Below are 45,176 nucleotides of genomic sequence, written 5' to 3' on the forward strand. Positions count from 1 at the left end.
CGCTCGCCGTGCCCACTGAGTGAGCTGGTCACGGTCGGCGTCGGTCAGGGTCACTGCAGGAGCCACGGGGTCCGGCATGAACCTAAGACTACCCAGCTAGCAAAGAAATAACGACTCACGACACTAGCCTTCCAGCGCCGCCCGTCCACCGGCGGCCGCCCTGCTCGCCGCCTCGGCGAGCGGCAGCGCGTTGTGGTCGCGCGACAGCACCTCGACCGCGAGTGGCACGTCGATGCCCAGGTGGTCGAGCTCGATCAGCCAGCTGTGCAGGTCGATCACCCCGTCGCCGGGGGTGAGCCGGAACTCCAGCGCGTCCTCGACCGGATCGGGCCGCGGAGTCGCGAGCATGTCGTTGAGCTGCACCGACACCACCATGTGTGCATAGGGTGCGAGATCCACGGGACCCGCCCGGTGCATGTGATAGGCGTCCAGCACGATCCCGGCGTTCGACGCGCCGGACGTCGTGATCAGCGCCGCGGCCTGCGCAGGCGTCGACACGGGTGAGTTGGCGCGCGGCTCGAACCCGACGGTCAGCCCGTGCTCCGCGGCCCGTGCGCACATGCCCGCGAAGCGCTCCGCGAGCCGGGGTTCTTCCACGCCGACGAGCTGGATCGTCGTCACCTGGCGGCAGCCTAGCGCGTCGGCCAGCGCGAACACGGCCTCCTCGTCGTCGCGGCTGCCCGAGTCCCAGCCCTTGAGCGGCTCGATCTCCGGCGCGGGGAAGCCGTCGAGAGCGGCGACCACGGCGTCGATCCCCGCCGCGACCACCTCGGCCGGTGCGAGCGCCAGCCCGGTGAACCCTGCGTCCGACGCGGCGCGGGCCCTGTCGCGCAACGTGTGTCGCGGCGGCTTGCTCATGTGCTCGCCGGTCAGCGTGAAGTAGCTGGCGACGAGGTCGGTGCGGTCGAGGAGTCCCATCAGCTCTTACCCGGCACGAGCGCCATCCCGTGCGTCCCGCCGAAGCCCGGCCCGATGTTGTTGTCCAGCGTCGTGACGACCTCGTACGACGTCAGGTCGATCACGCTCACGGAGCCCGTCTTCAGGTTGGCGACGAATGCCGTGTCCCCGTCGGCGGAGAAGCGGGTGGTGAACGGCAGCTCGTCGACCTCGACGGCCGCGAGCAGCGTCATCGAGTCGGGGTCGACGACGTTCACCCGGCCGCTGACCGGCCCCGGCGGGCTGTCGGGGGAGGGGAACAAGAACTCGGTGACGACGACGCGCCCGTCCGGCGCCACCCGCAGCGCCGAGACGTACTCGTCGAAGTCCAGCTGACCGACGACCTCGTCGGTCGCGACGTCGATCTTCAGCAGCCGCGGGGTCGGGGTGCCGGGCGGCGGCGTGGCCTTGTTGAGCTGCCCCTGCGAGACGTTGATGACCAGGCTCATCATCGGCGTCGCGACGAACGCGAACCGGCCGTCGGGGGAGCAGTCGATCTCCTCGGCGCCGCCGGGTGAGGCGATCTCGGTGAGCTGACGACGTTCCCGCAGGTCGGCGACCGAGATGACCGGCGCTTCCTTGTGCGCCACGTAGGCCTTCGACCCGTCGGGGGTGATCGCCATCCAGTGCGCGTTGCGGGCCTGCAGTGGGATGTCGGCGACGACCCGCCGGGTCGCGGCGTCGAGTACGACGATGCCGTTGCCGCCGTCGCCGGTCTCGACGCCGGTGTAGATGAGGTCGGCCGCCGGGTCGAACTCGACGTCGTGCGGCGCCTCGTACGGGCTGAGGTCGATGACGTCGACGACCTTGCGCGCGTCGACGTCGATCACCGAGATCTCGTGCGCCTTCGGCTTGCCCTCGTTGTAGGCGCCGGCCCGGTAGGTGTGGGCGAGATAGGCCAGCCGGCGGCCGGCGTCGAAGGCCATCTCGTGCGGCTGGGCGACGAGGCCCTCGACCGTCTCGAGCTTCTCCAGCGTCGTGGCGTCGAAGAAGTCGAGGGTGCAGCCGAACTGACTGCACACCATCAGGACGTCGCCGCTGCTCACGCGGGCACCTCCAGGTTCAGGGCCGGGTCGGCGAGGCCCGCCGTGAACTGCACCAGCTGGTAGGTCGCGGTGCCGTCGACGACGAACGGGTCACCGTCGAACAGGGCGCGGGCGGCGTCGGGATCGGTGCCGTGGGCGACGATCACACCCCCGGTGGCGCCGACGCGCGGGCCCGAGAACAGGAACCGGTGCGCGTCGACGTTCTCCTGCACGAACGCCTTGTGGGCCGCGAACAGCGGGCCGTCCCGGTCGATCTCGCGGTGGTACGTCAGCAGGCACACGAACATGGCGGTCGTCCTCGACTCGTCCGGCGGGTACGCGCCCGATCATTCCCTCGGCGACGCCGCCGCGTCCAGCGCTCACGGCTTCCAATTCTCATGGAATGGTTGTTACGCTCACTCAGCGAGTGATAGATGTGAGGACCGCGATCGAGGCCGGCACCGACGACGGCCGGAAGAAGGAGGCAGCGTGTCCGCAGGCCGGCCCAAGGAGATCCGCTTCAACGCGCTCGAGCAGGGCAACCCGAGCTTCCAGTCGTTCGGGCTGTGGGCCCACCCGCGCGACAAGGCGGTCGACTACACGTCGATCCGTTACTGGGCCGAGTACGCGCAGTTGCTGGAGCGCGGCCTGTTCGACAACCTCTTCATCGCCGACGTCTACGGCATGCCCGACGTCTACCGCGGCAACGCCGACGGCGCCCTGCGCAACGGCTCGCAGGCGCCCAGCGTCGACCCCGCCGTCCTGCTCCCCGGCATGGCCGCGGTGACGCAGAACCTTTGCTTCACGATGACGGGCAGCGCCACCTACGAGCGGCCGTACCAGTTCGCGCGCCGCCTCTCCACGCTCGACCACCTGCTCGAGGGCCGGCTGGGCTGGAACATCGTCACCAGCTACCTGGGCAGCGGCGCCCGCGCGATGGGCCTCGACGGGCTCATCCCGCACGACCGCCGCTACGACATGGCCGACGAGTTCTGCGACGGCGTCTACCGGCTGTGGGAGGAGTCCTGGGCCGAGGGGTCGCTGCCCAAGGACAAGGCCACCCGTGTCTACGCCGACCCGTCGAAGATCCGCCGCATCGACTTCGACGGCGAGTTCCACCGCTTCAGCGCCATCCACGCAGTCGAGCCGTCGCCGCAGCGCACCCCGGTGCTGTTCCAGGCCGGTGGCTCCACGCGCGGCCGGCAGTTCGCCGCCACCCACGCCGAGGGCATCTACCTCAACGGCACGACGATCGACATCGTCCGCGACAAGATCGCCGTGATGACCAAGGAGCTGGAGGCGGCCGGCCGCCCCCGCGACAGCGTGCGGTTCTTCGCCGGTGTGTCCGTCTTCGTCGACGAGACCGAGGAGCTGGCCCGCGCCCGCTACAACGACTACCTGAAGTACACGAGCTTCGAGGGCCTGATCTCGACGATGTCGGGCCTCATGGGCATCGACCTGTCGGAGTACCCCGTCGACAAGCCGATCGAGTACGAGGAGAACGACTCCAACCGCTCCGCGCTGGAGATGTTCACCCGCGGCAACTCGTGGACGGTCCGTCAGGTCCTCGAGGAGAAGGCCCTGTGCGGCACCAACATGGCGCTCATCGGCAGCCCCACGCAGATCGCCGACGAGCTCATCCACTGGATGGACGAGACCGACCTCGACGGCTTCAACATCGCGCGCATCGTGGCGCACGAGACCTACGAGAACTTCATCGACATGGTCGTCCCGGTCCTGCAGGAGCGCGGCCGGTACAAGACCGAGTACGCCCCCGGCACCTTCCGGGAGAAGCTCTTCGGCACCACCCGCATCCCGGAGACGCACCGGGCAGGTTCGTTCCGCCGCTGATCACCCCACCCCGTGAGCGGCGACGGTCGTCGCTCACGGGGCCTTTCGTCGCACCACCTCAACGTGGAGGTTCTGTGTTCAACGACGACCGCATCCTGACGACCCACACCGGGAGCCTGCCGCGCCCGGAGGACCTGACGGCGATGGTCTACGACCAGATCGACGGCAAGCCCGTCGACGCCGAGGCCCTGGACGCCCGGATCGACGCTGCCGTCGCCGAGGCCGTCGCGCAGCAGCGCGCGGCGGGCATCGACATCGTCTCCGACGGGGAGATGGCCAAGCCCGGCTTCATGAACTACGCGGCCAACCGGCTCAGCGGGTTCTCCGGCGCAGCCGCCCCGTTCGCCCTGCTCGACATGGACGACGCCCCCGAGCTGCTCGTCGCGCAGTACGGCGGCGAAGCGGGGGCGCACATCCGGCTGCCCAAGTGCACCGGCGACGTCACGTATGCGGGTCACGACGCCGTTGCCGCCGACATCGCCCGATTCACCGCGGTCCTCGGCGACTCGGGCGCGGCGGCCGGGTTCTTGCCCGCCATCTCGCCCGGCTGCGTCGCGCTCTTCACCCCCGACGAGCACTACGGCGACTACGAGGCCTACCTCTTCGCCGTCGCCGACGCGATGCGCGAGGAGTACAAGGCGATCGTCGAGGCCGGGCTCATGCTGCAGATCGACTCGCCCGACGTCCCGGGCGGCAAGCACTTCTCGACGTGGTGCACCTACGTCGCCGACAAGGGTTATGCGGCCTACGTCGAGCTGCACCTCGCGGCGCTCATCCGGGCGCTCGACGGGCTGCCGGCCGACCGCGTCCGGCTGCACATGTGCTGGGGCAACTACGCCGGTCCGCACCTGATGGACGTCGCGCTGGAGGAGGTCCTGGTCCCCGCGCTGAAGGCACCGGTCGGGTCGATCTCCTTCGAGGGCGCGAACCCCGCGCACGAGCACGAATGGGAGCTGTTCGAGCGCATCACGCTGCCCGACGACAAGGTCATCAGCCCCGGCGTCATCGACACCAAGACCAACGTCGTCGAGCGGCCCGAACTGGTGGCGCAGCGCATCGAGCGGTACGCGGGGCTGGTCGGCAAGGAGCGGGTGCAGCCCAGCACCGACTGCGGCTTCGGGACGTTCGTCGGCTTCGGCCCGGTGCTGCCCAAGGTCTCCTGGCTGAAGCTGAACGCCCTGGGCGCGGGAGCGGAACTGGCCTCGCGGCGCCTCTGGTGAGCGCCCTGAGTGGCAATGCCTGCCATGGCGACCATTGCCACTCACAGGCTCACTCGGTCGGGTGGACTTGGGTGCACGGCTGTCCTCTCGCGGAGACATCTTGCGGAAGCAAACACAGGGCCTGACCCGCGGATGTGCTGTGTGTACCGCTGAGTAACCAACAATTCGGTGTCGACGCGTCACGTCACCGTCGAATCCCGTCCTCGTTGTCGGACTCGTACCCGGTCACCCCCCGCGACCGGGTCGTCCCCAGAGCAGAGGACACGCATGGCCAACCACCGACTCGCGTCCCCGCCCGCGGAGACCGGCCTGCGCAGGTCGGTCGGACGGCGGAAGTTCCTCGGGTACCTCATCGCCGCACCGACGCTCGTCGTCGCCGCCGAACTGGCGCGCGAGCAGGTGTTCGGCGCGTCCCAGGCCGCCGCGGCGATCCCGTCCGTACCGCAGACCCCCGAGGCCTACGACCTCCTCGACGCGCTGCGCGACGCCATGCGTCCCACCGCCAACCTGATCCGCATCGAGGTCAACCGCGACGGCACCGTCTCGTTCGCGCTGCCCCGCTCGGACAACGGGCAGGGCATCGTCACCTCGACCCAGATGATCATCGCCGAGGAGATGGACCTCGACGTCGACCAGGTCCGTGTCACCCTTGCCGACGCCCGCCCCGAACTCCTGTTCAACCAGATCACCGGCGGCTCCAGCACCACCTTCACGACGTACACGCCGATCCGGGTCGCCGCGGCCCTGGCCCGCGGCCGGCTGCTGGAGGCGGGCGCCCAGCTGCTCGCCCAGGACGTCCGCACCGTCACCTCCCGCAAGGGCCTCGTCCTCGGCGCCGGGGGTCGTTCCATCCCCTTCGGCGACCTCGCCGAGAAGGCCGCGAGCGCGACGACGAAGCAGGTCGAGGTCACGCTCAAGGCGCGCGAGAAGTTCACGGTCATCGGCACGCCCCACAACAAGACCGACGCCCGCGACATCGTCACCGGCCGCAAGGTCTTCGCCACGGACCTTCAGATCCCCGACGCGCTGCCGACCGTGATCTGCCGGGCACCCGACCTCAACGGCACCCCCGACGACGTCGACAACCTCGACGACGTGCGCTCCATGCCGGGCGTGACCGACGTCGAGGTCGTCTCCACGGGCGTCGCCGTCCGGGCACGCACCTTCGGTCAGGCCATCGACGCGGTCAACGCGCTGCAGGTCAGCTGGAACCGCGGCACCGTCGCGGGCGAGGACGACGAGTCGATCCTGCGCCGGGTCCGGGCCGGCGAGCTGCCGATGGCGGTGCCCGCCGGGGTGGGAAAGACGATCGACAGGGCGTTCACGTTCTACACCGCCAGCAACAGCTCGCTGGAGACCAACTGCGCGCTCGCCGACGTCCGCTCCGACCGGGCCGAGATCTGGGGTCCGATGAAGAACCCCATCGCGGCGCAGGGCGACGTCGCCAAGATCGTCGACCTGCCGATCAGCAAGGTCACCGTGCACGTCACCCAGGGTGGCGGGTCGTTCGGGCGCAAGCTGTTCTACGACGCCGCGCTCGAGGCGGCCGAGTGCTCCAAGGTGTTCGGCAAGCCCGTCAAGCTGATGTGGACCCGCGCCGACGACTCCCGCCAGGGCCGCGTCCACCCGATGGCGACGAGCCGGGTGCGCGCGCAGGTGGGCGGCGACGCCGTCCTGAGCTACGAGCAGCGCCACACCAGCGTCGCCACCCAGATCAACCCCGGCCTCGGTGAGCCCGTCTCCGCGGCCGCGGTCAAGGCCCCGCTCGGGAACCTGACGCTCTCGGAGAGCATCTTCGAGCTCACCCAGGTCACCCCGTACGAGTTCGGCGCCTCGACGCGGCTGCTCAACGAGGTCGACATGCGCTTCAACACGAGCGCGATGCGCAACATCTACTCGCCCAACGTCGCCACCGCCCGTGAGCTGATGGTCGACGAGATCGCCGCGGCGATGGGCAAGGATCCGTACGAGTTCCGCCGGGAGTTCCTGCGCGGGGCCCGGCTGCGCGGCGTGCTCGACGCCGTCGCCAAGGAAGGCCGCTGGGGCCGCTCGATGAAGAAGGGCACCGCGCAGGGCCTCGGCGTCCACACCGAGTACAAGGCGGCGACCGCGGCGCTCGTCGAGATCGACTGCAGGCCCGAGACGGTCGGCCGGCCCATCCGCGAAGGCGTGACGGGCCCGCGCGTCACCCGGGTCACCTTCGCCGTCGACGTCGGGCTCGTGATCAACCCCAGGGGCCTCGAGGCGCAGATGATGGGCGGGATCAACGACGCCATCGCGCTGATCCTCACGTCGAGCCTGCACCTCACCGACGGCCACTTCGTCGAGGCCAGCTGGGACAACTACTTCTACACGCGGCAGTGGAACACCCCGCCCGAGCTCAACGTCGTGATCGTCGAGTCCGACGCGCCGGAACCGGGCGGGGCCGGTGAGCTCGGACTCAGCGCGGCGTGTGGCGCCATCGCGAACGCCTACGTGCGGGCCACGGGGATCGTCCCGGAGTACTTCCCGATCAACCACAAGGACCCGTTCCCGTTCGAGCCGAAGCCGACGGTCCCGCCGATCCCCGAGTCGCCGACCGACGGCCTCGACTTCACGTACTGAGAGGCGCCAGGTCATGGGTACGCACACCTTCACGCTCAACGGCGAACGCGTCACCGTCGACGTCGAGGACGACGTCCGCCTGCTCTGGGTCATCCGCGACATGCTCGGGGTGACCGGCCCGAAGTACGGCTGCGGCATCAACGTCTGCAAGGCGTGCACCAGCCACATCAACGGCAAGGCGTTCAACCCCTGCTCGGTTCCGGTCGGGGCGATCTCCGAGGACGACGAGGTCACCACGATCGAGGGCCTCGCCGACGGCGACACGCTCCACCCGATGCAGGAGGCGTGGCTCGACCGCGACGTCGCCCAGTGCGGCTACTGCCAGCCCGGCCAGATCATGGCCGCGGTCGCGAAGGTCCGGCAGTGCCGGGAGGAGGGTCGCGACGTCGACGACGACGCGATCGAGGAGATCCGCAACATCTGCCGCTGCGGCACCTACAACCGGATCCGTGAGGCCATCAAGGCCGGCGCGGAGAACATGTGAGGCACCCCGTGAAGAAGGCGATCATCGCAGCGCTCGCGCTCGGCGGCGCGGTCCTGCCCACCGGCACGGCGTTCGCCGACGAGGCACCTCCCAGCGACGCGGCCCAGGCGGTCAGCGCCGTCGGGGCGACCGGTGCGACGGCGGCCGCATCGTTCCTCGACGCCGCCGACGGCAACGGCCCGGTCGGCGCCGACGGCACCGAGTCCGAGGTCCCGGTGCCCAGCTACAACTGGGTCGACGGTCCGGTCAGCGGCCTGCTGGACGGTCCCTTCGACTGACGTCCTTGGGGAAGCGCCGCCACCCTGGACGTACTGAACGGTCCCGGGTGGCGTGACGGCGGCCGCCTCCGTGGTGCGGAGGCGGCCGGTCGGATACGCGGAACCGGTGAATCCGGCGACGGAGCCCCTCTCCCGTGGTGTCATGGAACGGCACGCGGGTGAGGTGGATGCGCATGCCGGACGGCGGAGTCGGTCGCCACGGCCACGGGCCCGGCGGACAGCCGTGGGGTCACGGCGGTCCGGGAGGCTTCGGGCCGCCCGGCTGGGACGGTCCGGACCTGCACTGGATGATGGGGCCGGTCGCCGTTCTCGTGACGGTTCTCGTCGTCACGCTGGTGTTCCGGCTGGTCAGGGCGGCGTGGGACCGGGCGCGGCGCGAACCTGTCCGTGACGACGTCCGTGCCCGCTGGGACGCCGCCGTCACCCGACACGCCGAGACGGCCCGGGCCTACGCGGAGTTCGAGTGCGATCCCGCCGAGGTCCTGGCCCGCCCCGCACTGTGCGACGTGACGTGGCCCGCGACCGCCCGGTTCGTCGACGCCTTCGCCGAGGCCTCCGCGCTGCACACCGAGACCTACCCGGGCGCCGCCGCGGCCGCCGGGTTCATCCGTGCCGCCGACGTCGCCGCCCGCGCATGGACCGCGACCCGCGACGCCGCCGAGCGGGCCCGGTGGGCGCGCTTCGACGCCGCCGAACGCGCCCTGCTCGACCAGGCCGTGCGGCTGCTCGACGTCGCGCAGGAGTCGCCGTTCGAGGAGGAACGCCGCCTCGCCTACGCGCGCCTCGCCCGGCGCCTCGCCGACCTGGAACGCCGCACCGGCTGGGCGGCACCGCGACCGGTCACGGCCTCGCTGGCCGCGCGCGCCCGGCCCCTGCTCGAACGCGGCGGCGGTCGGCATCGGCGCGCCGGCGACGCCGAACCCCGCCCGGCCGCGCAGGCACTCTGACCTGCTGTTCGAGCATCACCTGGTCACGGCTGTCGGGAGACACGCCCTAGCTCTGCGGAGCGTCCGAGTGGACCAGGAGCCCGAACTTCGCAGGGTCGTGGTCGCTGTCGTCGCGTGGAACGAGGAAGTACTCGGCCCCGGCCGGAATCAACGTCAGCAGGAGTCGAGCCGACTCCCCGCGCACCTTGACCCCGTGTGACACGCCCTTCGGCAGAGCTGCGTAGGAGCCCGCCTCGACCTCGATCTCCTGGTCACCGACGAACGCGGTGACCGCACCCTCGAGGACGTAGACGGTCTCGTCCTCGCGCGTGTGGGTGTGGATCGGGCCTTCGCCGCCCGCCCGCACGTTCCACTCGACCACCGACCACTGCCCCCCGGTGTGGTCGCCCTCGACCTTCAACTCGGCCGTCGAGCCGTCGGCGGACGTGACCGTTCGACCACCCTGCGGGCCGGTGAGAACAGCATCGTTCAGGGCCATTGCGACTCCTTCGTCGATCATGAACACGTAACTGGACTTGTACGACCCAGAAACTATACCCATCGACGGGTCATCACACGCGAGCCTGCCGGTGTAAAGGTGTTCAATTGCAGGTGAGCGACCATATGTGTCGGCCCACACGATGCTGACATGTTGGACTCAATGGTCCTACTTCATGCGCGGGGTCGGCCGAGGGGTTCGTCGGGTTCGTGGTGCTCTCGCGCAGCCGGCCGACGTCGCCGGGCTCGGCCGTCCGGGGCACTCGCCGACGGTGACCGTCTCGTGACACAGGACGTCACCCGTTCGTGTGACGACGGCGGGTTCCGGGTACGCCGGTCGTCACACCCGACGAGGAGGCGCCCCCATGGCCGTGCACCGGGACGAGGCCTGGAACACGCGGCACCGCTCGGAAGGGCCGCTGAACAGGGCCGACCGGAACTTCGCCGAACTGCTGCAGGAGCTGCGCGTCGTCTTCACCGGCGTGCCGATCCTGTTCGGGTTCCTGCTGACGCTGTCGTTCAGCGAACGCTTCCGGTCCCTCGACGGCTTCCAGCACATCCTGTTCGTCGCCACCCTCGGCTGCGCGGCGATCTCGGCGACACTCGTCGTCGCACCCGTCGCCGCCCACCGCGTGACCTTCCAGCGCAACCGCAAACGCGAACTGGTCCGCCTCGGCCACCGCATGGTCATCGCCGGTCTCGCCGCGTTCGCGCTGACGCTGTGCTCCGGGGTCCTGCTCGTCCTCGACATCGCGATCGGGCGCGTCCCGGCGCTGGTCGGGGCGGGTGTCCTCGTGCTGCTGACCGTCGTGCTGTGGGTCGGGATCCCGATGCGGCTGCGGCACCCGTCGCAGGCCGACGCCCGCCTCCCGGAGCCCGCGCGGAACCTGTCCGACGCCCGGCCGCGCGGGCTGAGCCGCCGGTCCGGCCGGGAGGTCGCCGGCCGCCTCGGCGCCGAGACCTGAGAGTTGACCTGTCCCTCGGCGGTGGGGGAGTCTCGCCCCGGGCCCCGACCCGGAAGGTGGAACGACGTGGACGTCGCCGAACTGCTTGCGCGCGAGGAGATCCGGGACGTGCTGCTGCGCTACTGCCGCGGTGTCGACCGCGGCGACCTCGACCTGTTGCGCTCGGCGTACCACCCCGACGGCACCGACGACCACGGCATCTTCTCGGGCAACGCCCACGAGTTCGCCGAGTGGATCCTCGACCGGCCCGGCCGCGGCGACCTCGTCACGCAGCACCACCTGACCAACGTCTCGATCGAGGTCGACGGCGACGAGGCCCGCGCGGAGACCTACTTCGTCGCCGTGCACCGCCGCCCCGGCCCACCGGTCTCGGTCGGCCAGTTCGGCGGCCGCTACGTCGACCGGCTCACCTGCCGCGACGGGCAGTGGCGCATCGCCGAGCGCACCGTCGTCCACGACTGGAGCCTGGGCGAGATCGTCGGTCCGGAATGGGGCGGGCTCGACTCCTTCGCCCGCGGTGGCCAGGCCCCCGACGACCCCGGCCACCGCCTCCTCGCCTAGAAGCCCGGGAACGCCACGCAGACCGGGTTGGCCGTGGCCAGGGTGGCGAGGTGGGTCAGCGTGCCGGTGTCGTCGTCGAAGGTGAAGGCGACGAGCTCGTCGCTGTTCTGGTTGCCCAGCAGCACGATCCGGCCGTCGGGGGAGAGTGCGAGCTCCCGGGGGTAGCGGCCGCGGCCGGGTTCGGTGTGGACGAGCACCGGCGCGTCCCCGTCGACGCGCAGGACGGCGATGCTGTCGTGTCCGCGGTTGGACACCAGCAGGTGCCGGCCCGACGTGCCGACGCGGATCGCGGCGGTCAGGTTGGGCTCGGTGGAACCCGCCGGGAGCGTCGGGACGACGGCCGTCCGGCGGAAGCCGTCGCCGTCCCGGCGCAGCGCGAGGACTGTGCTGTCGAGCTCGCAGAGGACGTAGAGCCGTTCGCCGTCGGGATGGAAGACGAGGTGGCGGGGGCCGGCGCCCGCGGGCGCGTCGATGCGCAGCTCGGGGCGTTCGGTGAGGGTGCCGTCGTCGCCGAGGGTGTAGCCCAGGACGGCGTCCATGCCGAGGTCGGGGACGAGGACGTCGCCGGTGCGGGGGTCGAGGCCGATCATGTGCGCGTGCGCGGCGGTCTGGCGGCGCGGGTGGACGCTCGTGCCCTCGTGCTGGACGACGGCGGTGGGTTCACCGATGTCGCCGTCGGCACCGATGGGGAAGACGGACACCGATCCGGAGACGTAGTTGGCGGCGAGGACGTACCGGCCGCTCGGGTCGAGGACGACGTGGCAGGCGCCGGCGCCGGAGGGGCGGCAGGTCTGCGGGGTGAGGGCGCCGGTGCCGGGGTCGCGGGCGAACGCGGTGACGGTGCCGCCGGTGCGGTCGCCGTCGTCGGCGGACTCGTCGCAGGCGTAGAGGGCTCGGCCGTCGGGGGAGAGGGCCAGGTAGGACGGGTTGCGGGTGCGGGCGAGCAATGTCACCGGCCCGAACCTGCCGGTCGTGGTGTCGAGGCTGGTGCCGAGGATGCCCTCGTTGTGGCCGTCGACGTGGCCGAGCGCGGTGGTGTAGGTGCCGATGATCAGCGGCAGGACGGGCACGGGGGGCCTCCGGTGGTCGGGCCATTGCGGGCGTCACGCTACTCCGACTTGTTTGCTTAGCGGCAAGCAAATACTGTGGCCGCATGCTGCGCGTCGCTCCCGCTTCCCGAACGGCACCCGCCGCGGGATCGGTCCTGTCCGACGAGCCGCTCCCCGGTCGATGGCTCGTCTTCGGTGTCGTCGGCCTCGCGCTGCTGCTCGGTTCCATCGACCAGACGTCCGTCGCCACCGCGCTCCCGACGATGCAGGCCGACCTCGGCGGCTCACTCGGCTGGATCGGCTGGACGATCACGATCTACTCCGTCGGCCAGATCGTCGCCCTGCCCATCGCGGGCCGGCTGTCCGACCAGTTCGGCCGGCGCACCGTCTTCCTCACCGCCGTCGCCGTGTTCACCGTGACCTCGCTGCTCGCGGGACTCGCCGGCAACGTCGCGCTCCTCATCGCCGCTCGCGCCGTCCAGGGCCTCGCCGCGGGCGCGATCATGCCCGCCGCCACCGGCATCGTCGCCGAACGGTTCGGCCGCAACCGCGACCGTGCGATCGGCCTGTTCACCAGCATCTTCCCGATCGGTGCGATCGTGGGACCGGTCGTCGGCGGCATCCTCGTCACCTACACGTCGTGGCGCGCGATCTTCTTCGTCAACCTCCCGCTCGGCGTGATCATCGTGATCGGCGGGCTGCTGCTCATCGGCCGTGGCGGCGCCCGCCGCGTCCAGGCATCGGCCATCGACTTCGGCGGCATCGGGCTGCTCACCCTCGTCCTCGTCGCCGGGATGACGACGATCACCGCTCTCGGCGGGAGCGGCGACCCCCTCCTGCGCTGGGGGCTGGTCGGCGGCGCGGCCGCGGCCACCGCGATCGCGGTCTGGCGGTTCCTGCACCACGCGCGCGTCAAGGAGGACGCGGTCGTCCCCATGCGGCTGCTGCGCGGCAGCGTGTTCGGCCCGCTCAACATCATCAACGTCATGTTCGGCGCCGGGGCCCTCGGCTTCTCGACGCTCGTCCCGCTCTACGCCGAACACCGCTACGGGCTCGGCCCGCTCGTCGCCGGCAGCCTGCTGTCGGTCCGGGCGATCGCGATGATCGCGACGTCGTCGCTGTCGGTGGCGCTGCTGCGCACCGTCGGCACCCGGCGCCTGATGCTCATCGGCTACGCGGGCATGGCCGTCGGCACCGGGCTGCTCGCCGTCCCCCCGCCCGGCGGGATGTCCGCCGAGCTGTGGCTGTCGATCACCGCCGGTGTCGCCGGACTGGGCATGGGCGCCGCCGCGCCGTCGAGCAACAACGCCTCGATGCACCTGGCCAAGCAGGAGATCTCCGCGATCGCCGGGCTGCGGGCCATGTTCCGCCAGACCGGCGGCATCGCCGGCATCTCGATGACGACGGCGATCATCTCGCTCGCCGCCAACCCAGGGGTGGCTCAGGGCTACGCGTTCCTCGGCTTCGCCGTGCTGCTGCTCGTCGCCCTGCCGGTGATCTTCCGCCTCCCCGACCACCGCGGCTCGTGGTGACCGGGCAGGCCGGCTGACCGCCACCACGGCCCGGACCGGCGGATCGCGCAGCTCAGCCGAGGAGCTCCCGCAGCCGCTCCGCGTCGCCGCCGTCCACGTCGACGATCTTGGTGCGTGCGGTGGCACCGGTCACCAGCCGCACCGCGGCGCGCGGAACGCCGAACGCCTTGGCCACGGCCCGCAGCGCTGCGGCGGTCGCGGCGCCGTCGACAGCTCGTTCACTCACCCGCACGACGAGGGCGTCGGCGTGCGCGCCGCCGACCACGGTCCGCGGTGCGCCGGGCCGGACACGGATCGTCAGCCGCAGCGTCGTCACCCGCACAGTGTGTGTCATCGACGGAGCGGTACGCGGCGCCGGACCCGGTCACGCGTCGGCAGCACCCCCGAGCATCCGAGCGCGGTCGCCGCGAGAACCGGGCACCCGCCGCTCAGCGGTTGACGGTGTCGGCATCGCACGCGAGCGAGTCCTGCGGGGCGACCGGCCACGCCTCGAGTGCCGGGCAGGCGAGTACCGCGTCGACGAGTCGGTGCGGACCCCCGACCAGTGTGGAGTCGAAGTCCACCTCCGTGGCCACACACCACGAGCGGTCGACGGGCCAGAACAGGTTCGGCGACTGCGGCCATCGACCACGCGGGTCCCCGAGTTCCGCCGCGGCGCCGAGCCGACCGGTGAACAGCAGATGGTTCCGCCCGGGCAGCGACAGCCGCGGCCCGTCGAGGACCTCGAGCGGGAACGCCGAGGGCGGTTCGCCCTCCTCCAGCACGGTGCCGTCGGCGGCGATCCGGCGGAACCAGGCGCCGCGCCCGTCGACCCAGCCCAGGCCCTCCCACAGCGCGAACACGCATCGCTGGTCGCCGGTGGGCTCCCCGAGGACATCGAGGAGCGCGGCCAGCGGCTCCGCCGGCAGGTTCCCGATGTCCGGCGGGGACCCTGACCAGATCCGACGACGGGCGTCCGCCCCGTCATCGCCTGCGACCTCGTGGGTGCGGGAGATCTCCCGCCACTGCATCAGCGGGTGGGCAGTCGTCCCGGCCGCCCCACACACCTGCGCCCACGAACTGGACGCACCGGCCGCGGTGTGCGGCGGGTGGAGAACGCGGGCGTAGGCGTCGAAGACCGCAGGGATGCACTGACCGACGGTGCCGTCCAGCCGGACGAGGTGGTCGGCGATCCAATCCCCGGCGCTGACGTCCGGGAGCCAGTCCGGTCCCATGCACCCATGATCGCCACCGACAGGTGCGGCGGCCACCGGTTTGTGCGTAGCTGCCTGCCCGCGGATCCGTAACGATCGAACGGCTCCTGCCGAGTGGATCCTCGCGAGCGCCGGCCCTGCCGGGACGGCCCCGGCGAGACGAGGACGTCCACATGGGCAGCGCGACCGCGAACTCCACCGACGTCCTGGTCGTCGGCGCCGGACCGATCGGGCTGACCGCCGCGTTGGAACTGCGCAGGCGCGGGGTGGAGTGCCGGCTCGTCGACAAGCTGGTCGAGCCGCCGCAGTACGCCAAGGCGGTCGGGGTGCAGGCCCGCACGTTGGAGCTGTGGGAGAAGTCGGGTGTCCTGCCCGCGATGCTCGACGCGGCGACGTCGATGTTCGGCCAGTACGTGTACCGCAACGGCGAGCGCGTCGCGCGCCTCGAGATGCGGCTGCCGCCGGACATGTCCTACGGCTTCATGGCCCTGCCGCAGTACGAGACCGAGAGGCTGCTTCGCGAGGCCCTCGCCCGCCTCGGGACGGCCCCCGAGCGGGGGGTGGAGCTGCTGTCGTTCACCCAGGACGACGACGGTGTCACGGCCGAGCTGGCCGGTCCCGGGGGGCCGGAGTCCGTGCGGGCGCGGTACCTCGTCGGTGGCGACGGCGCGCACAGCACGGTCCGCAAGGCGCTCGGGCTGAGCTTCGAGGGCGGGGCGTTCGCCGAGGAGTACATGCTGGGGGACGTGGAGGTCGACTGGTCGATCCCGCGCGGCTGGAGCGTGCGCGCTACGACGGAGCAGGACGGCAAGGTCGTCGACGCGCTGGTGTGCATCCCGCTGCCCGGGCACAAGCGCTACCGGATGTCGATGCTCGTCCCCCACGACCTGTCGACGGCCGCGCCCGGCGCGAACGAGATCGCCCACGGATTCGAGGGCGGGCGTGCGCCGGAGCTGCACCACATCCAGGCCGTCCTCGACCGGCTCTCCCCCGAGCCGACGACGGCGCGGAACCTGCGCTGGTCGTCGGTGTTCCGGATCAGCCACCGGATCGCGGGGGCGTACTCAGGCGGGCGCGCGTTCGTCGCGGGCGACGCCGCGCACATCCACCCGCCGACGGGCGCCCAGGGCATGAACACCGGCATCCAGGATGCGGTCAACCTGGCCTGGAAACTGGCCGCGGCCGTCCACGGCACCGCTGCGCCGGGGCTGCTCGACAGCTACGACGCCGAACGCCGGCCGGTGGGCGAGGAGGTCGTCGGCCGCACGGTGAAGGCCGCCGCGACCGGCATCAGGATCGACTCCTCCGACCCCTACGCCGTGATCCGCCGCGAGGCACAGATGCTGGTGGGCTACCGCGGCAGCCCGATCGTCGGCGCCGTCGACGAGACGTTGCCGGCGGCCGCGCCCCAGCCCGGCGACCGTGCCCCCGATGCCCGGGGGCTGGTCCGCGACATCGTGCTCTATCCGGTCCGGCTCTTCGAGCTGCTGCGCGGCCCCGGTTCCGCCGTGCTCGTCTACGCCGACACCGACGCGACGGCGGCGCGCATCGACGCGGTCGTCGACGCGGCACGGACGGCGCTCGGTGACGTCGCCGCCTACGCGGTGCTGGCCGACGGCGTCGACGCCCCCGACCTGCAGGCCCCGACGGTCCGCGACGCCGCCGGCGGCTTCCGCGAGGCGTACGCGGCCACCGACGGGACAGTCCTGGTCGTGCGGCCGGACGGTTACGTCGGCCATCGCGGAACGGTCGCCGACGTCGCCGGGATCATCGGGTACGCGGCGCTCGTGGTCGCCCCGGAGAGGAGCGGGGTGCTCGCCCCGGGGTGAGGAGCGGGGTGCTCGCCGCGGGGTGATCCGGATCACGATCTCCCCGGTTGTGTCGGTGCCCGCCGCAGGAAAGGCTCGATCGGAAACGATTCCGGCGACCCCGTGAGGAACAAGAGTGAGCCTCTCCAGTGGCGACACGATCCCCGACGTCACCCTGACGACGATGACCAAGGACGGGCCCGCTCCCGTCGGCAGCCGCGAGGCCCTCGGCACGGGAACCGTCGTGCTGTTCGCCGTGCCCGGCGCGTTCACGCCCGCGTGCTCCGACCAGCACCTGCCCGAGTACGTGCTGCGGGCCGACGAGCTGCGCGCCAAGGGTGTCGACAAGATCGCCTGCATCGCGGTGAACGACGTGTTCGTCCTCGACGCCTGGGGCCGCTCCCGTGAGACGGGCGACTCCGTGGTCATGCTCGCCGACGGCAACGGCGACTTCGCCAAGGCCGTGGGCCTGGAGCTCGACGCCACCGGCTTCGGCCTGGGCGTGCGGTCGCAGCGCTACGCGGCCGTCCTGAAGGACGGCGTCGTGAGCGACATCTGGGTGGAGTCCGTTCCCTCCGACGTGACGGTCAGCTCGGCCGACGCGGTGCTCAAGACCCTCTGACGCCACTGCCGCACACCTTCCGTCCCTGTCGCACCGCTTGCAGAGGGTGCGGCGCGCACCGAAGGTGTGCGGCAGCTCAGCGGCGGAGCACCGCGCGGAGGCGCTGCGCCGTCGGGCCGAAGTCGGTGAGGTCGGCCCACGTCCAGCGGACGACGTGCAGCCCCGCCGCGCGCAGCGCGTCCTCCCGGCGCTTCTCCGCCCACACGACGTCGGCCGGGGCCTCCCCGGAGATCGCCGGGACGCCCCGGCGCCCGTACTTCACCCGGCCGTCGAACTCGCCCACCACGCGCTGCCCGGGCCAACCGAAGTCGGTGCGGCCCAGCAGCCGGCCGCTGTCGCGCACCTCCCACTGCAGCCGCGGTGCCGGCAGCCCCGCCTCGTGCAGCGCGACCCGGCTCCGGGACTCGCCGACGCTCGCGGACCGTCCGTCGGCGAACGCGACGACGCGGGACGCGGCCGGACCGCCCCGCCGCCCGCCCGCGCGTCCGACGGCGACCGCGAGGGAGGCCGTGGAGACGAGCCCGGCACCGAGTGCGGCGTCGGCGGCCACGACGGCCGCCTCGAACGCGAGCGTGCGGGCCAGGTCGACGACGGTCCGCGCGACCGTCGTGACCGCCACGCCGTCGACCTCGGTCACCTCGTCCGGGCGCAGCGGTGCGGCGTGGACGTGGCGGAGCCTCTCGCGGCGCCCGCCGCCCGGCCGGTCGCGGGTGAGGTGGACGAGGCTCGTGGGCAGGCCCCAGGTCGGCAGGCCGTGCAGGAGCGCGGCGGAGGCATGGCTCGCGACCGCCCCGGGCGCCGCCCGGCGCAGCGCGGCACGGACCCGCAGGCGGTGCCGCGCGGCGGCGTCCACGACGCGCGGGTCGTCGCCGGCCGCGTAGCTGCCCCGGGCGACGCGGTGCAGCCGCCCGTCGCGTCGTCGTCGCCGGAGCTCACCGTCGGTGAACCCCGCGCCGACGAGCTCGGCCCGGGTCGCCAGTCCGTACCTGTCCATGTGCCGAGCCTGCTGCCGGGCCCGCCCCGGGGCCACCCCCGCCCCGGCTGCCTGTGGACAACCCCCTGCCGCACACCTTCGGTGCGCGTCGCACACGCCGCACACAGTGCGGCGGGTACGGAAGGTGTGCGGCGGTGGACCCCGATGGCGGGCGGCCGGCCGGATACGTCTCCGCATTCGGACTCGCGAAATGCAGGAATCGGTGCCGGTAAATCCTCTTCCGGTCGTCGCCGAGCCGTGGCATTGTCGGCGAAATGGACGCGCGCGCGATTCGCCAGGCGTATCTCGATCTGCTCGCCGGACACGAGCACGTGGTGATCGAGCGAGCGCCGCTCGTCCTGCGTGACGACCCGACGACGCTGTTCACCGGCAGCGGGATGCAACCACTTCTGCCGTACCTGCTGGGTGCCGAGCACCCGGACGGCCCGCGCCTCGCCGACGTGCAGCCGTGCCTGCGGGCGCAGGACATGGGCGAGGTCGGCGACAACCGGCACACCACGTTCTTCGAGATGCTCGGCAACTGGAGCCTGGGCGACTACTCGAAGGCCGAACAGATTCCGATGGTGTGGCACTTCCTCGTCGACGTCGTGGGGCTCGACCCGGAACGCATCTACGTCACCGCGTTCATCGGCGACGACGCGCACGGCATCCCGCGCGACGAGGAGAGCGCCGACATCTGGGAACGGCTGTTCCGGGATCGGGGCATCAGCTTCGACCGGATCGACCTCGACACCGAGGAGTACGGAAACGAGCACGGCAACCAGGGCGCGCGGATCGCGTTCTACGGCCACAAGAACTGGTGGAGCCGGTTCGGCGGGCCCGACGACATGCCCGTCGGCGACCCGGGCGGCCCGGACTCGGAGATCTTCTACTACTTCCCGCAGGTCGAGCACGACACCGCGTACGGGAGGTATCCGCACCAGAACTCCGACGGTGGACAGTTCATGGAGATCGGCAACTCCGTCTTCATGACCTACCGCCGCACCGAGACGGGCGTGGTCGACCTGCCCAAGCACAACGTCGACTTCGGTGGCGGGCTGGAACGGATCGCGGCGGCGTCCATCGACAACCCGGACGTCTATCACGTGAGCCTGCTGTGGCCGATGGTCGAGCAGCTGCAGAAGGTCACCGGCCGGCGCTACGAGGAGGCGACGACGGCGATGCGGGTCGTCGTCGACCACCTGCGCGGCGCGGTGTTCCTGGCAGCCGACGGGGTGAAGCCCAGCAACTCGAAGCAGGGCTACGTGATGCGGCGGCTGCTGCGCCGTGCGATGCGGTTCGGGCTCGACCTGGAGCTGACGGCCGGTGTGGCGGCCGAACTGGTTCCGGTCGTGGCGTCGGTGTACTCCGACGTCTATCCCGAGATCGCGGCGAAGGAGGGCGAGATCGTCGCGATCATCGCGAAGGAGGAGAAGCTGTTCGCGCGGACGCTGCGCAAGGGGTTGTCGATGGTGCGCAGGCTCGGCCGTACCCAGCCCGCGATCACGGGTGCGAACCTGTTCGAGCTGCACGACACGTTCGGTATGCCGATCGAGCTGTCCGTCGAGGAGGCGCGTCGTCAGGGCATCGCGTTGGAGGACACCTGGCAGGCCGACTTCGACGGGCTGATGGAGGCGCAGAAGGCGCGCTCGCGCGCCGCGGGCTGACCCGGCGGACCCCGACACCTAAACCAAGAATGGGCCGCCCGGAATGCCGGACGGCCCATTCTTCGACGTTTGGTGGAGGACTCAGGAATTGAACCTGACAAGGCGTCCCAAGTACGCATCCCCCTTGCAGGCCGAAACTTACCGCGCTGATCGTCCAGCGGCAAGACCGTGTTTCACCGCTGTTCGTGACCCCCCGATCGGGTCGCCGCGAGCAGTTGCCAGGCGGTCGCGTCGGGCAGATAGGCGCGGGTGAGCGCGACGCCGATGCGGGGCAGGTCGGCCTCGTCGCGGAAGGCGAGGTGGACCGGCTCGTAGCGGGGCTGGAACTTCGCCTTGAAGGCGTGCAGCGACCGGAACCCGTAGAACGGCTCCAGGGCGCCGCCGAGGCGGTCGAGCAACCGGTCGGTGCGGTCGAGCTCGGCCGGCGACACGTCGCCACGCGCGAGCGGCGCCCCCGACAGCGACACGAACGCGGCGCCCTGCTCGCGGAACTGCAGGCACGCCGACGCGATCATGAACTCCATGACGGACCGGAAGCCGTCGGTGCGCCGCCGCATGACGTCGAGGGTCCAGCCGCGGACCTCGCCGCCCTCGGAGTAGACGGGCAGCCACGACGTCACGCCGTGCAGCGAGCCCGTCGCGTCGATCGCGATGCCGACGCGCACCTTCGGGTCGAGCGCCTCGTCGACACCCCCGAGGGTGAAGCCCATCTCGGGCAGCTCCTTGTCGCCCACCCACTCCTGCGAGATGGCGCGGACCTGGGCGAGGATCGCGTACGGCTGCTCGGCGAGCGTCACGATCCGGAACTCGATGGACTCCTTGCGTGCCTTGTTCAACGCCGACCGGACGTCCTGCCAGGCCTTGCCCTTGAACTCCAGCCCGGGCAGGTCGATGAGGGTGTCCTCGGCGATCTGGACGGTGCGCCAGCCCGCGGCCCGGGCGGCGTCGGCGGCGGCGTCGGTGACGGAGAACAGGGCGGGGATGAGGCCGCCGCGTTCGGCCATCGTCGTGAACTCGGTGACGGCGTCGGCGATCGTCGCAGGTGGGACGACGGGATCGGCGAGGGCGAGGGCCACACCGGCGTGGCGTTCGTAGCCGATGTAGCCGCGGCCGTCGGCGGTGAACAGGTAGCGCATGGCGGGCCACGTCGTCATCCACGACATCGTCGAGCCGCCGACGGACTCGAGCATCGCCTTGGCCCGGGCCATGCCCTCGCCGCCGGCGTCGAGGGCGCCCACCCCGCCGGGCACGCGCCGCTTGAAGGGGGACCGGAACGCCTGCCGGTTCACGACGAGCAGGGCCAGCTCGCCGAGCCACAGCAGCCCGCCCGCCAGCGAGATGGGGGCGCCGAGGGGGAGCCGGCCGGCGACGATCAGGACTAGCGCCACGATCGCGAGGGCGATGTTGAGCAGCCCGAGCACGAGGGCGGCCCACCAGGCCCAGCGCTTGCCGTTGCGCAGCGCGTTGGCCACCAACGCGATCAGGACCAGCTCGATGAGGACGTCGGCGATCCCGGCGGCCTGCCCCGACGTCGCGCCGAAGGGCCCGCGGCCGGGGAAGAGCAGGACGATGAGCTGGGTGAGGCCGATGAGGATCAGGCCGCCGAACGCCGTCATCCGGGTCTCGCGCGGGGTGCGGGGCCCGAAGCCGGGTTCGACGCCGTAGCGCCACTGCCCGACCAGGAACCCGGCGCCGACGGCGACGGCGTGCGAGACGTCGGACAGTGTGCCCTCGAACAGGAACGCCGCGGTGACGTAGAACCAGAGCAGGGCGCGGACCCGCAGCCGCCACGGCGAGCGCAGGGTGGCCGAGGTGACGGCGACGACCGTCAGCATCCCGGTGGTGAAGCCGACGTCGCGGGCGCCTGCGAGGTCGCGGGCCCACACCCACGTGGTGGCCGAGAGCGCCCACACCAGCAGCGACGCGACCAGCACGCCGCCCACCTGGCCGGTGATCGCGACGACCGCGGTCCGCCGGGTGCCCAGCCGCAGCTCGCACGCCCCGACGAGGACGGCGAACATGATCGTGCCGGAGACGTACTGCGCCGGGCTGATCGCGAAGAGCCAGCCGGTGAACAGCGTCCAGACCTTGCCCTCCTGCAGGGCGGGGACCCCGTAGGCGACCTGCGGGAACCAGACCGCCTGCCAGATCGGCTGCCAGATCGTCCGCACCGCGACACCGACGACGAGCGTCAGCCCCACGACGGTCAGCGTGAAGGGGATGCGCCGCAGCGCGTGCGGTGTCGCGGCGGCGATCCGGCTGGCCCAGACCTCGAACCCGCCGGCCTGCCCCGGCGTGGCGGGCGGAACGGCGGTGGCGGTCATGTCGTGAATCCCATCCGTGGCGACAGGAAGTCGAGGGCGGGCACGAGGGTGGCGGTCGGGACGCCCCACGAGTGGCCCTGACCCGGGACGATCTGCGTCGTGACGGTCATGCCGGCGTTCTTGGCGGCCGTCGACACCTCGGTCATCCACTGCTGTGTCGTCGGCTCGTCGCCACCGGCGGCGAAGAAGCCCCACGAGTCCGGGTAGGTCTTCTGCGACAGCAGGGTCAGCGGGGTCAACGCGTCGAACGCGGCGGTGTCGCCGTGGAAGGCCTGCTGGACCGTCTGGCTGCGGTCGGCGCTGATCGCGGGCTCGCGCTCACCGGCGAGGTCGATGAACGACGGGAACAGGTCGGGGTGGCGCGTCGCCATCTGGATCGAGCAGGTGCCACCGAACGACCAGCCGCCGAACGCCCAGTGCGCATGGTTGGAGTCGACGCCGACGTTGGTGGTGACCCAGTCGACGACGTCGCGGGTCAGGTAGGTGTCGGCCTTCGCGATGTCGGAGTCCATGCACATGGTGTTGCCGTCCTCGGCGCCGTTGGGGTCGACGACGACGGTGACGGGGGCGAGCCCGCCGTGGGTGGCGGCGAACCCGTCGAGGAGCTCCTGCAGCCGCCCGGAGACGACCCAGTCCTGCGGGCCACCGGGCTGGCCGGACACGAGGATCAGCACGGGCAGCAGCGGCGGCTTCGGGCTCGTGTAGGCGGGCGGCAGGTAGATCCATGCGGGCCGGGCGGTGAAGCCGGACACCGTGCCGGGGATGGGCGCCGACTCGACGCGGCTGCGGCCCGGGTTGCCCTTCCACCGGGTCACGACGGGTGTGGTCTCCGACGCCGACTTCACCCCGGACGCCGCGGCGAAGGCGGAGACGTCGTTCTCGTCGCTGGAGACCAGCGTCCCGACGGTCGGGTACTCCTCGAAGTAGACGTTGATCTGCGACGCGGCGGTGGCGAGTGCGACGACCGTGCACACGATCGCGGTGACCTTGCGCCCCACCGAGGAGCCGAACATGCTGCCGACGCCGAGCGCGAACACGCCCACGCCGACGGCGATCCACAGCCGGACGGTGCCCGGCAACGGCTCGGGCAGCAGGTCGAACACGGTGAGGACGAGCCAGTTCAGCAGGAGGTACGTGAGCAGCGCGAGGACGGCCGCGACGGCGATCGTGGTCACCGACGCGCGCCCGCCACGGGCGAACAGCACGAACAGCGCGATGCCGCCGAGCACCAGCAGCAGGACCGGGAACCACCCGTTGATCAATGACCAGTCAGCCACGACGCACCCTGGATCCGTTGCAGGCCATGCTCGATCACGTCCCCTCGGCGGTGGTCGCGGTGCGCACCCGGGTGGGGGCGAACCGGTCGGACCACCGCGCCGTGCCGGAGGGTCCGTACTCGGTTACTCGCCGATGATGACCTTGGCGTTTCGGACCACTCGCGCGCGAGACCTCCGTCGGGTGATGCTGAGCGCGACCCGAGGAGGACGCCCGTGACCCGGCCCCCGTTCCACCTGGCGATTCCCGTCGACGACCTCGCCGCCGCCCGGGCCTTCTACGGCGGGGTGCTGGGCTTGCCGGAGGGCCGCTCCGCGCCGCGCTGGGTGGACTGGGACATGGAGGGCCACCAGGTCGTGACCCACGTCGTCGAGTCCGCGGGCCGGCGGCGGGCCGGGTCCAACCCGGTCGACGGGCACGAGGTGCCGGTTCCCCATTTCGGGTTGGTGCTCGACGTCGACCGGTTCGGCGAGCTGGCCGAGCGGCTGCGGGCCGCCGGGACCCGGTTCGTCATCGAGCCCCACGTCCGGTTCCCGGGCGAGCCGGGGGAACAGTGGACGATGTTCCTGCTGGACCCGGCCGGGAACGCGTTGGAGTTCAAGGCGTTCGCCGATCCCGGCCGGCTGTTCGCCACCTGATCGTCCGGAGCGCGACGGGTCAGCTGATCTCGACGCAGTCGGCCGCGCAGGTGGCGTCGGCCGGTGCGGGGGCCGTCGCCGCCCGGTGCAGCACCGCGCGCGTCACCGTCGCGGCCAGCTGCTCGCCGTCGACCGCGCCCGTGGCGTCGACGATCAGCGAGTGTCCGGCCGGGTCGGCCGGGGGCCACACCAGCGTGACGTCGGGGCGCGCCGCCACGTTGGCCCGGGTCCGGCGGCCGAGGTCGCCCACCCGCAGGTGCCGGCCGTCCCAGACGGGGGAGACGGCGGTGACGTGCGGGCGCGCGTCGTCGCCGATCGTCAGCAGGTAGGCGAAGCGGAAGTCGGCGAGGGTGCGGCCCAGCTCGTCGGTGGTCACGGCGATGCTCATCCCGACGATGCTACGAGCTGTCGCGGGCGGGCGGGCGGGTTCAGCAGAGCCGGGTGGGGTCGGTGACGTCGAGTGAGGCGGCGAGCGTCGTCTCCCGGCTCGTCTTGTCCGAGTAGGCCGAGATCGACCACACGAAGGGCCGGTTGCGGTAGATGAACACGACGAGGTCGACGGGCCGGTTGTCGGTGTCGGTGTAGCTCGTCAGGTACTCGTCGGCGCAGCCCTGGGTGTCCTGGCCGATCTTGTTCCACGGTGTCGTGAACGTGCGCTTCAGGGCGGCGAGGTACTCGTCGGGCGACGCCGCCTTGTTCTTCATCAACGACTGCGTGTACTGCGGCTGCGCGCAGATGACCGCCTCGACGTCGAGGTCGGTGAGGCCCGAGCCCTGGGTGCACTTCCGGTCGGGGTCGAGGATGATCTCCGAGGCCGAGTACGGGCTGGTGTAGGCCGCGGGGGCGGTCGTCGTGGTGCGGGTCGGGCCGGTTGTCGTCGACGTCGCCGTCGTGGTGGTGCCGCCGGCCCCGCCGCCGTCGCGGACCAGCGCCCACACCCCGACCCCGGCACCGGCCAGGACGACGACCGCCGCCAGCGCCACCGCGATCCACTTGGCGCGGCCCGACCCCGTCGGCCGCCGGCCCGGGTCGGCGAACCCTTGCGGGGTGGCACCCCACGGCGGCTGCCCGCCGCCTCCGCCGTGGGCCGGGGGCGCGGTCGGTCCGGCGTGGATCGGGCCGCCGTGACCGGCACCGGCGACGACCGGCGGTACGGTCCCGGCGCCCGCGTACTGCGGTGCGCCGGGGGCGGGCCGGCCGACGGCCGGCTGCGCGGCCGCGGCCGCCGACGCCGCTCCCAGCGCGACGACGAGCTTCGGGTCGTCGAGCGTCGCGGGCGTGCGGCCCAGGATCGCAGCCAGCCGGCGCTGCACCAGCGGGATCAGCGACGTCCCGCCCGTCAGGTAGAAGCCGGCGAGGTCGTCGGGACCCTTCGTGCCCGCGTCGGCGAGGACCGTCGTCGCCAGCGCGACGGCCCGGTCGATGTCGGGCGCGATGATCTGCTCGAACTCCTCGACGGTGATCAGCAACGACGCCGTGCCCTGCACCGTCCGCACCGCGATGTGGGCCGACGGGTACTCCGAGAGCGCATGCTTGGCCGCGCGGACCTGGTCACGCAGGGTCAGCCAGCCCGCGACCTCGTCGGGCGACTCGAGGCGTTCCGCGATGTCGGTGCGGCCGCTGCGGCGCAGCTCGGCGTCGACCCAGTCGAGCAGCCTGCGGTCGATGTGCTCGCCGCCGAGCTGGTCCTCGCCCGCCGACGCCGCGATCACGAACCCGGTCTGCTCGCCCGGGTCGGTGCGCAGCACGGCGACGTCGAGGGTGCCGCCGCCGAAGTCGAAGACGGCGATGCGGCGGCCCGGCGGCAGCCGCGTGGTCCGCAGGTACCAGCTGGCCGCCGCGACGGGCTCGGACAGCAGGCTCAGCCGCGTCGGCATGACGAGCTGCGCGGCCTGCGCGAGCTGCTCGCGCCGCCGCGCCCCCCACGCCTCGGGGTGGGTGAGCACGACCTGCTCGGGCGGCGTGCCCCCCGCGGTGGCGACCGCCCGCGTCGCCACCTGCCGCAGCACGGCCGCGACGAGGTTGACGACGGGGACCTGCCGGTTGTCGAGGCGGACCGTGTCGTCGCCGATGCGGCGTTTGGGTGTGGCCTCGAACCGGGTCGGCGCCGACATCGCCCGCGACGCCGCCGGCTGCCCGACGACGATCTCGCGGCCCTCGACGAACACGCACGACGGCATCTGGTCGGCGTCGCTGCTCAGCCGCACCGAACGGATCTCTCCGCCCGGCATGCGTACCGCGGCGACGGTGTTGGTCGTGCCGAAGTCGATGGACAGGATCCAGCCGGCGCTCATGAGAACTGCTCCACACGTGAGGTGGTCGGGGTGGTGGCGGCGCTGCTCATTCCGCCGCCTCCACGTAGACGATGACCTGGGCAGGGCGGATGATCGAGGAGCCGTCGGCCCACCCGGACCGGGCGACGCCGGCGACCGTCCCGATCTCGGCGGGCGACGTGGCCGGTGCCGTCCCGACCACCTCGGCGTGCTCCAGCGGGCTGCCCGGCGCGGGGAGGACCGGGACGATCCCGCTGCGGCGCAGGACCTGTTCGAGGTGGCGCTGCTGAGCCTCGTCGGAGGCGAGGTCGTGCGCCCCGATCATGCCGTCGACGAGCGTGGCCTCGCGGCCCCCGGGCCGCGGCGCTCCCGTGGGAGGGGCGACCGGGATCGGGCCCGGCACGTGCGTTCCCCGCCGCGGCGCGGTCAGCCGGCCGGCCAGGAACGCGAGCGCCGCGAGCACCACGGCCCCGAGCGCGATCCACAGCGGCCCGGCCCCGCCGGCGGACTCCGCCGTGGTCGGCACCGGGCCGCCCCCGATCGTGGCGACCGGGGACACCGCGCCGCCCGTGGGCTCCGGCGCCTGCTGCGGGAGGACTCCCCGCGACAGCCCGGTCCCGGTCACCGCCGGCGCGCCCGGATTCCGCGGCTCGCCGGCGAGGGGGCCTTCGGGTGCGACGGTCTGCACCGTGATCTGCGGGCGTTCCGGGGCGCCCGCGAGGCGGCTGCCCTCCTGGCCGCCGGGGGCCGCACCCTGCAACGGGGCGCCCTGCCGGACGCTCGCCGTGGCCGGGGTGACCTGGTCACCAGCATCACCGCAGGCGGCGACGAGCCCGAGGGCCGCGGCGGTGACCAGCACCGCAGCCGCCCTGCGGACCGGGTGAAGCGACCTCTGCACGCCGTCCTCCCACGCCCCGCCCGGTCCTGACCCCGACCCCGTCACGTCACCGTCACGGTCACCGGAAGCATCGCCCACGGACGGGTGAACACCGCATCGAGGCCCGGCCCGGATGCCGTGGTCCCGCCGTCGGCGCCCCCCGGGCCGTCGGTGAGCGCCGCGGCCGGCTCGTCGCAGGCGATCATCTCGTACCGGCTGTCGGCCCAGGCGTCCGTGAACACCGAGATCGGGACCTCCTCGAGGTTGCCGTTCGGGTTGCCCGGGTCGGACAGCAGCACGACGCCGCGGTCGGGGTCGATCCCCGCGACGACTACGGCGTGGTCGAGCACGTGGTCCTCGGTCGTCTCGCCGTACCAGACCTCGCCGCTGTCGATCGTCACGATGACACCGCGGCCGTCGCCCAGGGCCTGGTCCAGCGCTTCCAGGGCGTGGTCGCCGCCGCCGCCGCCGTCGTGCGTGACGTCGATCAGGTCGTCGGACATCGCAGGTCTCGCTCTCGTGTCGGGTGGCCCGCGAACCGAGGCCGGGCGGACAGGGGTGACCGGGTGGCCGGGGTCAGACGGCGCGACCGCCGGTGCCGGAGCCGCCGCGCGGGTCGAGGGCGTCGGCCAGTCCCGGGACGGCCTGGTCGAGCTGGGTGCGGGTCGCGGTCTCCTCGCGGTCGATCCGGCCGTCTCCGTCGTCGTCGTAGCCGATCACGAAGCCACCCCGGCCGTCGGGCGCGACCATCGTGTCGAGCGAGCCGTCGCCGCTCAGGTCGATCAGCACGGCGTCGAACCGGCCGTCCTCGTCGGGGTCGACCGCGACGGCCTGGACGCCGGGCGCGATCTGGAACGCCACCGCGTCGGCGACACCGTTCTCGTTCGTGTCGAGCTCCTGCACGTCGGACGGCGCGCCCACCGCCCCGTCCGAGACGGTCGTGTCGTGGCCGCCGGTCGACGGGTCGAGCACGTCGGCCAGGCCGGGGACGGCGGCGTCGAGCTGTTCGCGGCTGATCGGCTCCTGCCGGTCGACCTTGCCGTCCTCGTCGTCGTCGTAGCCGACGACGAAGTCGCCACTGCCGTCGGCCTTGATCATCGTGTCGATCCGGCCGTTGCCGTCGAGGTCGATCATGACGACGTCGGGGGTGCCGTCCTCGTTCACGTCGACGATCAGGCCCTGCACGCCGGGCGCGAGCTCCACCACGACGGTGTCGGCGATGCCGTTGTCGTCGGTGTCGTACACGACCGGCTGTCCGGACCCGCCGCCGGTGTCGGAGACGGTGCCGGTGTGGACACCGGTGCCGGACGGGTCGAGCACCTCGGCCAGGCCGGGGAGTACGGCGTCGAGCTCGTCGCGGCCGACGGTGCGGGACTCGTCGGGGCGACCGTCGCCGTCGGTGTCGACGGAGACGACGAAGCCGCCCTTGCCGTCGGGCTGGATGGAGGCGTCGTAGCTGCCGTTGCCGTCGATGTCGACGAGTACGACGTCGGGGGTGCCGTCCTCGTTCACGTCGACGATCGCGCCCTGCAGCCCCGGGGCCAGCTCCACGAGCACCGTGTCGGCGATGCCGTTGTCGTTGCTGTCGACGACCTGGTACCCGGAGCCGTAGCCCGAGTCGTAGCCGCTGTCGTCGTGGGTCGTGGTGTCGGAGTAGCCGGGGTCGGCGTGGTCGCTGCCCTGATCGGACGCGGGAACGATCGCGGTGTGGTCCTCGGTGAAGGTCGGGTCGCTCATCGCCGGCTCCGTCTCGTCGTGTCTGCGGTCGGTCCGCGTGGCGCGGACAGTGATTGGAGACGGGCGGCGGCGCGTTTGTTCCGCCGAGTTCCGAACTTCTTCAGCCCAGCAGCGTGGCGAGCTCCTTCTGCTGGTCGCGCAGCGCCGTGAGCTGCAGCTGTAGGCCGGAGACAGTGATCCCGCGCTCGCGGGCGTCGGCGCGGTCGGCGGCCTGCGCCTCCTTGATGACCCGGTCGAGCGTCGCGATCCGCGCCGAGAGCACCGCCCGGTAGGCGACGATGATCTCGGGCTTCACGTCGTTGACGAGGTCGTCGAGGGCGGCGGTCGTGGCGGTCCGCACCCGGACGACCTCCTCCGACGCCCAGTCGGCGAGCCGGCGCTGCGCGGTCTGGCCCTGCCGGAACAACGTCATCAGCACGAGGGCCGAGACGCCGCCGGCGATCGCCAGTGTCAGCGGCAGCACCATCGCCCCGGCCGCGGCGGCCGCCGCCCCGGCGGGTGCCGCGATGTGGAACGCCGTCGTCCCCGCCGAGTTGGAGATGAACAGCAGCGACGGGTCGAACAGCTTCCGCATCCCCGACGGGGCGGTGCGGCCCGCGTCCACGGCGTCGACGACGGACCGTGCGCCGCTCGCCGGGAGCATCATCGCCGCCTGCTCCGGCCCGACCAGCTCCTCGACCACGGCCGTCACCGCGTCCCGGAACTCGAGCGCCGCGGCGCCGGCCATGGCGGAGAGGTCGCCGCGCAGCTCGCTCGTCGCCTGCTCGGCGGCGGCGCGGCTGTAGGCCATCCGCCGCTTCTCCAGCCGCTCGCGCCACACGACGCGCAGCCGGTCGCCCTCCCGGCCCAGCGTCTCGACGGCCCGGCCGCGCGCGTGCCGCAGGTCGCGGTCCAGGTACAGCGACCACGTCCCCTGCCGTTCGCGCAGCTCGACGAGCTCCTCGCGTTCGCGGTCGGCCGCGCTCTCGGCGCCGGGCGTCTGCCTGACCGCCTCGATGGTCCGCCCGATCTCGTCGGCGATCTCGCCGAGCGCGTGGTCGGCGGTGCGCAGCGCGTTGCGGACCGCGAGCCCGGACGCGTCGGCCAGCCCTTCGGTGATCGCCCCGACCAGCGCGGGGACACCGGAGAACGCGTCGAGGTCCGCCGCGAGCGCCGGCGGGGACGTCGTCGCCTGCAGCGCCAGCTCCGCCGACACCGGCACCACCGGCGACGCCGCGAACCGCGGCGCGTGCCGGGCCAGCAGGCCCCGGATCTCGTCGACCACCTGCTCGTAGGACGGGTACTTGTCGATCTTCGTGACGGCGATGACGACCCGCTCCACCGACCGTGACGCCTCGGTGAGGAACGCCAGTTCCGGCCCGGGCAGGGGCTGACCGGCGTCGGTGACGAACACCAGCAGCGCGGCGCTGCGGCAGGCCTGCAGGGCGAGCCTCGCGTGTCCGCTGTCCAGCCCGCCCGCACCGGGGGTGTCGACGATCGTGGCGCCCGGCAGCCGCCCGTGGCCCGACCGCATCCGGACACCCACGACGTCGGGCCCCTGGCCCCCGTCCGGGCGCGCGCCGACGGCGACCCAGTCCCGCACCCGTCCCGACGGGACGGTGCGGACCGTCCCGTCGGCGAACACGACGTTCGCCCCGCCAGGCGGTGGCAGCGCGGCGGCGTCCGTCTCCGTCGCCGTGGCGGCGGGGTCGTCGCAGCGCACCTCGACGAACACCGCTGTGGTGATGTCGGCGCCCGTCGGGACGATCTCCCGGCGCCCGAGCAGGGCGTTTACCAGGGAGCTCTTGCCGCGCTTGGCCTCGCCGACGACGGCCACCACGGGCGGGCCGGGCGTCGCGGCCAGCCGCGCCTCGAGCCGTTCGAGGAGGTCGGTGCGCTTGTGCTGGTTGAGCAGCTTGCGGGTCTCGCGCATCGCGCGGCCCTGGGCGGCGTCGAGCGGCAGCCCGGACCGGACGAGGCTCCCCCCGAGCAGCGACGCGCGGCCGCGCGTCGCCCCGGCCGCGCCCGCCGTCGTCGGCCGGCCCGCCACCTGCTCCACGGGGTCATCGGAGGCCATCGCGTCGCTCCCCTCCTCGTCGCGCAGCCGCTCGCGCCCCCCGCCGGGTCGAGGTGGGCGCGCATAGGATTCGCTCATGGTGCCTCCTGCCGGGGCCGGCCCGACCGACCGGATGACGCGCACCGTCCTGGCACTGTGCGACGAGGCGCCCGCCCTGCTCGCCTCCGGCGCCCGAGCCGAGCTGGCCGCGTTGCGGGCCTCGGTCACCGAGCCGCTGCGGGTGGCCGTCGTCGGCCGCGTGTCGGCGGGGAAGTCGACGCTGGTCAACGCCCTGATCGGGCGCCGGGTGGCGCCGACGGCCGCGGGGGAGTGCACGCGCGTCGTCACCTGGTACCGGTTCGGTGCCCCCGACCGTGCCCAGCTCGTGCTGCGTGACGGCACCGTGCACCCGCTGCCGTTCGACGGCGCGCTGCCCGAGACGCCGGCCGTCCCCGCGGAGCGGATCGAGCGGATCGAGGTGTTCCTGCAGGCCGGCGCGCTGCGGCAGATGACCCTGATCGACACGCCGGGTCTCGGCTCGCTCGACCGTCCCGGTGACGAGGCGGTGCGCCGCGTCGCGATCGGCGAGGGCGCGGCGGGGGAGACACCGTCGAGTCGCGCGGTGGAGCAGGCGAGCGCGCTGCTCTACCTGTTCCGCGACGTGGAGAAGCAGGACGACATCGACTTCATCCGCGCACACCAGGCCGCGACGGGTCCGATGGGCTCGACCGCGGCGGGGGTCATCGGTGTGCTGTCGCACGCCGACCTGTTCGGGTCCGGGCCGTGGTCGCCGCGCGACCCCCTCGTCGAGGCGCGGACCGTCGCCGACCGCATCGCGGGCGACCATCCGACGCTGCTCACCGCGGTCGTGCCCGTCGCCGCTCTGCTCGGCCAGGCCGCTCGGACGGGGCTGGTCACCGAGACGAAGGCACGCACCCTGGCTGCACTGCAGCCCGTCGAGACGGCACGCCTGCAGATGCTGCCGCGCTTCGGCGTCCCCCCGGGTGTCGACGCCGCCGCGGTCGGCGACGTCCTGCACGAGCTGGGCCCGTACGCGGTCAACTACGCCCGTGGCGTTGCCGGGGCCGGGGCGGGCGCCCTGCAGAACTGGCTGTCGCACCGCAGCGGGCTCAGCCCCGTCGAGGACCTGGTCGGCACCCGGTTCGTCCGCCGCTGCGTGCCGTTGACCGTGGAGCGGATGCTGCGCGGGCTGCGCGGCCTGTCCCGCAGCATGCCCGCGTCGTACGAGGCGGGCGCACGGCTGCGTGACCGCATCGAGCAGGTCGAGCTGCAGCCGGCGATGCACCGCATCGCGGAGCTGCGGGCCCTGCAGCTGCTCGCCGGCCGCTCGGGTGCGCTGGCCCGCGACCTGACCCGTGAGCTCGACCTCATGATCGACAACGACGATCCGTGGCGTCGCCTCGGCGCCGGCCGACCGCTGTCGTCGCCCGAGCTGCGGGCCGAGCTCACCCGGCGCTGGGACCGCGCCCAGACGGCGACCACCACCGCCCGCGACCCCCGCGTCGGCGAGGCCGCCCGCGTCCTGACCAGGTCGTACGCGCTCGTCGGGGCCGATCTCTGACACCCGCCGGAGAAATGTCGCGGGTCTCGGGAACATCCGGGACCCCACGCGGCTCCAACAAGCGTGCACACCATCGGAGGGGAGGGGCGACCATGAGCGACCTCGCTCGGTCATCGGTCCTGCAGCAGCGTCGCCACGGCGCGGCGGGCCCGGTTCAGCCTGCTCTTCACGGTCTGGATGTTGACGCCCTGGGCGTCGGCGATCTCCGCGTAGGACATGTCGGCGTACTCGCGCAGCACGAGCGCGGCGCGGAAGTCCGGTGGGAGCAGTGCGAGCGCCGCGTCGAGGGCGTCACGATCGGCGATCCCGGGCGCGAAGTCGGAGCCACTGTCGGCGACCTCGGGGGCCTCGTCGACCGGAGTGTCGCGGCGGCGGGACACCAGCTTGAGCGCGGCGTTGGCCGCGATGCGGTGCAGCCACGTCCCGAAGCGGGCGTCGCCGCGGAACGTCGGCAGGTGACGCCAGGCCGCGGTCAGCGCGTCCTGCAGGGCGTCCTCGGCGTCGTACTGGTGCCCGGTGATGCGCACGCACACCGCCCACGCACGGTCACGGTGCGCGTCGACGAGCGTCGCGAAGGCGCGGGTGTCGCCCGCGCCGGCGCGGCGCACCAGTTCCAGCTCGGCGGCGCGTCCCGCATCGCCCGGCCCGGTGTCCTCCGAGTGGAGGGGTGATCCCATGACCGAACTCCCGCTGGGTGCCGACGGATACCTGGACATGGACAGCGTCCCCGATGACGATCTCGACGAGTCGGAGACCGCCGACCTGTTCGCCGAGCCCGACCCGATGCCGGACGCGGTGTGGAGCCGGATGGTGTCGGCGGCCGTGACCGACACCGACGCCGACGTCGACGACCTCGTCCCGCCCGCGGGCGCGGGCGGGCGGGCCGACCCCGCCGGACACGACGCTGCCGCCGGCTACGACGACCCCGCCGGCCGTGACGACCCCGCCGGCCGTGACGACCCCGGTCAGGACGGCGCCGGGTCCGTGGCGTCCGGGGGGCACGCCGGAGCGGACACCAACGACTGGCACGACGATCACGTCGACGCCGGTGCCGACGGGACCCACGACGTCGCCGACGACGGGTCGCTCGACGGCTGGCACGACAGCGGCTACTGACGCGGGACGGGCCGGGACGGCACCGGACAGCACCCGGCTCACGGTCCTGCGCCTCCCCCGGCCCCGGCGACAGGAGGCCTCTTCCCGGTTGTCGCGCGAGGGCCTGCCGGGGTTACACGGTTCGCGCCGTCCGTCCGTTCAGCCGGCGGAGGTGCGGTCGGTGGGCCGGACCGGACCCCCGCGCCACGGTGCGGTCCGCGGGGCCGCGGCGCGCAGTGCGGCGCCGCGACGGATGCCGGTGCGCTCCCAGCGGGCCCGGTGGGTCAGCAGTTCTCCCACATCGACACCACCACGGCGCCCACGTCCTTGAGCACGTCGAACACCCCGGTGACGTCGGCGATCGGCACGTAGTTGACGTACGCGGCGACGACGCACTCGCGCCCGCTCTTCGACGTCATGTACCCGGCGTTGCCCCGCACCATGATCATGCCGCGGCCGTTCATGGCGTCGCCGGCGACGGTGGTGCCCGACTTGGCCTGGACCTTCCCGGCCGCCGGGCTGTCCGGCGCGACGGTCGTCGACTCGGTGCCGTCGACACCGAAGATCGGCATCGACGCCTTGTACACCGGGAAGTCGGGGCGGGTCGCCATGTAGCGCAACAGGGTCGCGACGGTGCGCGGCGAGAACAGGTCGGAGTAGTCGTTGCCGCGGCCGTCGGCCAGCGACAGCGACGCCGGGTCGATCCCCGCCTTGCGGATGAACGGCTGCAGCAGCGGCATGCTGTCGTCGAGCGTGCGCTTCCCGTTCTTCGCGCCGATGAGCACGACGAGGGTGTCGGCCTGACGGTTCATGCTGACCTTGTTGACCAGCTTGATGTTCTCCGAGAACGGCAGCGACCGGTGCAGGGCCACCCGGTCACCCGGCGCGTAGGAGCCGGGCGCGGGCAGCGCGGCGACGGGGTTGGGGCCCGTCGGGGTGGCGGACACGGCGACACCCGCGCGCACCAGGGCCTCGATGAACAGCGTCCGCGCGAACGACGGCGGGTCCTCGACCTCGGCGATGCGCAGGATCGGCTCGCCCGCCGGGACGGTGCCCGAGACGGTGATCCTGCCGCCGTCCTCGGTGACGGTGACGGCGGCGGGCTGGTCGGCGGCCGACGTCGTCACCGTCGAGTCGACGGTGACGGCCGCGGTGACCGGTCGCGAGACCAGCGTCGCGGCGGCGCCGACCGCACCCGGGGTGATCGTCAGATCGACGAGATTGTCGTTGATCATGATGGGGGACAGGACGTAGGTGTCCTTGGTGGCCTGGTCGAACATTCGCGCGTCGATCACCACGTCGCCGGTGACCTGCGTGATCCCGGCCGCCCTGACCTGCGCGGCCAGATCGTCGAGCCCCGCCAGCGGGTCCTGCGGGGTCAGCGACGCGCCGGGGATGTCGTTGGCCTCGGCGTGGTCGAGCGGGCGGAAGTCGATCGTTCCCTGCGGGGTGTCGCGGCCGCCCATCGTCAGGTCCCCGACGGCCACCAGCACCAGGTCCGCACCGTTGCGGTACACCGGTGTCTCGAAGCGGAAGTCCGGGCCGAACGTGTCGAGCGCTGCCGCCGTCGACCACAGCTTCGTGGTCGACGCCGCCAACGTCAGGTCGCCGGCGTCGAGCGCGAACAGCTCCTCACCGGTCCTCAGGTCGGAGGTGTGGGCGAGCCAGCGGCTGATCGCGTACTTCGGGCCCTTGGTGACGGCGTCGCCCGACGGGGGCAGTGGGGCGGGCGTACCGGTCGTCTGCGCCGTGGTGCCCACCGGCGTCGTCGACGGGGAGCTGCTGCAGGCGACGACGCCGAGGACCGCGGCTCCCACACCGGCCGTGCGGAGGAACGCGCGGCGGGACGGTGCCGGGCGTCCGCTCTCCTGGACCATGAGGACTCCCGGGTCTCGGCGGTTGCTCACCCCCTACTCGGGCAAGTCCGCGTGGCGTTACTGCACCACGGGGACCGCGGCGTCCCGCACCACCCCGGCGAACACCGCCGGGGCCTCCACCGGCACGAAATGCCCCGCCCCGTCGACGGGCCGGACCTCCGCCGCCGCGAACCACTCCCCGACCCGGTCCGACCACGCCCGCGGGAACAGCGGATCGTGCTCGGGCCACAGCACCGTCGTCGGCGCCGCGATCCGCACCTCCGGCGGCTGCTCCACCAGCGCCCGCGCCGCCGTCCCCGACCCGCCGCGGTACCAGCCGATCGACGCCGTGAACGCCCCCGCTGCCGAGTAGCGCCCGGCCAGGTGGTCCAGGCGGGCGTCCGACGGGGAGAACGCCGGCCCGCTCCAGTGGTTCCAGAAGTGCGCGAGGTAGGCGCGGACCGCGTCCGGCTTCCCGTCGAGGAGCTGCTCGGCCAGCTCCAGCTGGTGGAACGCCTGGTACCAGAACTCGCGCTGAGCCTGCGGCTCCAGGACACGCCGCCCCGCACCGGGCAACGGCGGCGTCACGACGAGCGCGCGCACCCGGTCGGGATGCTCGACGGCGAGCTGTTGCGCCACACGGCTCCCGATGTCGTACCCGCCGAACACGGCATCGGCGAGCCCGAGGTGGTCCATCAGCTCGACGACGGCGCCCACCTGGGCGCCCATCGCATGGTCGCCACCCGGGTCACGGTCGGACTCCCCGAAGCCGCGCAGGTCCGGCACCACCACGTCGACCCCGCCGTCGCCCCCGCAGAGCTGCGCGACGACGTCGGTGTAGTCGGTGCGGTCGCCGGGCCAGCCGTGCAGCAGGACCACGGGAGCCCCGGTCCCGGCGCGGTCATGGGCCAGCATCATCGCCCCTTCGGCAGCAGAGTCTTCTGGACCTTGCCCATCGCGTTGCGCGGCAACGACTCCAGCACCCGCACCTCGCGCGGCCGCTTGTGCGTGGACAACCCGCCCGCCACGTGGGCGATCAGCTCGTCGGGCCGGACGTCGTCGCCGACGACGTAGGCGACGATCCGCTGCCCGAGATCGTCGTCGGGCTCGCCCACCACCGCCGCCTCCCGCACCGAGGGATGGTCGAGCAACGCGGCCTCGATCTCCCCGGCCCCCACGCGATAGCCGCCCGTCTTGATCAGGTCCACCGAGATCCGGCCGACGATCCGGTGCCGCCCGTCCTCGGCGATCACGGCGGCGTCGCCGGTGCGGAACCAGCCGTCGTCGGTCCACGACGCGGCCGTCGCCTCGGGCAGGCCGAGGTAGCCCTCGAACATCGTGGCGCCGCGGACCTGCAGGTCACCGACCGTGGCGCCGTCATGGGCGACGGGGTCGCCGTGCTCGGTGCGCAGCCGCGACTCGACGCCCGCCACCGGCGTCCCGACCCACCCGGTGTGGACCGGCGCATCCGCCCGCGCGGCCACGGTGATCAACGTTTCCGTCATCCCGTAGCGCTCGACCGGCGACTTCCCGCACAGTGCCGTCAGCGTCCCGGCGACGCGGTCGGGCAGACCGGCGCTGCCGGAGACGAGCAGCCGCGCGCCACTCAACGCACGGGCCGCACCCGGGTCGTCGGCCACCCGGGACCAGACCGTCGGCACCCCGAAGTACAGCGTGCCGCCCGCCGCCGCGTACGCCTGCGGCCGGGGCCGCACCGTGTGCACCAGGGGGGACCCGTGCCGCAGCGCCCCCAGCATCCCCAGGACCAGCCCGTGCACGTGGAACAGGGGCAGCCCGTGGACCAGGGTGTCGTCGGCGGTCCAGGCCCAGGCGTCGGCGAGGGCGTCGAGATCGGCGGCGATCGCCCGCCGCGACATGACCACGCCCTTCGGCTTCCCCGTCGTCCCCGACGTGTACATGATCAATGCGGTGGCGTCGGGGTCCGGTTCCGCCCGGATGCCGCTGCCGCCGCCGGCCGCCGGGTCGACCGGGACCCGTTCCAACGCGACACCCTCGGTCGGCGGGCCCAGCCACAACGTGGCGCCGGAGTCGGCGAGCACGTGTGCGCGTTCGGACGTCCCGGCGTCGGACGGCACGGGCACGACCGGCACCCCCGCCAACACGCCGGCCACCACGGAGACGACCGTCTCCAGGCTCGCGTCGCCGTGCACCGCGACCGCCGGCGCCCCCGCGATCCGCTCCGCCACCGCGCCCGCCGCACCCCACAGCTCCGCGCGGTGCAGCGCCGCGTCGCCGACGGTGACCGCCGGCCGGGAGTCGTGGCGGTCCGGGCCGAGCAGCGGCCGGAGGGTGGCGTCGTCGCGTGCGGGCACGACGTCATCATGCAGGCCGGATGCGCGTTCTGCCGATGCCGCCGCCGCGCTAGGGTCGGCCCGTGGCCACCGCCGATGCGCAACCCCGCTGCTCCTTCTGCGGCAAGGGCGCCGACGAGGTGCACCGGCTCGTGGTGGGCGTCGACGCCGCGATCTGCGACGACTGCGTGCGCCTCGCCTCGGACGCGGTCCAGGAAGCCGACACCACCGAGCCCGGCGCCCCGGCCCCGTCGACCTGACCCCGCCCGCCCGCGGCCCGTCGTCGGCCACGGGACGTGTGCGTCACCACCGCCGGCCCGGCGATCACCGGTCCGCGAACCACTCCGCCACGGCACTCACGCGCGGGCCGGGGTCTCGTTGCCGATGCGGCTCATGTCCGGGTACCGGTCGCCGGCCGGGCGGATCGCGTCGAGCCGGGCCAGGTCGTCGTCGGTCAGGACCACGTCGACCGAGGCCGCGTTCTCCTCCAGGTAGGCGATCCGTTTGGTGCCGGGGATGGGGACGACGTCGTCGCCCTTGGCGAGCAGCCAGGCCAGCGCGACCTGCCCGGCGGTGACGCCGTGGGCCTGCGCGACCGCGGTGACGGTCTCGACGGCCGACAGGTTCCGGGTCAGGTTGTTGCCCTGGAAACGCGGCATCGAGGGCCGCATGTCCCCGTCGCCCATCGCCGTGTCGCCGGAGACGCGGCCGGTGAGGATCGCGCGGCCCAGCGGGCTGAAGGGCACGATCCCGATGCCCAGGTCGCGGGCGGTGGGCACGATGTCGTCCTCCAGCTCGCGGGTGAACAACGACCACTCCGACTGCAGCGCCGCGATCGGGTGCTCGGTGACCGCACGGCGCAACGTCGGCGCGGTCGCCTCCGACAGGCCGAGGTGGCGGACCAACCCCGCCTGCACCAGCTCGGCCATCGCGCCGACGCTGTCCTCGATCGGGACCTGCGGGTCCGGCCGGTGCAGGTAGTACAGGTCGACGTGGTCGACGCCCAGCCGGCGCAGCGACGCCTCACAGGCCTCACGCACCCGCCCGGGGCGGCCGTCGATGCCGCCGGGACGACCGTCGGCGCCCGCGATCAGCCCGAACTTGGTGGCGAGGACGACGTCGTCGCGACGGGTGCGCAGGACCTCCGAGAGCAGCTCCTCGTTGTGGCCGCTCCCGTAGACGTCGGCGGTGTCGATGAAGGTGACACCGATGTCGATGGCACGGTTGACGGTGGCGAGCGAGGTGTCGCGGTCGGCGTCGCCGTAGGCCGTGCTCATGCCCATGCAGCCGAGGCCGAGGGCGCTGACGGTGAGGGTCCCGAGAGATCGGGTGGGAAGGGCCACGCCCCACGACGTTAGACCCGGGCACCCGGCGCGCACCCTCGGCCGGCCGGGTGAGCCGGCGCCGCGTGAGATCCTCCGCGCGGGGCCCGGAACTCGTGGTGGCGGAGGCTGGATGTCGGCGTTGACGGGACTGACCGAGGTGGCGCGTCGGGCCGCCCGGGCCGAGCTGACCGCACGGTCGGTGGCCTGGCAGAGCGGCCCGGCGATCGACACCGCCGCGAGCCGGGTCGCCGCAGACCTCGACGACGACCGCTCCGCGCTCGCGAACCCGCGGATCTCCGCGGTCCAGCCGTCGGCGGTCTGGCGACACCGCCTCGGTGAGCTGGTCGCGGCAGACCGCGACGACCACGACGACCCGGTACCGGCCGACGCCGTCGCCGCCGCGGCGCAGGCCGAGGCGGACGCCGACGCGGCGGTCGCGGTGGCCCGGCTCAGCCTGCTGGAGGCCCATCGAGCTGTCCTCGAGGCCCGCGCCGCGGCACTGCGGGCCGGGGACACCGAGGAGGTCGCGAGCGCCGTCCGCGGCTACCGGCTGCTGCCGCCCGGCCATCCCGCGTTGCGCCACACCCAGGTCGTGGGCGCGGACGTGCGCTCCGAGTTCACCAACGTCCTGCGCACCAGGCCCCGGTCCATCCTGGTCAAACTGGCGGTCAGCCTCGGCATCGGCCTGGCCTACCTCGGCTTCGTGCGCCTGTTCCGATGGGACACCTACTCCGAACTGGTGCCGTTCCTCGCGCTCTACGCGCTGTCCGGCGTCATCGGAGGTGTCGTCTGCACCAACGCGCTCAGCTGGGACGCCGGCCGGGTCCGGGAGGCCCTGACCAGCGGGAAACGCCTGTGGCACCTGCTGCTGAGCAAGAACGCCACGTTGTTCGCGCTGGTCGGGGCGGTGGGCCTGGTGCTGTGCACGCTGCTGGCCTGGTGGGCGGACGACTTCGACGCGTTCCTCGCGGCCCTCGGTGAGCTGCTGACGATGATGCTGGTCTGGCTCGGGGTGGGGAACATGCTGTCCGTGCTCGCGCCGCTGCGGGTCGAACCGCTGACGGCGCGCCGCCACGACGGCACCCTGCGACCGTTCCTGCTGTCCTTCGCCGTCTCCTACGTCATCGGGCTGGGCGTCAACTTCCTGCTGACATGGAAGGTGTGGGCGAAACAGTCGATGATCGACGAGCTCGGCGGCACGTGGGTGCCGCTGCTCGCGCTCGTCGCGAGCGCCCTGGTCACCTACGTGGTGCTGACCGTTCTCGCCGTGAACCTGGCCGACCGGCCCCGGGTCCGGCGGGCACTGCTCCGGGAGATGGTCGACCACCGGGCCGCCGCCACGACGTGACGCCCACACGCCCCGCTGCCGGTTACGCTGACCCATGCTCGTCGACCGGCCGGCGGAGGACCCTGCGTGACACCGACCGTCCGGTCCGGCCACGACGATCCCGGGCGTCGCCGGATCGTGCCGAGGCTCGACCGCGAGCAGGTCCGCGGGCACGTCGTCGACGTGAACGACGGCATCATCGCCACCGCAGGGGTCGTGGAGGGGCTGCTCGGTGCCGGGGCCACCGGCAGCACGATCGTCCTGGCGGCGCTCGCCGCCATGGTCGGCGGTGCCATCGCGCTGGGCGGCATGAGGTACTCCGAGGTGGCCGACGAACGTGACGCCAGGTCGGCCACCATCGAGGCCGAACGCCGTCAGCTCGACAGCTCGCCCGAGGAGGAGCTCGCCGAGCTCACCGGCATCTACGAGGCCAAGGGACTTCGTCGCCACCCTCGGCGGCGCCCGGATGTGGCGCACCGTCGTGCGCACCGTCTCCCTCGGACTGGTCACGATGCTGCTCACCCTCGCGGGCGGCACCCTGATCGGACTCTGACCGTCACCGTCGCACGGTCCGGACGTCCCCGGCGTCCCCGAACGGTTGCACCGACCGGCCGGTCGGGGGCCAGAATCGGACCAGCCGAGGTTCGAGGAGGAGCCACAGATGGGGCTGACCACGTTCGACATGCCGCGCATCGACCGGGTGGTGCAGGGCCCCGGAGCCGTGCACGCCATCGGGGAGGAGCTCCGCAGCCGGGGGCTGTCGCGGGCCTACCTGGTCACCGGGCGCTCCGTCGGGTCGAGCGCGCACTTCCGCGACCTCGTCGACGAGCTCGGCGCCTCCGTCGCCGGCGTCTACGACCGGGTCCTCGCGCACAACCCGGTCGACCGGGTAGTCGAGCTCATCGGTGAGGCCCGCGACTCCGGCGCCGACGTGCTCATCGCCGTCGGCGGTGGGTCACCCATCGACGCCGCCAAACTCGCCGCACTCGGTGTGGCACACGGGATCACGACGACCGCAGGCCTCGCCGAGTTCGCCGTCGTCTTCGAGTACCCCGACACCGTGACGATCCGCCCGCTCGACACCGCCCCGCTACCCACCTTCGCCGTCCCCACCACCCTGTCGGCCGCCGAATGGGACGGCTTCTGCGGCTCCGTCGACCACGCCCGCGACACCAAGGACCTCACCGCCTACCTGGAGCTCACCCCCCAGGTCGTGTTCCTCGACCCCGAGTTCGCCGCCCACACCCCGCGCGACCTGTGGGCCCAGACCGGCGTCCGCGCCCTCGACCACGCCATCGAGATCGGCTACGCCAAGAACGCCCACCCGTTCTTCTCCGCGCTGACGACGGGCGCGCTGCGCCTGCTCGCTGCGAACCTGCCCCGCTCGGTTGCAGATGCGAACGACCACGAGGCCGCGCTGAACTGTCAGATCGCGGCCTGGATGTCGATCATCGGCGTGCACAACGTGTCGCTGGGGCTCTCCCACGCCATCGGCCACCAGCTCGGCGCACTCGGCATCCCGCACGGCGTGACCTCGTGCATCATGCTGCCCCACGTCATGCGCTTCCTCGAGCCCGTCACCCACGACGCTCAGGCCCGGATGGCGACGACCCTCGTCGAGGCCGGCGTCGCCACCCCCGGCGAACCGGCCGCCGACGCCATGGACCGGCTCCTCGACGACCTGGGCGTGCCCCGCCGCGTCTCCGACTTCGGCATCCCGCGCGACAAGATCCCCGGCGTCGCGACGTCGTCGATGGGCGACATCGTCGTCCGCGAGTCACCCCGCCCCGTCGACGAGGCGACGATCACCGAGCTGCTGCAGAAGGTGTGGTGAGCGCGTCGTCCGCCTGCAGGTCGGCCAGGGCCTGGTCCTCGCCCGTCACCTTGATCGCGAGCATGCCCAGCGCCGCAGCCGGTTTGCAGTTGATGCCCAGGTCGTCGAGGTAGACGCACTCCTCGGGCCGGACCCCCAACGCGTCGCACGCGAACAGGTAGACGCGGGGGTCCGGCTTGCGCACACCCACCTTGCTGCTCTCGACGACATGGTCGAAGCGGGCCATCACCGCCGCGATCGCGTCGGCCTTCCGCGCGGTCGGCGACATCTGCGAGCCGTGCCCCGCAGGCACGTTGTTGGTGATGCAACCCAGCCGGTAACCCATGGCGCGCAGCCGGTCCAGGGCCTCGACCATCCGCGGACGCAGGTCACCCGCCAACAACGCCAGCACGTCGCGCCCGGGCAGGTCGTACCCCAGCGCCCGGGCCTCCTCGGCGAACAACACGTCGAACCGGGCCTCGTCGATCTCCGCCCGCTCGAACAACGCCCACGCATTGCCGTCCGGGTTCACCGTGTTGATGCGCCGCACCAGGTCCCGGGGCAGCCCCCGCTCGGCCTCCATCCGGTTGAACGCGTCGAACGGGGACGACGTGATCACCCCGCCGAAGTCGAACACGACGGTCGTACGGCTCAACTCTGCTCCTCCGCTGCCTGCTCGCGCGCGCGTTTGCGCCGCTTGCCCTCGTGCATCGCCTGCACCCGCGGCACCGGGATCGTGTGCCCCTGCTCGACCAGATCGGGCGGCAACGGCTGCGGCTCCGGCATCGCCTCCCGCCACGGATCACCGTCGCCCAGCAGCCCCCCGACCGTCGCGACGGTGAAGTCCCGCGGGTGCACGTCGTCGAGATCCGCCCACGCCACCGGGAACGACACCGGCAGCCCCGGCCGCGCCCGCGGGCTGTAGGCCGCGACGATCGTCGCCCCACCCACCCGCGTCGGATCCAGGAACACCCTGCCGCCCCGGTCGTCCTTGATGAACGCCGTCGTCGCCGCCGACGGGTCGATCGCCTCCGCGCGCACCGCCAAGGCGCGCGTCGCCGCCGCCGTGTCGTCGAACTCGGGGTCGCCGGCCAGCGGGACGACGATGTGCAGGCCCTTCGCGCCGCTCGTCTTCACCGCAGCAGCCAGCCCCGCGTCCGCCAGCGCCTGCTCCACGAGCCGGGCCGCCCGCACCACCGCCGCGAAGTCGTCACCCTCCGGGGGGTCGAGGTCCATCACCAGCAGCCGGGCATGCCGGTCGTCGAGCCGCATCAGCGTCGGGTGGTACTCCACCGCCCGCTGGTTGGCGAACCACAACAGCCCCCGCCGGTCGTCGACCAGCGCGTACGACACCTCACGGTGCGACGTCTGCGCCCACACCGTCGTCGACCGCAGCCACTCCGGCGCGTACTTCGGCAGGTTCTTCTGCATGAACGGCGGCGACCCCGGCCGCGCGCGGATCACCGACAACGGCCGGTCCCGCAGCTCCGGGAGGATGCGGTCGGCGACGGCGTCGAGATGATCCACCAGGTCGCGCTTCGTGGCCTCCGCGCCATCGAACAGCGGCTGGTCGAGGTTGGTGAGCTCGACGCCCTCGCGCGTCTCCGTCGTGCCCCGGGCCATCGCCGCTCCTCCCAACTCGGACAGGACTGTCCTACCAGGCCGTGGACCGCGATGGGTTCCGGGCGCCGCCGGCTCGGCCCGCTCCGGGAGGCCGGCGCCGAACGAGCCGGGACCCGCGCGACTCGGTGATTGCAGCGACGAAATGTCCTGTTTATTCTGATCCCGAATTGCATCACCGGATTCTGTGACAGGTCGGAAGGCCCGGGTCCATCCGGCTGATTGATTCGGTCTGCTCGGAGTCTTCCCTGTTCAGAGCCTCGATCGACGAATCGGACGCGCGAGCGACCCGCAGGTTGCGGCGACTTTCGACCAATTCTCGCGGCCGTACGGCGCAACTTTTCGCGGCGTCGTAACAGGCGATTCCCAGGAAACGATCGGCTGTGGACCGGAGTTACTCGACTCCCCTCGACTTTCACTGAATTCGACGACGCCGGCCCCCGACTGCGCGTCACTGCCGGAAGGACCAACGCGTGAACAAGAACCTCCGCCGCGGCGCGTACGTCGCGGCGCTCTCCAGCAGCCTTCTCCTGATGGGTGGCGCTGTCGCACAAGCGGCAGGACCGGTCGCCGGACCTGGCGGGCAGGGCGCCGGTCAGGGTCAACCGGGTGGCGGCAACCCGGGTGGTGGCAATCCGGGTGGTGGGAACCCGGGCGGGGGCAACCCTGGTGGCGGGAACCCGGGTGGCGGGAACCCGGGTGGCGGGAACCCGGGTGGCGGGAACCCGGGTGGCGGGAACCCCGGTGGCGGGAACCCCGGTGGCGGGAACCCCGGTGGCGGGAACCCCGGTGGCGGGAACCCGGGTGGCGGGAACCCCGGTGGCGGGAACCCCGGTGGCGGGAACCCCGGTGGCGGGACCCCCGGTGGCGGGAACCCCGGTGGCGGGAACGCCGG

The 45,176-nt window shown here is 72.7% G+C and carries 43 protein-coding genes and 1 pseudogene; 20 read left to right on the forward strand and 24 right to left on the reverse strand.

All coding sequences use genetic code 11. From position 1 onward, the window contains the following. Window positions 1-123 precede the first annotated feature (123 nt). From AB7F12_RS28670 to AB7F12_RS28680, 3 genes are read right to left on the reverse strand one after another with little or no spacing between them, the layout of a single operon-like run. A complete protein-coding gene (locus AB7F12_RS28670; protein ID WP_428502505.1) occupies window positions 124-918 on the reverse strand; it encodes a sugar phosphate isomerase/epimerase family protein in 795 nt (264 codons plus the stop codon). Next, window positions 918-1,982 carry a YncE family protein gene (locus tag AB7F12_RS28675; RefSeq protein ID WP_428502504.1) on the reverse strand — a complete coding sequence of 355 codons (1,065 nt, stop codon included), beginning with the start codon at window positions 1,980-1,982 and terminating at the stop codon, window positions 918-920. The genes AB7F12_RS28670 and AB7F12_RS28675 overlap by 1 nt, the downstream gene beginning before the upstream one ends. Further along, window positions 1,979-2,269 carry a YciI family protein gene (locus AB7F12_RS28680; RefSeq protein ID WP_428502503.1) on the reverse strand — a complete coding sequence of 97 codons (291 nt, stop codon included), beginning with the start codon at window positions 2,267-2,269 and terminating at the stop codon, window positions 1,979-1,981. Before AB7F12_RS28680 ends, AB7F12_RS28675 begins: the two co-directional genes overlap by 4 nt. A gap of 181 nt (window positions 2,270-2,450) precedes the next feature. Here AB7F12_RS28680 and AB7F12_RS28685 point away from each other — a divergent pair, with 181 nt between their 5' ends. From AB7F12_RS28685 to AB7F12_RS28710, 6 genes are all read left to right on the forward strand, one after another. Beyond that, complete coding sequence (locus tag AB7F12_RS28685) at window positions 2,451-3,812, forward strand: LLM class flavin-dependent oxidoreductase (RefSeq protein ID WP_428502502.1); 1,362 nt, start codon at window positions 2,451-2,453, stop codon at window positions 3,810-3,812. A 74-nt stretch (window positions 3,813-3,886) separates the two neighbouring features. Then, the gene (locus tag AB7F12_RS28690) at window positions 3,887-5,032 is read left to right on the forward strand and encodes a cobalamin-independent methionine synthase II family protein (protein ID WP_428502501.1); all 1,146 of its coding nucleotides are present in this window, start codon (window positions 3,887-3,889) and stop codon (window positions 5,030-5,032) included. Between the two features lie 267 nt (window positions 5,033-5,299). Next, window positions 5,300-7,636, forward strand: coding sequence for a molybdopterin cofactor-binding domain-containing protein (locus AB7F12_RS28695; protein WP_428502500.1), 2,337 nt, complete (start codon window positions 5,300-5,302; stop codon window positions 7,634-7,636). 13 nt (window positions 7,637-7,649) lie between these two features. Next, window positions 7,650-8,120, forward strand: a complete 471-nt coding sequence (locus tag AB7F12_RS28700) for a (2Fe-2S)-binding protein (protein WP_428502499.1) — start codon at window positions 7,650-7,652, stop codon at window positions 8,118-8,120. Further along, window positions 8,117-8,398, forward strand: coding sequence for a hypothetical protein (locus tag AB7F12_RS28705; protein WP_428516299.1), 282 nt, complete (start codon window positions 8,117-8,119; stop codon window positions 8,396-8,398). The genes AB7F12_RS28700 and AB7F12_RS28705 overlap by 4 nt, the downstream gene beginning before the upstream one ends. Window positions 8,399-8,571: 173 nt before the next feature. Next, a complete protein-coding gene (locus AB7F12_RS28710) occupies window positions 8,572-9,345 on the forward strand; it encodes a hypothetical protein (RefSeq protein ID WP_428499764.1) in 774 nt (257 codons plus the stop codon). 46 nt (window positions 9,346-9,391) lie between these two features. On the opposite strand, the gene AB7F12_RS28715 is transcribed toward AB7F12_RS28710, so the two are convergent. Next, window positions 9,392-9,823, reverse strand: a complete 432-nt coding sequence (locus tag AB7F12_RS28715) for a cupin domain-containing protein (protein WP_428499763.1) — start codon at window positions 9,821-9,823, stop codon at window positions 9,392-9,394. 364 nt (window positions 9,824-10,187) lie between these two features. Here AB7F12_RS28715 and AB7F12_RS28720 point away from each other — a divergent pair, with 364 nt between their 5' ends. Continuing rightward, window positions 10,188-10,787, forward strand: a complete 600-nt coding sequence (locus AB7F12_RS28720; RefSeq protein WP_428499762.1) for a DUF6328 family protein — start codon at window positions 10,188-10,190, stop codon at window positions 10,785-10,787. Window positions 10,788-10,853: 66 nt separating this feature from the next. After that, window positions 10,854-11,348 (forward strand): nuclear transport factor 2 family protein, encoded by a 495-nt coding sequence (locus AB7F12_RS28725; RefSeq protein WP_428499761.1) that lies wholly within the window; start codon window positions 10,854-10,856, stop codon window positions 11,346-11,348. On the opposite strand, the gene AB7F12_RS28730 is transcribed toward AB7F12_RS28725, so the two are convergent. Next, complete coding sequence (locus AB7F12_RS28730; RefSeq protein ID WP_428499760.1) at window positions 11,345-12,418, reverse strand: lactonase family protein; 1,074 nt, start codon at window positions 12,416-12,418, stop codon at window positions 11,345-11,347. The two genes, AB7F12_RS28725 and AB7F12_RS28730, sit on opposite strands and share 4 nt — an antisense overlap. 83 nt (window positions 12,419-12,501) lie before the next feature. Here AB7F12_RS28730 and AB7F12_RS28735 point away from each other — a divergent pair, with 83 nt between their 5' ends. Continuing rightward, window positions 12,502-13,929, forward strand: coding sequence for an MFS transporter (locus AB7F12_RS28735; RefSeq protein WP_428499759.1), 1,428 nt, complete (start codon window positions 12,502-12,504; stop codon window positions 13,927-13,929). 52 nt (window positions 13,930-13,981) lie between these two features. Here the strand turns inward: AB7F12_RS28735 and AB7F12_RS28740 are convergent, their stop codons facing one another. After that, complete coding sequence (locus AB7F12_RS28740; protein ID WP_428499758.1) at window positions 13,982-14,263, reverse strand: DUF167 domain-containing protein; 282 nt, start codon at window positions 14,261-14,263, stop codon at window positions 13,982-13,984. A gap of 94 nt (window positions 14,264-14,357) precedes the next feature. After that, window positions 14,358-15,143: a hypothetical protein gene (locus AB7F12_RS28745; protein WP_428499757.1), complete on the reverse strand. Its 786-nt coding sequence runs from the start codon at window positions 15,141-15,143 to the stop codon at window positions 14,358-14,360. Window positions 15,144-15,295: 152 nt separating this feature from the next. Here AB7F12_RS28745 and AB7F12_RS28750 point away from each other — a divergent pair, with 152 nt between their 5' ends. Further along, complete coding sequence (locus AB7F12_RS28750; protein WP_428499756.1) at window positions 15,296-16,951, forward strand: FAD-dependent monooxygenase; 1,656 nt, start codon at window positions 15,296-15,298, stop codon at window positions 16,949-16,951. Between the two features lie 115 nt (window positions 16,952-17,066). Next, a complete protein-coding gene (locus AB7F12_RS28755; protein WP_428499755.1) occupies window positions 17,067-17,552 on the forward strand; it encodes a peroxiredoxin in 486 nt (161 codons plus the stop codon). Window positions 17,553-17,628: 76 nt separating this feature from the next. Here AB7F12_RS28755 and AB7F12_RS28760 read toward each other — a convergent pair whose 3' ends face one another. After that, window positions 17,629-18,546, reverse strand: coding sequence for a hypothetical protein (locus tag AB7F12_RS28760; protein WP_428499754.1), 918 nt, complete (start codon window positions 18,544-18,546; stop codon window positions 17,629-17,631). Window positions 18,547-18,800: 254 nt separating this feature from the next. Here AB7F12_RS28760 and AB7F12_RS28765 point away from each other — a divergent pair, with 254 nt between their 5' ends. Beyond that, window positions 18,801-20,192, forward strand: coding sequence for an alanine--tRNA ligase-related protein (locus AB7F12_RS28765; protein ID WP_428499753.1), 1,392 nt, complete (start codon window positions 18,801-18,803; stop codon window positions 20,190-20,192). Window positions 20,193-20,365: 173 nt separating this feature from the next. On the opposite strand, the gene AB7F12_RS28770 is transcribed toward AB7F12_RS28765, so the two are convergent. Next, window positions 20,366-22,516 carry a bifunctional lysylphosphatidylglycerol flippase/synthetase MprF gene (locus AB7F12_RS28770; protein WP_428499752.1) on the reverse strand — a complete coding sequence of 717 codons (2,151 nt, stop codon included), beginning with the start codon at window positions 22,514-22,516 and terminating at the stop codon, window positions 20,366-20,368. After that, the gene (locus tag AB7F12_RS28775) at window positions 22,513-23,793 is read right to left on the reverse strand and encodes an alpha/beta hydrolase (RefSeq protein WP_428499751.1); all 1,281 of its coding nucleotides are present in this window, start codon (window positions 23,791-23,793) and stop codon (window positions 22,513-22,515) included. Before AB7F12_RS28775 ends, AB7F12_RS28770 begins: the two co-directional genes overlap by 4 nt. Before the next feature lie 213 nt (window positions 23,794-24,006). Between AB7F12_RS28775 and AB7F12_RS28780 the strand changes: the two genes are divergently transcribed. Further along, window positions 24,007-24,429 carry a VOC family protein gene (locus tag AB7F12_RS28780; protein WP_428499750.1) on the forward strand — a complete coding sequence of 141 codons (423 nt, stop codon included), beginning with the start codon at window positions 24,007-24,009 and terminating at the stop codon, window positions 24,427-24,429. A 19-nt stretch (window positions 24,430-24,448) separates the two neighbouring features. Here the strand turns inward: AB7F12_RS28780 and AB7F12_RS28785 are convergent, their stop codons facing one another. From AB7F12_RS28785 to AB7F12_RS28810, 6 genes are all read right to left on the reverse strand, one after another. Next, complete coding sequence (locus tag AB7F12_RS28785) at window positions 24,449-24,817, reverse strand: pyridoxamine 5'-phosphate oxidase family protein (RefSeq protein WP_428499749.1); 369 nt, start codon at window positions 24,815-24,817, stop codon at window positions 24,449-24,451. Between the two features lie 40 nt (window positions 24,818-24,857). Beyond that, on the reverse strand, window positions 24,858-26,723 hold the full coding sequence (locus tag AB7F12_RS28790) for an Hsp70 family protein (protein WP_428499748.1): 1,866 nt from the start codon (window positions 26,721-26,723) through the stop codon (window positions 24,858-24,860). 46 nt (window positions 26,724-26,769) lie between these two features. Then, on the reverse strand, window positions 26,770-27,600 hold the full coding sequence (locus AB7F12_RS28795; protein WP_428499747.1) for a hypothetical protein: 831 nt from the start codon (window positions 27,598-27,600) through the stop codon (window positions 26,770-26,772). Window positions 27,601-27,641: 41 nt separating this feature from the next. Further along, entirely contained in the window at window positions 27,642-28,082 is a 441-nt protein-coding gene (locus tag AB7F12_RS28800; RefSeq protein ID WP_428499746.1) for a BtrH N-terminal domain-containing protein, read from the reverse strand. A 73-nt stretch (window positions 28,083-28,155) separates the two neighbouring features. Next, window positions 28,156-29,316 (reverse strand): hypothetical protein, encoded by a 1,161-nt coding sequence (locus AB7F12_RS28805; RefSeq protein ID WP_428499745.1) that lies wholly within the window; start codon window positions 29,314-29,316, stop codon window positions 28,156-28,158. A 100-nt stretch (window positions 29,317-29,416) separates the two neighbouring features. Continuing rightward, on the reverse strand, window positions 29,417-31,450 hold the full coding sequence (locus AB7F12_RS28810; protein ID WP_428499744.1) for a dynamin family protein: 2,034 nt from the start codon (window positions 31,448-31,450) through the stop codon (window positions 29,417-29,419). On the opposite strand from AB7F12_RS28810, the gene AB7F12_RS28815 reads away from it, so the two are divergent. Further along, window positions 31,449-32,933: a dynamin family protein gene (locus AB7F12_RS28815; protein WP_428499743.1), complete on the forward strand. Its 1,485-nt coding sequence runs from the start codon at window positions 31,449-31,451 to the stop codon at window positions 32,931-32,933. The genes AB7F12_RS28810 and AB7F12_RS28815 overlap by 2 nt on opposite strands. 110 nt (window positions 32,934-33,043) lie before the next feature. Here the strand turns inward: AB7F12_RS28815 and AB7F12_RS28820 are convergent, their stop codons facing one another. Then, complete coding sequence (locus AB7F12_RS28820) at window positions 33,044-33,610, reverse strand: RNA polymerase sigma factor (RefSeq protein WP_428499742.1); 567 nt, start codon at window positions 33,608-33,610, stop codon at window positions 33,044-33,046. Between AB7F12_RS28820 and AB7F12_RS28825 the strand changes: the two genes are divergently transcribed. After that, window positions 33,609-34,049, forward strand: a complete 441-nt coding sequence (locus AB7F12_RS28825) for a hypothetical protein (protein ID WP_428499741.1) — start codon at window positions 33,609-33,611, stop codon at window positions 34,047-34,049. The genes AB7F12_RS28820 and AB7F12_RS28825 overlap by 2 nt on opposite strands. A gap of 138 nt (window positions 34,050-34,187) precedes the next feature. Here the strand turns inward: AB7F12_RS28825 and AB7F12_RS28830 are convergent, their stop codons facing one another. Genes AB7F12_RS28830 through AB7F12_RS28845 form a run of 4 tightly spaced genes read right to left on the reverse strand, consistent with a single transcriptional unit; the run spans window position 34,188 to window position 38,217 of the window. Continuing rightward, window positions 34,188-34,328, reverse strand: coding sequence for a hypothetical protein (locus tag AB7F12_RS28830; RefSeq protein ID WP_428499740.1), 141 nt, complete (start codon window positions 34,326-34,328; stop codon window positions 34,188-34,190). Next, the gene (gene dacB, locus AB7F12_RS28835; RefSeq protein ID WP_428499739.1) at window positions 34,313-35,905 is read right to left on the reverse strand and encodes a D-alanyl-D-alanine carboxypeptidase/D-alanyl-D-alanine endopeptidase; all 1,593 of its coding nucleotides are present in this window, start codon (window positions 35,903-35,905) and stop codon (window positions 34,313-34,315) included. Before dacB ends, AB7F12_RS28830 begins: the two co-directional genes overlap by 16 nt. Before the next feature lie 57 nt (window positions 35,906-35,962). Beyond that, window positions 35,963-36,799 (reverse strand): alpha/beta fold hydrolase, encoded by an 837-nt coding sequence (locus AB7F12_RS28840; protein WP_428499738.1) that lies wholly within the window; start codon window positions 36,797-36,799, stop codon window positions 35,963-35,965. Continuing rightward, window positions 36,799-38,217, reverse strand: a complete 1,419-nt coding sequence (locus AB7F12_RS28845) for an acyl-CoA synthetase (protein WP_428499737.1) — start codon at window positions 38,215-38,217, stop codon at window positions 36,799-36,801. The genes AB7F12_RS28840 and AB7F12_RS28845 overlap by 1 nt, the downstream gene beginning before the upstream one ends. 62 nt (window positions 38,218-38,279) lie before the next feature. Here AB7F12_RS28845 and AB7F12_RS28850 point away from each other — a divergent pair, with 62 nt between their 5' ends. Continuing rightward, window positions 38,280-38,456 carry a ClpX C4-type zinc finger protein gene (locus AB7F12_RS28850; RefSeq protein ID WP_428499735.1) on the forward strand — a complete coding sequence of 59 codons (177 nt, stop codon included), beginning with the start codon at window positions 38,280-38,282 and terminating at the stop codon, window positions 38,454-38,456. 96 nt (window positions 38,457-38,552) lie between these two features. On the opposite strand, the gene AB7F12_RS28855 is transcribed toward AB7F12_RS28850, so the two are convergent. After that, a complete protein-coding gene (locus AB7F12_RS28855) occupies window positions 38,553-39,539 on the reverse strand; it encodes an aldo/keto reductase (protein WP_428499734.1) in 987 nt (328 codons plus the stop codon). 112 nt (window positions 39,540-39,651) lie between these two features. Between AB7F12_RS28855 and AB7F12_RS28860 the strand changes: the two genes are divergently transcribed. From AB7F12_RS28860 to AB7F12_RS28870, 3 genes and pseudogenes are all read left to right on the forward strand, one after another. After that, window positions 39,652-40,869: a hypothetical protein gene (locus AB7F12_RS28860; RefSeq protein WP_428499733.1), complete on the forward strand. Its 1,218-nt coding sequence runs from the start codon at window positions 39,652-39,654 to the stop codon at window positions 40,867-40,869. Between the two features lie 117 nt (window positions 40,870-40,986). Continuing rightward, window positions 40,987-41,289 (forward strand): annotated as a pseudogene (locus AB7F12_RS28865) (VIT1/CCC1 transporter family protein); the annotation flags it as partial. 220 nt (window positions 41,290-41,509) lie between these two features. Continuing rightward, window positions 41,510-42,682 (forward strand): iron-containing alcohol dehydrogenase, encoded by a 1,173-nt coding sequence (locus AB7F12_RS28870; protein WP_428499732.1) that lies wholly within the window; start codon window positions 41,510-41,512, stop codon window positions 42,680-42,682. Here the strand turns inward: AB7F12_RS28870 and AB7F12_RS28875 are convergent. Together AB7F12_RS28875 and ligD are read right to left on the reverse strand one after the other, a co-directional pair. Then, entirely contained in the window at window positions 42,654-43,316 is a 663-nt protein-coding gene (locus AB7F12_RS28875) for an HAD-IA family hydrolase (protein WP_428499731.1), read from the reverse strand. The genes AB7F12_RS28870 and AB7F12_RS28875 overlap by 29 nt on opposite strands. Then, the gene (ligD, locus tag AB7F12_RS28880) at window positions 43,313-44,284 is read right to left on the reverse strand and encodes a non-homologous end-joining DNA ligase (RefSeq protein WP_428499730.1); all 972 of its coding nucleotides are present in this window, start codon (window positions 44,282-44,284) and stop codon (window positions 43,313-43,315) included. Before ligD ends, AB7F12_RS28875 begins: the two co-directional genes overlap by 4 nt. 470 nt (window positions 44,285-44,754) lie before the next feature. Between ligD and AB7F12_RS28885 the strand changes: the two genes are divergently transcribed. After that, the coding region (locus tag AB7F12_RS28885; protein ID WP_428518043.1) for a hypothetical protein at window positions 44,755-45,176 on the forward strand (422 nt) is incomplete at its 3' end.

The organism is Pseudonocardia sp. (genome assembly GCF_050250275.1).
Taxonomy (GTDB): Bacteria; Actinomycetota; Actinomycetes; order Mycobacteriales; family Pseudonocardiaceae; genus Pseudonocardia.

Bases quoted from the DNA above. Each gene is read 5' to 3' on its own strand.
- AB7F12_RS28670 (WP_428502505.1), bottom strand. From the start codon at position 918: ATGGGACTCCTCGACCGCACCGACCTCGTCGCCAGCTACTTCACGCTG.
- AB7F12_RS28680 (WP_428502503.1), bottom strand. From the start codon at position 2,269: ATGTTCGTGTGCCTGCTGACGTACCACCGCGAGATCGACCGGGACGGC.
- AB7F12_RS28695 (WP_428502500.1), top strand. From the start codon at position 5,300: ATGGCCAACCACCGACTCGCGTCCCCGCCCGCGGAGACCGGCCTGCGC.
- AB7F12_RS28700 (WP_428502499.1), top strand. From the start codon at position 7,650: ATGGGTACGCACACCTTCACGCTCAACGGCGAACGCGTCACCGTCGAC.
- AB7F12_RS28710 (WP_428499764.1), top strand. From the start codon at position 8,572: ATGCCGGACGGCGGAGTCGGTCGCCACGGCCACGGGCCCGGCGGACAG.
- AB7F12_RS28715 (WP_428499763.1), bottom strand. From the start codon at position 9,823: ATGGCCCTGAACGATGCTGTTCTCACCGGCCCGCAGGGTGGTCGAACG.
- AB7F12_RS28720 (WP_428499762.1), top strand. From the start codon at position 10,188: ATGGCCGTGCACCGGGACGAGGCCTGGAACACGCGGCACCGCTCGGAA.
- AB7F12_RS28735 (WP_428499759.1), top strand. From the start codon at position 12,502: ATGCTGCGCGTCGCTCCCGCTTCCCGAACGGCACCCGCCGCGGGATCG.
- AB7F12_RS28740 (WP_428499758.1), bottom strand. From the start codon at position 14,263: ATGACACACACTGTGCGGGTGACGACGCTGCGGCTGACGATCCGTGTC.
- AB7F12_RS28745 (WP_428499757.1), bottom strand. From the start codon at position 15,143: ATGGGACCGGACTGGCTCCCGGACGTCAGCGCCGGGGATTGGATCGCC.
- AB7F12_RS28750 (WP_428499756.1), top strand. From the start codon at position 15,296: ATGGGCAGCGCGACCGCGAACTCCACCGACGTCCTGGTCGTCGGCGCC.
- AB7F12_RS28760 (WP_428499754.1), bottom strand. From the start codon at position 18,546: ATGGACAGGTACGGACTGGCGACCCGGGCCGAGCTCGTCGGCGCGGGG.
- AB7F12_RS28765 (WP_428499753.1), top strand. From the start codon at position 18,801: ATGGACGCGCGCGCGATTCGCCAGGCGTATCTCGATCTGCTCGCCGGA.
- AB7F12_RS28770 (WP_428499752.1), bottom strand. From the start codon at position 22,516: ATGACCGCCACCGCCGTTCCGCCCGCCACGCCGGGGCAGGCCGGCGGG.
- AB7F12_RS28785 (WP_428499749.1), bottom strand. From the start codon at position 24,817: ATGAGCATCGCCGTGACCACCGACGAGCTGGGCCGCACCCTCGCCGAC.
- AB7F12_RS28790 (WP_428499748.1), bottom strand. From the start codon at position 26,723: ATGAGCGCCGGCTGGATCCTGTCCATCGACTTCGGCACGACCAACACC.
- AB7F12_RS28800 (WP_428499746.1), bottom strand. From the start codon at position 28,082: ATGTCCGACGACCTGATCGACGTCACGCACGACGGCGGCGGCGGCGGC.
- AB7F12_RS28805 (WP_428499745.1), bottom strand. From the start codon at position 29,316: ATGAGCGACCCGACCTTCACCGAGGACCACACCGCGATCGTTCCCGCG.
- AB7F12_RS28815 (WP_428499743.1), top strand. From the start codon at position 31,449: ATGGTGCCTCCTGCCGGGGCCGGCCCGACCGACCGGATGACGCGCACC.
- AB7F12_RS28810 (WP_428499744.1), bottom strand. From the start codon at position 31,450: ATGAGCGAATCCTATGCGCGCCCACCTCGACCCGGCGGGGGGCGCGAG.
- AB7F12_RS28825 (WP_428499741.1), top strand. From the start codon at position 33,609: ATGACCGAACTCCCGCTGGGTGCCGACGGATACCTGGACATGGACAGC.
- AB7F12_RS28820 (WP_428499742.1), bottom strand. From the start codon at position 33,610: ATGGGATCACCCCTCCACTCGGAGGACACCGGGCCGGGCGATGCGGGA.
- dacB (WP_428499739.1), bottom strand. From the start codon at position 35,905: ATGGTCCAGGAGAGCGGACGCCCGGCACCGTCCCGCCGCGCGTTCCTC.
- AB7F12_RS28840 (WP_428499738.1), bottom strand. From the start codon at position 36,799: ATGCTGGCCCATGACCGCGCCGGGACCGGGGCTCCCGTGGTCCTGCTG.
- AB7F12_RS28860 (WP_428499733.1), top strand. From the start codon at position 39,652: ATGTCGGCGTTGACGGGACTGACCGAGGTGGCGCGTCGGGCCGCCCGG.
- AB7F12_RS28870 (WP_428499732.1), top strand. From the start codon at position 41,510: ATGGGGCTGACCACGTTCGACATGCCGCGCATCGACCGGGTGGTGCAG.
- ligD (WP_428499730.1), bottom strand. From the start codon at position 44,284: ATGGCCCGGGGCACGACGGAGACGCGCGAGGGCGTCGAGCTCACCAAC.